The sequence below is a fragment of the Paenibacillus illinoisensis NBRC 15959 genome (genome assembly GCF_004000925.1).
GTDB lineage: Bacteria > Bacillota > Bacilli > Paenibacillales > Paenibacillaceae > Paenibacillus > Paenibacillus illinoisensis.
Window position 1 is genome coordinate 1 of sequence record NZ_BIME01000017.1, and the last position, 57,671, is coordinate 57,671.

The 57,671-nt window shown below is 47.8% G+C and carries 56 protein-coding genes and 1 riboswitch (1 of these 57 running past the window's edge); of the genes, 53 read left to right on the plus strand and 3 right to left on the minus strand.

Annotated elements, in window-relative coordinates:
• The first annotated feature begins 199 nt into the window (after window positions 1-199).
• Entirely contained in the window at window positions 200-640 is a 441-nt protein-coding gene (locus tag PIL01S_RS27205) for a hypothetical protein (protein WP_246058578.1), read from the plus strand.
• Window positions 641-1,291: 651 nt separating this feature from the next.
• Here PIL01S_RS27205 and PIL01S_RS27210 read toward each other — a convergent pair.
• On the minus strand, window positions 1,292-1,816 hold the full coding sequence (locus PIL01S_RS27210) for a hypothetical protein (protein ID WP_127540835.1): 525 nt from the start codon (window positions 1,814-1,816) through the stop codon (window positions 1,292-1,294).
• 477 nt (window positions 1,817-2,293) lie between these two features.
• On the opposite strand from PIL01S_RS27210, the gene PIL01S_RS27215 reads away from it, so the two are divergent.
• The 12 genes from PIL01S_RS27215 (at window position 2,294) to rsmI (ending at window position 11,742) form a co-directional block, all read left to right on the plus strand.
• Window positions 2,294-2,479 carry a sigma factor G inhibitor Gin gene (locus tag PIL01S_RS27215; protein ID WP_095293335.1) on the plus strand — a complete coding sequence of 62 codons (186 nt, stop codon included), beginning with the start codon at window positions 2,294-2,296 and terminating at the stop codon, window positions 2,477-2,479.
• Window positions 2,480-2,767: 288 nt separating this feature from the next.
• Complete coding sequence (locus PIL01S_RS27220; protein WP_127540837.1) at window positions 2,768-4,447, plus strand: aminotransferase class I/II-fold pyridoxal phosphate-dependent enzyme; 1,680 nt, start codon at window positions 2,768-2,770, stop codon at window positions 4,445-4,447.
• Between the two features lie 195 nt (window positions 4,448-4,642).
• Window positions 4,643-5,014 carry a CidA/LrgA family protein gene (locus tag PIL01S_RS30200; protein WP_371860024.1) on the plus strand — a complete coding sequence of 124 codons (372 nt, stop codon included), beginning with the start codon at window positions 4,643-4,645 and terminating at the stop codon, window positions 5,012-5,014.
• Window positions 4,990-5,682 (plus strand): LrgB family protein, encoded by a 693-nt coding sequence (locus tag PIL01S_RS27230; protein WP_127540841.1) that lies wholly within the window; start codon window positions 4,990-4,992, stop codon window positions 5,680-5,682. The genes PIL01S_RS30200 and PIL01S_RS27230 overlap by 25 nt, the downstream gene beginning before the upstream one ends.
• A 227-nt stretch (window positions 5,683-5,909) precedes the next feature.
• Complete coding sequence (gene tmk / locus PIL01S_RS27235; protein WP_110756339.1) at window positions 5,910-6,557, plus strand: dTMP kinase; 648 nt, start codon at window positions 5,910-5,912, stop codon at window positions 6,555-6,557.
• Between the two features lie 59 nt (window positions 6,558-6,616).
• Window positions 6,617-6,946: a cyclic-di-AMP receptor gene (locus PIL01S_RS27240; protein WP_017691391.1), complete on the plus strand. Its 330-nt coding sequence runs from the start codon at window positions 6,617-6,619 to the stop codon at window positions 6,944-6,946.
• Window positions 6,947-7,231: 285 nt separating this feature from the next.
• Window positions 7,232-7,675 (plus strand): YaaR family protein, encoded by a 444-nt coding sequence (locus PIL01S_RS27245; RefSeq protein WP_127540844.1) that lies wholly within the window; start codon window positions 7,232-7,234, stop codon window positions 7,673-7,675.
• A 9-nt stretch (window positions 7,676-7,684) separates the two neighbouring features.
• The gene (holB, locus tag PIL01S_RS27250) at window positions 7,685-8,656 is read left to right on the plus strand and encodes a DNA polymerase III subunit delta' (RefSeq protein ID WP_095293341.1); all 972 of its coding nucleotides are present in this window, start codon (window positions 7,685-7,687) and stop codon (window positions 8,654-8,656) included.
• 118 nt (window positions 8,657-8,774) lie between these two features.
• Window positions 8,775-9,575 (plus strand): PSP1 domain-containing protein, encoded by an 801-nt coding sequence (locus PIL01S_RS27255; RefSeq protein ID WP_095293342.1) that lies wholly within the window; start codon window positions 8,775-8,777, stop codon window positions 9,573-9,575.
• Between the two features lie 28 nt (window positions 9,576-9,603).
• Window positions 9,604-9,972 carry a DNA replication initiation control protein YabA gene (gene yabA, locus PIL01S_RS27260; protein WP_095293343.1) on the plus strand — a complete coding sequence of 123 codons (369 nt, stop codon included), beginning with the start codon at window positions 9,604-9,606 and terminating at the stop codon, window positions 9,970-9,972.
• A gap of 99 nt (window positions 9,973-10,071) precedes the next feature.
• A complete protein-coding gene (locus tag PIL01S_RS27265) occupies window positions 10,072-10,860 on the plus strand; it encodes a tRNA1(Val) (adenine(37)-N6)-methyltransferase (protein WP_095293344.1) in 789 nt (262 codons plus the stop codon).
• Window positions 10,861-11,742: a 16S rRNA (cytidine(1402)-2'-O)-methyltransferase gene (rsmI, locus tag PIL01S_RS27270; protein WP_127540846.1), complete on the plus strand. Its 882-nt coding sequence runs from the start codon at window positions 10,861-10,863 to the stop codon at window positions 11,740-11,742.
• Window positions 11,743-12,024: 282 nt separating this feature from the next.
• Here the strand turns inward: rsmI and PIL01S_RS27275 are convergent, their stop codons facing one another.
• Window positions 12,025-12,279, minus strand: coding sequence for an AbrB/MazE/SpoVT family DNA-binding domain-containing protein (locus PIL01S_RS27275; protein ID WP_024633700.1), 255 nt, complete (start codon window positions 12,277-12,279; stop codon window positions 12,025-12,027).
• Window positions 12,280-12,597: 318 nt separating this feature from the next.
• On the opposite strand from PIL01S_RS27275, the gene PIL01S_RS27280 reads away from it, so the two are divergent.
• The 13 genes from PIL01S_RS27280 to PIL01S_RS27340 all read left to right on the plus strand — a co-directional run bounded on the left by PIL01S_RS27280 (window position 12,598) and on the right by PIL01S_RS27340 (window position 25,560).
• Complete coding sequence (locus PIL01S_RS27280; RefSeq protein ID WP_127540848.1) at window positions 12,598-13,875, plus strand: HD domain-containing protein; 1,278 nt, start codon at window positions 12,598-12,600, stop codon at window positions 13,873-13,875.
• 310 nt (window positions 13,876-14,185) lie between these two features.
• The gene (locus tag PIL01S_RS27285; RefSeq protein WP_174818735.1) at window positions 14,186-14,956 is read left to right on the plus strand and encodes a TatD family hydrolase; all 771 of its coding nucleotides are present in this window, start codon (window positions 14,186-14,188) and stop codon (window positions 14,954-14,956) included.
• Window positions 14,957-15,198: 242 nt separating this feature from the next.
• A riboswitch (cyclic di-AMP (ydaO/yuaA leader) is annotated at window positions 15,199-15,452 on the plus strand.
• A 271-nt stretch (window positions 15,453-15,723) separates the two neighbouring features.
• Complete coding sequence (locus tag PIL01S_RS27290) at window positions 15,724-16,908, plus strand: 3D domain-containing protein (protein WP_127540850.1); 1,185 nt, start codon at window positions 15,724-15,726, stop codon at window positions 16,906-16,908.
• 152 nt (window positions 16,909-17,060) lie between these two features.
• Window positions 17,061-17,606 (plus strand): ribonuclease M5, encoded by a 546-nt coding sequence (gene rnmV, locus PIL01S_RS27295; protein WP_127540852.1) that lies wholly within the window; start codon window positions 17,061-17,063, stop codon window positions 17,604-17,606.
• A 13-nt stretch (window positions 17,607-17,619) separates the two neighbouring features.
• On the plus strand, window positions 17,620-18,513 hold the full coding sequence (gene rsmA / locus PIL01S_RS27300; RefSeq protein ID WP_127540907.1) for a 16S rRNA (adenine(1518)-N(6)/adenine(1519)-N(6))-dimethyltransferase RsmA: 894 nt from the start codon (window positions 17,620-17,622) through the stop codon (window positions 18,511-18,513).
• A 62-nt stretch (window positions 18,514-18,575) separates the two neighbouring features.
• Complete coding sequence (gene yabG, locus PIL01S_RS27305; protein WP_127540854.1) at window positions 18,576-19,472, plus strand: sporulation peptidase YabG; 897 nt, start codon at window positions 18,576-18,578, stop codon at window positions 19,470-19,472.
• Between the two features lie 153 nt (window positions 19,473-19,625).
• Entirely contained in the window at window positions 19,626-19,901 is a 276-nt protein-coding gene (gene veg / locus PIL01S_RS27310) for a biofilm formation stimulator Veg (protein ID WP_095293350.1), read from the plus strand.
• Window positions 19,902-20,136: 235 nt separating this feature from the next.
• On the plus strand, window positions 20,137-20,313 hold the full coding sequence (locus PIL01S_RS27315; RefSeq protein ID WP_095293351.1) for a small, acid-soluble spore protein, alpha/beta type: 177 nt from the start codon (window positions 20,137-20,139) through the stop codon (window positions 20,311-20,313).
• Window positions 20,314-20,461: 148 nt separating this feature from the next.
• Entirely contained in the window at window positions 20,462-21,316 is an 855-nt protein-coding gene (gene ispE, locus PIL01S_RS27320) for a 4-(cytidine 5'-diphospho)-2-C-methyl-D-erythritol kinase (RefSeq protein ID WP_095293393.1), read from the plus strand.
• A 98-nt stretch (window positions 21,317-21,414) separates the two neighbouring features.
• Window positions 21,415-22,242, plus strand: coding sequence for a pur operon repressor (gene purR / locus PIL01S_RS27325; RefSeq protein ID WP_095293352.1), 828 nt, complete (start codon window positions 21,415-21,417; stop codon window positions 22,240-22,242).
• A 188-nt stretch (window positions 22,243-22,430) separates the two neighbouring features.
• Complete coding sequence (spoVG, locus tag PIL01S_RS27330; protein ID WP_017691372.1) at window positions 22,431-22,715, plus strand: septation regulator SpoVG; 285 nt, start codon at window positions 22,431-22,433, stop codon at window positions 22,713-22,715.
• 399 nt (window positions 22,716-23,114) lie between these two features.
• Window positions 23,115-24,506 carry a bifunctional UDP-N-acetylglucosamine diphosphorylase/glucosamine-1-phosphate N-acetyltransferase GlmU gene (gene glmU / locus PIL01S_RS27335; protein WP_164764365.1) on the plus strand — a complete coding sequence of 464 codons (1,392 nt, stop codon included), beginning with the start codon at window positions 23,115-23,117 and terminating at the stop codon, window positions 24,504-24,506.
• Window positions 24,507-24,606: 100 nt separating this feature from the next.
• The gene (locus PIL01S_RS27340; protein ID WP_017691370.1) at window positions 24,607-25,560 is read left to right on the plus strand and encodes a ribose-phosphate diphosphokinase; all 954 of its coding nucleotides are present in this window, start codon (window positions 24,607-24,609) and stop codon (window positions 25,558-25,560) included.
• A gap of 103 nt (window positions 25,561-25,663) precedes the next feature.
• Here PIL01S_RS27340 and PIL01S_RS27345 read toward each other — a convergent pair whose 3' ends face one another.
• Complete coding sequence (locus tag PIL01S_RS27345; RefSeq protein ID WP_024633712.1) at window positions 25,664-25,864, minus strand: hypothetical protein; 201 nt, start codon at window positions 25,862-25,864, stop codon at window positions 25,664-25,666.
• A 139-nt stretch (window positions 25,865-26,003) separates the two neighbouring features.
• Between PIL01S_RS27345 and pth the strand changes: the two genes are divergently transcribed.
• The 27 genes from pth to PIL01S_RS27480 form a co-directional block, all read left to right on the plus strand.
• On the plus strand, window positions 26,004-26,564 hold the full coding sequence (gene pth, locus PIL01S_RS27350; protein WP_095293354.1) for an aminoacyl-tRNA hydrolase: 561 nt from the start codon (window positions 26,004-26,006) through the stop codon (window positions 26,562-26,564).
• Between the two features lie 101 nt (window positions 26,565-26,665).
• A complete protein-coding gene (locus PIL01S_RS27355; RefSeq protein ID WP_095293355.1) occupies window positions 26,666-26,896 on the plus strand; it encodes an anti-sigma-F factor Fin family protein in 231 nt (76 codons plus the stop codon).
• Window positions 26,897-27,172: 276 nt separating this feature from the next.
• Window positions 27,173-30,700, plus strand: a complete 3,528-nt coding sequence (gene mfd / locus PIL01S_RS27360; protein WP_127540856.1) for a transcription-repair coupling factor — start codon at window positions 27,173-27,175, stop codon at window positions 30,698-30,700.
• Complete coding sequence (locus PIL01S_RS27365; RefSeq protein ID WP_127540858.1) at window positions 30,684-31,850, plus strand: peptidylprolyl isomerase; 1,167 nt, start codon at window positions 30,684-30,686, stop codon at window positions 31,848-31,850. The genes mfd and PIL01S_RS27365 overlap by 17 nt, the downstream gene beginning before the upstream one ends.
• Window positions 31,851-32,131: 281 nt before the next feature.
• Window positions 32,132-32,674, plus strand: coding sequence for a stage V sporulation protein T (gene spoVT, locus PIL01S_RS27370; protein ID WP_095293358.1), 543 nt, complete (start codon window positions 32,132-32,134; stop codon window positions 32,672-32,674).
• Between the two features lie 180 nt (window positions 32,675-32,854).
• Window positions 32,855-34,564 (plus strand): putative polysaccharide biosynthesis protein, encoded by a 1,710-nt coding sequence (locus PIL01S_RS27375; protein WP_127540860.1) that lies wholly within the window; start codon window positions 32,855-32,857, stop codon window positions 34,562-34,564.
• A 151-nt stretch (window positions 34,565-34,715) separates the two neighbouring features.
• Window positions 34,716-36,212, plus strand: coding sequence for a bifunctional methyltransferase/pyrophosphohydrolase YabN (yabN, locus tag PIL01S_RS27380; protein WP_127540862.1), 1,497 nt, complete (start codon window positions 34,716-34,718; stop codon window positions 36,210-36,212).
• 308 nt (window positions 36,213-36,520) lie between these two features.
• Complete coding sequence (locus tag PIL01S_RS27385; RefSeq protein WP_017691362.1) at window positions 36,521-36,793, plus strand: HU family DNA-binding protein; 273 nt, start codon at window positions 36,521-36,523, stop codon at window positions 36,791-36,793.
• Window positions 36,793-37,071: an RNA-binding S4 domain-containing protein gene (locus PIL01S_RS27390; RefSeq protein WP_095293361.1), complete on the plus strand. Its 279-nt coding sequence runs from the start codon at window positions 36,793-36,795 to the stop codon at window positions 37,069-37,071. Before PIL01S_RS27385 ends, PIL01S_RS27390 begins: the two co-directional genes overlap by 1 nt.
• Window positions 37,072-37,244: 173 nt before the next feature.
• Window positions 37,245-37,529, plus strand: coding sequence for a sporulation protein YabP (gene yabP, locus PIL01S_RS27395; RefSeq protein ID WP_095293362.1), 285 nt, complete (start codon window positions 37,245-37,247; stop codon window positions 37,527-37,529).
• A complete protein-coding gene (yabQ, locus tag PIL01S_RS27400) occupies window positions 37,526-38,095 on the plus strand; it encodes a spore cortex biosynthesis protein YabQ (RefSeq protein WP_127540864.1) in 570 nt (189 codons plus the stop codon). The genes yabP and yabQ overlap by 4 nt, the downstream gene beginning before the upstream one ends.
• Window positions 38,096-38,107: 12 nt before the next feature.
• Window positions 38,108-38,443, plus strand: coding sequence for an FtsB family cell division protein (locus PIL01S_RS27405; protein ID WP_127540866.1), 336 nt, complete (start codon window positions 38,108-38,110; stop codon window positions 38,441-38,443).
• Between the two features lie 199 nt (window positions 38,444-38,642).
• The gene (locus PIL01S_RS27410) at window positions 38,643-39,167 is read left to right on the plus strand and encodes a S1 domain-containing RNA-binding protein (protein WP_095293365.1); all 525 of its coding nucleotides are present in this window, start codon (window positions 38,643-38,645) and stop codon (window positions 39,165-39,167) included.
• A 521-nt stretch (window positions 39,168-39,688) separates the two neighbouring features.
• The gene (spoIIE, locus tag PIL01S_RS27415; protein ID WP_174818736.1) at window positions 39,689-42,196 is read left to right on the plus strand and encodes a stage II sporulation protein E; all 2,508 of its coding nucleotides are present in this window, start codon (window positions 39,689-39,691) and stop codon (window positions 42,194-42,196) included.
• 85 nt (window positions 42,197-42,281) lie between these two features.
• Complete coding sequence (locus PIL01S_RS27420; RefSeq protein ID WP_095293366.1) at window positions 42,282-43,034, plus strand: vWA domain-containing protein; 753 nt, start codon at window positions 42,282-42,284, stop codon at window positions 43,032-43,034.
• Window positions 43,018-43,965 carry a serine/threonine protein kinase gene (locus PIL01S_RS27425; RefSeq protein WP_127540868.1) on the plus strand — a complete coding sequence of 316 codons (948 nt, stop codon included), beginning with the start codon at window positions 43,018-43,020 and terminating at the stop codon, window positions 43,963-43,965. The genes PIL01S_RS27420 and PIL01S_RS27425 overlap by 17 nt, the downstream gene beginning before the upstream one ends.
• Before the next feature lie 44 nt (window positions 43,966-44,009).
• The gene (tilS, locus tag PIL01S_RS27430; protein WP_127540870.1) at window positions 44,010-45,449 is read left to right on the plus strand and encodes a tRNA lysidine(34) synthetase TilS; all 1,440 of its coding nucleotides are present in this window, start codon (window positions 44,010-44,012) and stop codon (window positions 45,447-45,449) included.
• Between the two features lie 52 nt (window positions 45,450-45,501).
• Window positions 45,502-46,041, plus strand: coding sequence for a hypoxanthine phosphoribosyltransferase (hpt, locus tag PIL01S_RS27435; RefSeq protein ID WP_127540872.1), 540 nt, complete (start codon window positions 45,502-45,504; stop codon window positions 46,039-46,041).
• 101 nt (window positions 46,042-46,142) lie between these two features.
• Window positions 46,143-48,188: an ATP-dependent zinc metalloprotease FtsH gene (gene ftsH / locus PIL01S_RS27440; RefSeq protein WP_127540874.1), complete on the plus strand. Its 2,046-nt coding sequence runs from the start codon at window positions 46,143-46,145 to the stop codon at window positions 48,186-48,188.
• A 293-nt stretch (window positions 48,189-48,481) separates the two neighbouring features.
• Window positions 48,482-49,420 carry a quinolinate synthase NadA gene (gene nadA / locus PIL01S_RS27445; RefSeq protein ID WP_095362242.1) on the plus strand — a complete coding sequence of 313 codons (939 nt, stop codon included), beginning with the start codon at window positions 48,482-48,484 and terminating at the stop codon, window positions 49,418-49,420.
• Window positions 49,421-49,455: 35 nt separating this feature from the next.
• Window positions 49,456-51,078: an L-aspartate oxidase gene (gene nadB, locus PIL01S_RS27450; RefSeq protein WP_127540876.1), complete on the plus strand. Its 1,623-nt coding sequence runs from the start codon at window positions 49,456-49,458 to the stop codon at window positions 51,076-51,078.
• Window positions 51,075-51,941 (plus strand): carboxylating nicotinate-nucleotide diphosphorylase, encoded by an 867-nt coding sequence (gene nadC, locus PIL01S_RS27455; RefSeq protein WP_127540877.1) that lies wholly within the window; start codon window positions 51,075-51,077, stop codon window positions 51,939-51,941. Before nadB ends, nadC begins: the two co-directional genes overlap by 4 nt.
• Before the next feature lie 6 nt (window positions 51,942-51,947).
• A complete protein-coding gene (locus PIL01S_RS27460; protein WP_095293374.1) occupies window positions 51,948-52,718 on the plus strand; it encodes a type III pantothenate kinase in 771 nt (256 codons plus the stop codon).
• Between the two features lie 158 nt (window positions 52,719-52,876).
• Entirely contained in the window at window positions 52,877-53,764 is an 888-nt protein-coding gene (gene hslO / locus PIL01S_RS27465; protein WP_127540879.1) for an Hsp33 family molecular chaperone HslO, read from the plus strand.
• Window positions 53,765-53,787: 23 nt separating this feature from the next.
• Window positions 53,788-54,738, plus strand: a complete 951-nt coding sequence (locus PIL01S_RS27470) for a peptidyl-prolyl cis-trans isomerase (RefSeq protein WP_127540881.1) — start codon at window positions 53,788-53,790, stop codon at window positions 54,736-54,738.
• 350 nt (window positions 54,739-55,088) lie between these two features.
• Window positions 55,089-56,027 (plus strand): cysteine synthase A, encoded by a 939-nt coding sequence (gene cysK, locus PIL01S_RS27475; protein WP_127540883.1) that lies wholly within the window; start codon window positions 55,089-55,091, stop codon window positions 56,025-56,027.
• 140 nt (window positions 56,028-56,167) lie between these two features.
• Window positions 56,168-57,671 carry the 5' portion of an anthranilate synthase component I family protein gene (locus PIL01S_RS27480; protein WP_127540885.1) on the plus strand. 68 nt of this gene lie beyond the right edge of the window, so the window shows 1,504 of its 1,572 coding nt (coding positions 1-1,504); its start codon is at window positions 56,168-56,170; its stop codon lies off the right edge, out of view.

Here is a 57,671-nt window from a genome sequence, read left to right on the forward strand (position 1 = left end):
GAACCACTGCCGATGATAATCGGTGGTGGTTTTTATTTTGTTTATAAGGCTGTATTAAGTGAATGCAAGCGTCATCAGAAGGTAACAGTATTGTTACAGAATATAAGTAGGAAATCAGTATAATAGGACTATGTTAAATATGCTAAAAGTACCTGACCACAGAGCTGTGAAATGTGCAGCTGTGAAAAGGAGGGTGTGTGTGTTAAGTTGGCGGAGACTTGGGCTGTATTCATTTCTAATGATTGGTTTGTTGGGTGTGCTTACAGGATGCGGTGATACCGGACCTTCCTGGACTTCATATGAAGGCGCAGTCAACGAGAAGAGTTTCCCTGTACCGAAAGTAGCGAATAAATCGGACCAATCCGGAAACAATTCGGAGATGGACTATGTTCGATATACATTGTCTGGTATTAGTGAGAGTACCAGTTTGCCTGAAGTATATCTAGACGAGATTAAAAGCTGGGGCTGGACGGAGACACAAGCCAAGAGTACATCAAATACCTCAAACTCTCTTCGTGTGTTTGCTAAAGAGGGGCATATTGTGCATCTAGCTGTACATGATGGATTCTTTACGCTAATGGTACCTCGGAATGATACTGCGACAACAACGGTGAAATCCCTTGCTGATGATGAAGAGTAAGAGTACGGTTTGTTTTGTAACATTGTAATGTTCAGACGATACAAGTTCCCGTAAGCCTACGGGGGCTTTTTTTATTTCAGTGAAGAGGAGATACTTTGCGTTGCTGTAGAAGTCTAATGGAGTCCATTCTAGAACCTGGCCTAAGATTAAGATGAGTTGAGCTTCATAAGCTGCCAAGTTACTGCACGTACCATGGGCTCCATGGAAGTCGATACTCCTATACTAGAGGGAAGGCCCTAAAGCAGCTTCTATAAGCATATAGGGATCCTCAGTCATGGTAGTCCAAGCCACTAGTTAAAGCGTAGAGACATGAGCTGAAAATAGTCTTGAGACGAAGAGCAGTAGAAATATGGCTGCTTAATGGGGTACAGTTTAAACGGCTACAATGTCTGATCAATAGATAGAGGATGAGAACGGGAATAAAATAAGTGGGGATAACCTTGTTAGCTTGTACCCATGCTGTGGATAAAAGAAAGGCTAGTTAGAACAAACAAAGGTTATCCACAGTGGATAACCTTTGTTCATTATTAAAGAGTAGGAGAATGCTCGATTGCTTACGAAGATCATGGTTCATTTTCTAAGCCAAGCTGGGAGCAAGGTTTATGTATTGCACATGTACATATATTGCTTTTCATAAAAGAGGTAAAGGCGTTATTGCAGATAGTACGAAACGTCCTCTTCATTTAGTTTGATTAATCCGTCTTTGCGTTCACGTGAGAGAATCATAACCACGTACAGACGGGGGACGAGCAGCCACAGATGCCAGAAAATCAGTGATAGCGTGAAGGACAGCGGAGACCAGATCAGGCAAACAGTAATGATGCATAGTCCAATCCAGCTCATGTTCAGATGTACTCTGACAAACATACGGTAGCTAAAGTGCTGATCCGGAATATAACCTAACCAAGGCATATGGAAGTTCCAGCGCCAGCGTTTGGCATAAGAGGCACGGACCAGAAGCAATATGGTTCTGGCAATGACGTAATGAATCCATAGGGTGATCGGCCCTGCCAGCAGAAAAAAGAAGAGGCCGGTCCAGGAGAATGCCAGTAGATTAAAGAAGAGCATAATGATAGGCAAGCACAGATAGCTGTAGATGACACTGCGGGCAATAGCCTTTTTTTTCAGAAGCCGGTACTGATAAAATGTAGCTTTATTCTCCGGTTCAGCGGTCATACGATTACAAATCCTCCTTCTGGGATCACGTTTCGTGTGTGGACGTATGCTTGTACGTTGCTGTCATGCAAATGATCCATATGCGTATAGGAACCATGGAAGCGCTGTAGGGATGATGTACAAGTTTAAGAGTAGCAGACCTCATACAAGTATATCCTCGGACATCCTGGCTGTCAGGTTCTGATGTATTATATATCGGCTGAAAATCAAAGTTTTTTTAAGATTATAGAATATAAGTTTTTAGTGGAGGTGAAGTTGAAAGTGTATATATGAGGGAGAAGATATAACCTTTTGAAAAGCATGAGTGCAGAAAAGTACGAGCGGTATGCGATTTGTTAAACTTTTGAATCGGTACAGACACCCAATGGGTGGTGGGCGAATATATATATTTTACAGAAAGAAAGCACTATGAAAAGGTTTAAAATAATAGAAACTGTGCAATACTGATAGTAAACGTAAAACAAGGTGGGATGGTTGATGGAAGAACACACCGAACACACATGTATTATCTGCGAACAGAAAAAAAGAGAAGGCATTTTTATTGTATCTGAATTTATATGCGATGCTTGCGAAGCAGAGATGGTTCATACTGATGCACAGGATGCCAAATACAATTATTTTATACACCAAATGAAACAGATTTGGGTGCAAAAAAACGCATAATGACCATAAGCCGAAACATCCATTGATGTAGGTGTATTCAGGGGCCCATAGGGCCTTTTTCTGTTTGATACGGAGGATTGTAGAACAGAGGATCATGAATAGCCGTGGATTCGGCAAAAAGACTGATATAATAAAAGGGGTAATGAGGAGCAGAATAAGAGTAATCTTGTGCTTTTCACTTAATGCCCGATCGAGAGAGGGACAGTTCGCAAAAGAACTCTTATTATAATAGGAAGTTAAAGAGCAAACGTGAATTCAAATTTAGTGATTATATAGGAAGGTAATTCTATGAAATATAAACCATATCATGCTCCTTTGTATGAGGCTCTGCTTCATTACCAGGAGTCGGGGAATCGTTCCTTTCATGTGCCTGGGCATAAGAATGGACAAGCTTATCGAAGTTTGATGAATCCAGAAAATAGGAAGCAGCACGGAAGTTCTGACGTTATACCAACGGCGGCCTTTCTGGACATGATGCAGATGGATGTAACGGAAATTACCGGTACGGATGATCTGCATCATCCAGAAGGGGTGATTCTGGGAGCTCAACAGCTGGCGGCTGATTGTTTTGGTGCGGAGGAGAGCTTCTTCCTTGTGGGGGGAAGTACGGCAGGTAATTTGGCTATGCTGCTTACGGTGTGTGATGAGCCACAAAGTATCGTACTTGTCCAACGTAATGTACATAAATCAGTCATTCATGGTCTGATGCTTGCTGGTGCCAGAGCTGTGTTTCTGGAGCCGCATGTTGATCCATCCAGCGGACTTGCCGTTATGCCGTCGGCAGAGACGGTTGAGGCTGCTGTCCAGGCATATCCTGAGGCAAAGGGAGTACTTGTTACTTTGCCGAATTATTACGGCATGGGCGATGATCTGAAGCCCATAGCCGACATATGTCACGCTGCTGGCATGCCACTGCTCGTGGACGAAGCGCATGGCGCGCATTATGGACAGCATCCAGAGCTGCCTGCTTCAGCCTTGTCATGCGGAGCGGACGGGGTGGTGCAGTCGACCCATAAGATGCTGTCTGCCTTCACCATGGGAGCCATGCTGCACATTCAGGGACCGTTGTTGAATCGGTCCCTGCTGAGGCAGCGCCTGGCCATGGTGCAGAGCTCAAGCCCATCATACCTGGTGATGGCTTCGCTTGATCTTGCGCGCCGACTGCTGCATGTGCAGGGCGCAGACACCTTCACGGCGGGGCTTGCCGCCGTGGATGCCTTCAAGCGCGGCCTTGCAGAGCTGCCGCGCTTTCAGCTGCTGCAGCCTGTGCAGGCGCTGCAGCAAGAGCCGCCAGCCGGGGCAGAGCCGGCTGCTGGCGGTAACAAGGCCGCCGATGCATCGGGGCGGCCAACAGCACCTCCCGCGGCGGCGATGCCTTCTGCCGCGGGCTACACCGCTCAGGACCCGTTCAAAGTCGTCATATATGACGGGGCGGGGGTGCTGAGCGGTTATGGGCTGCAGCAGCAGCTGGAAGCATACGGCTGCGTGCCCGAGATGAGCGACGAACGGTACGTCGTCCTGCTCTTCAGCCTTGGCTCAACGCGAAGTGATGCTGAGCACCTGCTGCAGGCGTTAGAGCACATTAGTCAGGCTAATGAGAATGAGCTTAGGCAAGGCCTGAACGAGCCATCGGCGCAAGCTGCGAAGAAGGCAGTTCACTATATTTCCACGTGGAACAATTTACAAGATGCATCTGTGGAGCCCTTTTCAGAGCCTATTGTGTTCTCACTACAACCACTATCAGAAAAGGATACAGCAGAAGTTGAACTCGAAGACTGTGCAGGCTATCGATCCGCTGAGATGATTATTCCGTATCCTCCTGGAATCCCTCTTCTATATGCCGGGGAACGAATAAGTCCTGCTGCAGTAAAACGTATACAGCTTCTGAGGGATGAAGGGTCAAGGTTTCATGGCGCAGCGGATGATACTCTTCGATCATTGAAGATCATAAAGGAAGGGCAGAAGTGAAGTTAAACCCCAAAATGTGGGGGTGATACTTACTACTCATATGTACTCACTCACTCTTTCATTCACTAATCCCTCATTCATTCTATTATTCGTACCATCTAAGACATCATGTGCTGTCTGGACATAAGAAAGAAGGGAATTATTTTGGATATTCCGATAAAGAAATATACAGGAATAGTCCTGCAAGTCATGTTAATGTATGGCTTTTATTGGATAGGAACCTGGATACAGTCTATATTGCATCTACCTTTGACAGGCAGCATTGTGGGCATGCTGCTTTTGTTCATGGTCATTCAACTGGGTTGGATCAGGATCAGCTGGGGAAATGAAGGTTCATCCTGGCTCCAGTCCAATCTGCAGTTATTGTTTATCCCGCCTACGGTAGGTATCATTAATCACTTTGACTTTTTTACTGCGAATACAATTTTGCTTGTGTTGGGATTGATCCTCAGTACCCTAGTAACTTGCTTGCTATCTGCCAAAATTGGTGAGTGGCTCATGACGTGGATAAGATCGCATCGAGACAAGAAGGAGGCGATCTCATGTCAACATTCATCATCGGAATAGCTATGATTGCTCTGACTATGGCCTTGTATATCCCGGCGACTCACCTATATAAGAGGATAAAGTGGCCTATTCTTATGCCTGTGTTAACAACAACAGCAGTCATTGTGGTTATTCTGCTTATTACAGGAATTAAACTGGATACCTATATGCTGGGTGGAAAATGGATACAGGATCTTCTGGGGCCTGCGGTTGTTTCCTTAGCCTTCCCTTTATCCAAACACATGGATGTGCTCAAACGGAACGTCATTCCCATTCTGGGTGGTACACTTGGAGGAAGCATCGTAGGGATGTTTACCGGAGCATCGGTAGCCCTACTGCTTGGTTATCCCAAAGATATCGTGATCGCCTTACTGCCAAAGTCAGTCACTACTCCTGTTGCCATCCAGTTGGCAGATCAGGCAGGAGGCAACGCTTCATTTACGTCCCTATTTGTAATGATTGCCGGTTTTTCGGGGATATTACTTGGGCCGCTGATGATGAAATGGATTCGAATAAAGGATAATAGTGCCTATGGCATTGGACTCGGTTCAGCTTCTCATGCACTTGGCATGGCCAGATCCTTTGAATATGGCGAGAATGCTGTAGCATTAAGTTCTGTCTCCATGATTGTCAGTGCAATAACCGGATCATTGTTCCTTCCCTTATGGGTGTCCATTATCTATGGTTGACTGGTCATCTCTATTGAAAATATTGGCGGAATAGCTGACCGCTATCGCTTGATCATGTATAGTATTATAGTAAGAAGCTTGTACAATATGGCCCAAACGACAATACCATGATCATGAACATACACCTCTGGGCGTGTGATTTCATAATCTGAAGTAGAAAGATCAGAGCCATATAACATTCACAGCAGAGTAAGATGCCATTATCGACATAGAAAGCAGGGAAGCATATGCAGGGCAGAGGTAAATTCATTACGTTGGAGGGGGGAGAAGGGTCCGGTAAAACAACGATGATCAGCAGATTGGGTTCTTACTTCGAGGAACAGGGTATACCTTACGTAGTTACTCGTGAACCTGGCGGGATCGAGATCGCGGAGAAAATACGTGCTATTATCCTTGACCCTCTCCATACGGCAATGGATGCGCGTACCGAAGCACTGCTCTATGCAGCTGCACGCAGCCAGCACTTGGCCGAGAAGGTGGAACCGGCGCTGAAGGCAGGCAAGACGGTCATCTGCGACCGCTTTGTCGACAGCAGTCTGGCATATCAAGGTCATGCACGTGGGCTCGGAATAGAGAATGTCTGGGCCATTAACCGGTTCGCAATAGGTGAGCTTATGCCGGATGTTACACTATATCTGGACATCGAGCCTGAAGCAGGTCTTGCCCGGATTGATGCCCACGATGGACGTGAGGTAAACCGTCTGGATCTAGAGAGTCTGGAATTCCATCGTAAGGTTAGAGAAGGGTACTTCCTGTTAAAGGAACAATTCCCGGAACGAATCCAGGTTATTGATGCTTCCAGACAGCCTGATGAAGTCGCAGCAGCATTGATTTTGTCGCTGGAGACAGGGATTTTGAAGGATTTTGGCGAGTAATTGTCTAATATATAGACAGGGCATTTCAAAGGTGCTTATTCTGAAGGAGGTTATGCAGGATGAAACTGATTGTTGCGATTATACAGGATAAAGACAGCAACCGATTATCCAGCGCATTGGTCAAAGCTAATTTTCGGGCAACGAAATTGGCCAGTACCGGTGGATTTTTGAAGGCAGGCAACACGACGTTTATGATCGGTGTCGATGATGGTCAAGTCGAGTCCGTAATGAATGTCATTCGCAGCAGCTGTAAGGTTCGTGAACAGCTCGTGACCCCGGTCACACCGATGAGCGGAACAACCGACTCTTACCTGCCGCTGCCTGTTGAAGTCCAAGTCGGTGGAGCTACTGTGTTTGTTCTGCCAGTGGATCGTTTTGAACACTTCTAATAATGCGTTCTGTATCTATGATGCAAAATGATTGCTAGTGTTCTTAGGCGACTTATATGCGTCCTTCTTGATAACAGGAATCGGCGTTTTCCGTCCGAAATTAGGCCATCTATATGAAGGGATTGCTTTCTTTCGGGCGGAAGTTGACTACCAAGCAGGTTAATGGTGGCAAGTTTTATCTACCATTATATATAGAGACTCATACAAGGGTATCTTCCACGCACAGGCGCAGCGCGCACTGTGCTGATGGTCGATGGTCTACTATAATAGAAAGCGGGCATATCGATGAAAATCAATCCTGGATTTAGACCGATGCAGAGCGGGATCAATTCTACTGACTCCAGTTCCAAACCGGTTCAATCCAAAAGTTTCTCTGACATGATGAGCCACCAGGGCGAACGAGCCTCACAAGCCGAGCTTAACCGCCGGCTAAGTGAAATTCAGATGCAGGGCGATCGCTTGGCTCGTTCCATGACGATTCGTGAACTGAAAGCATACAAGCAGCTTGTCAAAAGATTTCTGGAAGAAACGGTTCGCCGGGGTGTATCCATGAAAGAGACCAGAGGATGGGATCGGCGGGGCAGAGGCAAAAGATACAAGCTAATTGATGAAATCGACTCTGCGCTGTTATCCATGGCTGATGAACTGCTCGAAACAGAAGAAGGTAAAATCACGTTATTACAACAAGTAGGAGAAATTCGGGGAATGCTTATTAATTTAAGCTTCTGAGGAGGAAGTATGTCCTTTCAACAAATTATGGGTCAGCAGGCAGCCAAGCAGATGTTGCAGAGCAGCTTGAGACGCCAGGCAATCAGCCATGCGTATTTGTTTAGCGGGCCAGCGGGCAGCGGGCAGCTGAAGACAGCGGTCACGTTTGCCAAAGCCATATTCTGTACAGAGCTTGAAGATGATGCCTGCGGACAATGTCTGGAGTGCCGTAAGGTCGAGCATGGTAATCATCCGGATTTAACGATGCTTGCACCAGATGGAAACAATATTAAAATTGATCAGATTCGGGATCTGCAGCGTATTTTCTCATATCGTTCAGAGGCTGGCCATCCCAAAGTCTATATTATAGAACAGGCAGAAAAAATGACCGTACAGGCGGCGAATAGTCTGCTGAAGTTCCTGGAAGAGCCGCAGGTGCCTGCGGTAGGAATTCTGATTACGGACAATGGTCAAGCCATGCTTCCAACTATCCGTTCACGCTCACAGCTTGTTCCTTTCAGTGCACTGAATCCGGAAGAAATGCTGCAAGCTTTGATTGCGGAGGGGCATCCGGCCAATCTTGCACGTTCAGCGGTTCATTTGGCGTCAGGACTCGAATCATGTAGAGAAATTCTCCAGCAGAATTGGTTTGCAGAAATTAGAAACGTAATGTTACAATTAGGGAAGGAGTCCCTGGGCAGAGGCAGCACATCATTAATCTCTGCACAGCAGAAGCTTTTTAAAACCGGACTCTCAGAACATCTGGATATTATGCTAAGTCTATTCCATTTATGGTTTAGGGATATGCTGTATGTCCAGCACGGTAGGCATGAACATATCGTTTTTATAGATCAGTTGGACATGCTGTCTCAGTTGGCTAATACCCGCAGCACGGAGCAGTGGGTGTCCTATATGGATTTGGCCGCAGCATGCAGAAAAAAATTGCGTTTCAACGTCAATGGCCAGCTTTGTCTGGAGCAATTTTTGATCGGTTTGGCATAAGGCTGGGGAGAGGACAGTTTTAGTTCCATTCATATGCAAACGGTTATTACTTCGGAGGGTTCCCTAAGAAGACAGGGCTTCAGACGAAGTGGGATTGGCTTACAAGGGGGTTAATTTTTTGTATAGTGTAGTGGGTGTCCGTTTCAAAAAAGCGGGCAAAATTTATTACTTCGATCCCCTGGACCTTCCCATTGAGAAAGAAAACTGCGTTATCGTGGAGACAGCGCGGGGGGTAGAGTACGGTAAGGTAGTTGTTGGCAAGAAGGAAGTAAGCGAGTCCGATGTGGTGCTGCCACTCAAAAAGGTCATTCGGGTTGCGGGAGATACAGATGCCCGTGTGGTGGATGAGAACAAGCGGGCAGCCAAAGAAGCATTCGGTACTTGTTTAAATAAAATCAAAGACCATGGCCTCAAGATGAAGCTGGTCGATGTGGAATTTACGTTTGATCGCAACAAGATCATTTTTTATTTTACAGCTGAAGGAAGAGTGGATTTCCGGGAGCTGGTTAAGGATCTGGCAAGCATTTTTCGGACACGGATCGAGCTGCGTCAGATTGGTGTACGGGATGAGGCCAAGATGCTTGGAGGAATCGGACCTTGCGGCCGTGTATTATGCTGTTCTTCCTGGCTGGGAGACTTTGAGCCGGTATCCATCAAGATGGCCAAAGATCAGAGCCTGTCACTGAATCCGACGAAAATTTCAGGGTTGTGCGGAAGACTCATGTGCTGTCTGAAATTTGAGCATGATAACTATGAAAGTGTGAGAGAAGAACTGCCGGCTGTAGGCAAGTTGGTCGTCACCTCTATGGGTGAAGGGAAAGTTGTCGGCATCAATGCCGGTAATCGCACAGTCCATGTTCAACTGTTCGACATCAGTAAAGTCAAAGAACTTCCGCTGGATGACGTCGTTATCAAGTAAACCATAAAGGTTGCTTCGGGGTGGAAACTTGGAAAAGAAAAATCTGTTTACGCACATTCATGAAATGGAAACCCAATTGGGTCAGTTGCACAGTGATTTAGGAGAGTTAAAAATGATTGTCAAAGAGCTGCTTGAAGATAATCAGCGGCTTACGATTGAGAATGAGCAGCTACGCAAACTGCTCAAGCGTGAGGCTCCGGTAGATCTGCCTGTTTCATCTGCACTGGCTCCAGCCGCTAGACCGGCAGGTCCGGCTACAGGTGAAGATGTGGTAGGTGAAGGATATGATAATCTGGCCCGGCTGTATCACGAAGGATTCCATATCTGCAATGTCTATTACGGACATCTGCGGACGGAAGGCGATTGTCTGTTCTGCCTGTCTTTTTTGAATAAATGAAGTGACCGTAGGGAAGATCCCCTACGGTTTTTTTTCAAGGTTATAGACCTAAACTAAAGCTAAAATGCGATATAGAGTACCGGAGGATGAACGTATCATATGACAGCCAATGAAGCTAAAGAAGTAATTTTGCATGAATCAGAACGGATTGATGATCTGCTCTCTCATGATTTGAGAATCATTCAAAGTGATGAAGTATTCAGTTTTTCTATGGACGCCGTATTGCTTGCCCGGTTTGCTTCTGTTCCTAAACGAGGCCGTGTACTCGATTTATGTACGGGGAATGGGGTTGTTCCCATTCTGCTGACAACGCGTACGCAGGCCACCCTGGAAGGAATCGAGATTCAGCCAAGGCTGGCAGATATGGCACGGAGAAGCGTGAAGCTGAATGCTCTGGACCAATCGATCACAATTCATGAAGGCGACCTGCGGGAACTGGTGAAACAGACAGGACATGCTGTGTATGATGCGATTACTGTGAATCCGCCATATATGCCGCTAAATGGAAGTGACCTGAAAATGAATACACACCAAGCCATGGCACGTCATGAGTTGGGATGTACATTGGAGGAAGTTATTCAGGCATGCAATCGTCTCGTGCGTAATGGAGGAAAGGTATCCATGGTTCACCGCCCTCAACGGCTAGGGGAGATTATCTCTCTGATGAGGGAGTACAAGCTTGAGCCGAAGCGAATCCGAATGGTTCATCCACGCGCTCACCTCGAAGCCAATATGGTGCTAATCGAAGCGCTGAAGGATGGCAAACCCGAAGTGCGCATGCTTCCGCCCCTCATTGTCTACAATGAAGAAGGAACCTACTGTGATGAAATTATGGATATTTATTACGGATCACAACAACCAACGGGTACTACGGAAGGAGGAGTGTAAGTGACTTTGCACATTCAAAAAAGCTATGCGGAAGCCCATGATGGTCGGGGTAAGTTATATTTGGTTGGAACACCGATTGGGAATTTGGATGATATGACATTTCGAGCAATTAAGACATTGCAGAGTTGTGATATCATTGCGGCAGAAGATACAAGGCAAACCCGAAAGCTGCTCACTCATTTTGAGATCACCCCTTCCATGTTGTTTAGTTATCATGAACATAATAAGGCCGCAAGTGGCCCTGAACTGATACGCTATATAATAGAAGGAAAAAATTTGGCACTGGTCAGCGATGCTGGTTTGCCAGCCATTTCAGACCCGGGTTCTGATCTGGTACAACTAGCAATTGAGGCAGGAATTCATGTTATTCCGATTCCGGGTGCCAATGCAGCATTGTCTGCTCTAATTGTATCCGGACTACCGACGGAACGCTTCACGTTCGGCGGCTTTTTGCCGCGCGAGAAAAAGGATATGCGAAAAGTGCTGGAGGGTTTTGACGAATCTAACGGTACGTTGTTGTTTTATGAGTCACCGCATCGTATTCGCAAAACGTTGGTCAATCTGGAAGAGATTCTGGGGGATCGTTCGGTTGTGCTGGCTCGTGAGCTGACGAAGCGACATGAGGAATTTGCACGAGGCACGGTTCGCGAGTGCATAGACTGGCTGGAGGAACATCCGCCGCTTGGAGAGTACTGTTTGCTTGTAGAAGGCATTAAGGAACAGGAGCGTAAAGCAGAGCGTGAAGCCTGGTGGCAGCAATTGTCCCTGGAGGACCACGTCAGCCATTATGAAGGCGAAGGACTTCACCGCAAAGATGCGATGAAAAAAACAGCAGCGGACCGAGGATTAACGAAACGTGATGTATATAACGCGCTGATCTAATCCTCTGCATGATCCAAACATACGGTTAAATAGGGGAACATAACCTGAAAAGTTTCTTATTGGAAACCTTAGAGAAATATTAAAAGTCACAGGCGGTGCAAAAATAAATCTTGAATTTTTTCACCGCTTTCCTGGTTATGTCATGCCTGCATTTATGGTTGGTCCGAATAGGGTAATAAAAAAAAAGACCTTCCAACGGTGGGGTTCACACCGGGAAGGCAAGTAAGGAATATAAAAAGGTTAGAATTAACAATTCAATAAGTCCATTATACCTGAAATTTCTTATTTTGTCACAGGTGCAGGGATTTCAGAAATACATTCGTTACAAACGATTTTACCTTTGAAGTATGTAACGTTCTCAGCGTTACCACAGAAGATACAAGCTGGCTCGTATTTTTTCAACATGATGCGCTCACCGTCAACATAGATTTCCAGAGCATCTTTTTCACCGATACCCAGTGTACGGCGCAATTCGATTGGAATAACTACCCGTCCCAGTTCGTCTACTTTTCTAACAATACCTGTTGATTTCATCATTATAATCAGTGCTCCTCTCAGCTACTTATCTTTGTCATTATTCGACATTATTTTATGTTTTATGATACTCATCATACCAACGATTCCCAAAACAGTCAACCTTAAAATTAGCTTAAAATTAAGGCTGTTTTGGATAAGATTACGGGTGGCAAGGGGTTAAGAGCGATTTTTCATATTTAAACATCAATGTCAGCTTTGTCGATTTGGAAAACATTAAAAGTACCTTATTCGACAAAATTCGTCATTGTGTGTCGAATAATTGGGCTGGTTAGGGCTAAAAGCGACAAACACAACTCAAAAACAAGGGAGCGAAGCGACATGGAACAGCGTTTAACCGAAGAGAAAGTGTTTAAAGATCCGGTACATAATTATATTCATGTGCAAGATCCGATCATATGGCAGTTGATCAATACCCCCGAGTTTCAGCGCTTGCGACGGATCCGTCAGTTGGGAACATCCTATCTGACTTTTCACGGTGCTGAACACAGCCGGTTTTCACACTCATTGGGTGTTTACGAAATTACACGGAAGATTATCTCTCAATTTGAAAGAAGTCACTACTCCGATTGGCCTAAGGAAGAAAAAGCCGTTGCACTCTGCGCTGCATTATTGCATGACTTGGGTCACGGGCCATTCTCTCACTCCATTGAAGAAGCCTTCGACATGAACCATGAGGACTGGACCTGCCGAATTATTCTTGGGGATACCGAAGTGGGGGCGATCCTGAGACGGGTTGCTCCCGATTTCCCGGAGAAGGTGGCCTCTGTTATTCAGAAAACATATGAAAAGCCAATCGTCGTGAATTTGGTCACTAGCCCACTTGATGCAGACCGGATGGACTATTTGCTTCGGGATGCATACTTTACAGGTGTAAACTACGGAACCATCGACCTTGACCGCATCCTGCGAATGCTTCGTCCTTATCACGGAAGAATTGTAGTCAAGGAATCCGGTATGCATGCCGTGGAAGACTATTTGATGTCACGTTACCAGATGTACTGGCAGATTTATTTCCATCCGGTGACCCGAAGCTCCGAAATTATCCTGAGACAAATATTTAAGCGTGCAAAAGAGCTAGTAAAGCAGGGGTTCCAATTCCGTTTCATGCTGGAGCCACTGCCACAACTGTTTGACGGAGTGCTCTCTGTCGATGAATATCTCCAATTGGATGAGGCTTTAATCCAGACCACATTCATGCAGTGGCGTAAAGAGAACGATTCTGTTCTAAGCGAGTTATGCGAACGTTTTATGGATCGCAGGTTGTATAAGTATGTAGAGGTTGAACAGATCGATGTGGAAACGATTGAAGAAATTCGGGTTGCCTTTGCCAAAGCGGGTCTTCAACCCGAATATGACTTGGAAATTGATTTTCCGACGGATCTTCCGTATGATGTGTTTCGTCCGGATGAATCGACAGACAAACAGATTCTGCTGCTGGATAGACAGGACAAGTTGCATGAATTATCCGAGGTTTCGGACATCGTCCGTTCAATCAGCGGTATACATCGTGGTAAGCACCATCTGTACTATCCGCAAAACAAGGTGGACGCCATCATTCACGAGCTGCCATCTCATATTCGCCCATACTTCTCATGATTATGAAGTGAGCCGTGGAGAGCAAAAAATTTACAAATTAGCTATGACAGAAAGAATTTCTATTTCGAGATATTATCATGATACAGTAATCTGCTTTAATGGAGAGTATATGTAGATCGACATAATTTTGTAATGTACACTTTTTTTGAACAAGTTGAGATCATAAGGGCTCCTATATATAGTAGAAATTAAATTTGGTAATTCCACATGTTGTACTCTGAAAAATCAATGATGATGATAAAATGGGTGCATTTTATAGGATTTTGATTGGGATAGAAAACAGTTATTCGACAGGAAGGGAGAAATACAAATGATGTTATTCGACACACATACACACCTGGATGCACCGCAATTCGACGAGGACCGCGAGGAGATGATTCAACGTGCTGTAGACGCCGGGGTTGGCCGTATGATCAATGTCGGTTTCAACCGGGAGACCATTCCATCCACGATGAAGCTTGCCGAAACGTATGATTTTATATATGCTGCTGTAGGCTGGCATCCTCAGGATGCCATTACGATGCAGGAGGGCGATCTCGAGTGGATTGCGTCTCTGTGCAAACATGAAAAAGTCGTTGCCATAGGCGAGATTGGCCTGGATTATTATTGGGACACTTCACCCAAGGATGTGCAGCATCGTGTATTAAGACAACAGATCGGACTGGCTCGTGAACTTAACATGCCTATTGTCATTCATAATCGCGATGCTCATGAGGATATTGTCAAAATTTTGCGTGAAGAGAAAGCTGGACAAGTCGGGGGTGTCATGCACTCTTTCTCAGGAAGCTGGGAAACGGCAAAACTCTGTCTTGATCTAGGGTTCCATCTATCCTTCGGTGGACCAATTACGTTCAAAAATGCCAAGCAGCCGAAAGAGGTACTGGCGAAGGTACCGATGGACCGATTTTTCATTGAAACCGACTCCCCATATCTTACACCACATCCTTATCGTGGAAAACGAAATGAAACAGCGCATGTACGTCTGGTTGCAGAAGCAGCTGCGGAAATTAAAGGCATTTCGGTAGAGGAAATTGCTGCAATAACGACCAAAAATGCCATGGAACGATTTGGAATTCGTTAAAAAACGAAGCAAATGCGATGAAAAAGAGAGGTAGACGGAGCGAATTTGCTTTTTGATCCAAATAAATGAAGAATATTACAATATTTTAACCAAATATTTAGAAAAACGTACTTGAACAACGCTTTACAACATGCATCGAAACAGGATATCATCTTTTCAGTGAATTGTTGTGAGGAAAATTGGACAGATGTTCGGGGGATGAACAAAGGGACACTTTCCGATGACACAACAATACTTTTCATGAACCGATCTCGCTGAGTCTCCGTTAACGGAGAGCGGGGGAACCAATAGGGCTTAAACATCAGTGTTAGCAGCTGATGCGCATCGTTCGCTGACCCAAAAGCAGCGGATGCATTTGCGAAGCACTATTTGATTTCTTCTTTGGGTCTCGGGGTGAATTCAAGGGCATCCGCCATGAGCGGGTGACCGGAGATAGGGCGGCTCTCTTTCGCCCGAACCCGACAGCTAACCTCGCAAGCGGAAAAAGAGAGGCAACCTCGTGCATGAATTTCCGATATTCAAAATCATTCGGAAGCCACGAAAGAGTTCCTCTTACACTCTTTCTTTGGCTTTTTTGTTTTTGAATAAAAGAAATAAGGTCATCATACGGTAAGAATTCAGGTGGTGACATCATGTTGCGAAGAGTGGTTCATGGTGCAGAACCGGTCATTGAGATATCGATCAGTTCTGTAGAAAATTTGGTATAGTCGCGTCAAAGACATCATGCATTAACTTTAGACGGCGAGGCTATGAAGGAGGACGGAGAAGTGGGCACATTCCAACCAGAAGAGACCCATGAGTCACGATCATCCAGTAAGTCTTACGCGTTGCGGTGGAAGCATGAGAACATGCGTCAAATGGCACTGATCGCTATTTTCTCAATCGCGCTTACAATCATGATCTTGTTAGTCGTTTACGGTCAAGCCGGGAAACAAATTTCGCTGGTTATTGATGGCAAAGCTCAAGCGGTAGAGACTCGTACAGGAATGCTTCAAGAAATGCTGGAGGAGCAATCAATCACAGTCAGCCCCCACGATGAGGTATCCATGCCTTTGAACGGGGCAATCGCAGATGGAGACCGCATTGTTATTGAGCGGGCCGTTCCAGTCAACATTACGGCAGACGGAGACACCAAGACTCTGTATACAACCGATTCATCGGTAGAAGATGCAATTCAGAAATCTGGAATTGAAGTTGCCAGTGAGGATAAGGTTTATCCTGCGCTCGCAACACCAATCAAGGCAGATATGAAAATTCGCGTAGTGCGTGTAACAAAGCGTACAGTGGAAGTGGAACAGCCGATTGCGTACAAAGTAATCAAAACGGCTGACCCTAGCTTGTACAAAGGTGACAATCGTGTCATCGTAAACGGCAAAGAAGGTACACTTGTACAGCATATCGAAAAGGTGTTTCAGGATGGAGAGTTAGTCTCCAAAAAGATGGTGGGCAAATCGGTATCGACCAATCGTGTCGATAAAGTTATTGCTGTCGGAACCAAAGCAAAACCTGTTGTGAAGCAGCCGGAGATTCAGACGGTATCGGCCCAAACCTCCACAGCAAAGAAAGCAACGACAACGAACTCGAAGAAAACCGCTGCATCAGGCAGCAAAGTGATTACCGTCTCAGGCACTTCTTTTAAATATTCTAAAGTACTTAAAAATGTATCGATGACCGCTTACTCTTCTGAGGAGCCTGGCATTGGTACAAAAACAGCTTCCGGTACCCGGGTAACTGAAGGACGGACCATTGCGGTCGATCCAAAAGTGATTCCGATCGGCTGGTGGGTGTACATTGAGGGCCTCGGCTTCCGTCGTGCGGAAGATACCGGCGGTGCCATTAAAGGCAACAAAATCGATGTGTATTATGACAGTGTAAAGCATGCCCTGAATTTCGGACGTAAGAAAGGCAAGACGGTATATGTGATCGGTCCGGTGAAGCCGGAAGCGAACTAAAATCGTTTTACTTTGAAATGGGAATGCTATAAAATAGTTGCATGAATGAATCATGCGGAATATGCGGCGGTGGAGTCTGAATAGGCTCGCCGCCGTTTGGCAGAGAAGAGGATATTCCTCTTCTTTTTGCGTTAGAAAGGAAGAAATGGAACATGATAAAAGAAGTCATTGTGGTAGAAGGACGCGACGATACCGTCGCCATCCGGCGGGCTGTTGAGGCAGACACCATAGAGACCGGCGGATCAGCCATCAATCAGCGAATCCTGAAGCGAATTGCACTGGCACAGGAGAGACGCGGTGTGATTGTTCTTACGGACCCGGATCATGCCGGTGAGCGCATTCGCAAAATCATTGCAAATAAGGTCCCAGGCTGCAAGCATGCTTTTATTCCGGAAGCCGATGCAACCCGTAAAGGGGATATCGGGGTCGAGAATGCCTCACCTGAGGCAATCCGCCATGCGCTGGAGCGTGTGCATACCTCGTATGAGGGTATGCCGAGCCAGATCGATTGGGAGGACTTGATTGCAGCAGGACTGATTGTGCACCCGCAGGCAGCCGCAAGACGTATGGAGATGGGGAATCTGCTGGGCATCGGTTACTGCAACGGAAAGCAGTTCCACAAGCGGCTGGGTGTATTCCAAATTAGCCGGGAAGAGTTTTCTGCAGCATTATCGCAAATTGAACGTGAAGGATTGTGAGTGTATGAATGGCATGGATGAGATTTTGGAAATTGCAACACCCAAGCGAACGAAAGAGATAATTCAGAGACACGGTTTCTCCTTTAAAAAAAGTCTAGGTCAGAACTTTCTGATTGATCAGAATATATTGAACAAAATTGTAAATGCAGCGGATCTGGACGAGTCCAAGGGCGCACTCGAAATCGGCCCGGGAATTGGGGCACTTACGGAGAGACTGGCCCGAGTAGCCGGCCCTGTAACAGCTGTAGAAATCGATCAGCGTTTGTTACCGATCCTTGGAGAAGTAATGGAGCCTTACCCCAACGTTCGGATACAGCACGGCGATGTGCTCAAGCTGGACTTGGCAGAGCTTTTCCGCACAGACTTTGCTAGTGTGAGCAAGGTGAGTGTTGTAGCCAATCTGCCGTACTATGTGACGACTCCGATTATGATGAAACTGCTGGAAGAGAAACTGCCGGTAGACAGCATTGTCGTTATGATTCAGAAGGAAGTAGCAGAACGTATGGCAGCTGCCCCCGGCTCGAAGGACTACGGAAGTCTGAGCATTGCGGTCCAATATTACAGTGTGCCTGAATTGGTTTGTATTGTGCCGCCAACCGTATTTATTCCGCAGCCGAATGTTGAATCGGCTGTCATCAAGCTCAAGGTTCGTGAGCAGCCTCCTGTGGAGGTTCCGAGTGAAGCACATTTCTTCGAAGTGGTACAAGCTTCGTTTGCCCAGCGTAGAAAAACCATCTCCAATAATCTGAAAGCCCGCTTTTTCACCAAGGAAAACCGGGAGCAGGCGGATCAATTGTTGGAGCAGGCTGGCATTCAGCCGTCCAGACGGGGTGAGACACTTAGTCTGCAGGAATATGCGACGCTAAGCACGGTGATGTGGGATGCAGGAGTTCGTACCGGCCTGTAAATAAATTCGGATGAACCAAACCGGGTCTTTGCCCATACGATGGGGTAGAGGTGATTATGTTGATGAATATCGGAGACTTGGTCGTTCGTAAGTCATACGGTGGAGATGTGACTTTTCGGGTGGAAGGCCTCCAGTTGGATAGCGCGGTCATTAAAGGGACCGAATTCCGGCTGCTTGCCGACTCCCCGGTGGACGATTTGATACGGGTTCCTTATGAGCCGCAGAGTGCCAAGACCAGGCAGGCACATGTAAAAGCACATCAAACACTCTCCAGGCTGCAGCAGAACCGGATTGAACAAGCGGAACGCAACCGTGAAGGCTTGACGCAGGACTGGTCTGCACAGCGCGAGCCTGCTTATTTTGAAATGCCAGGCAAGGTGCTCCATTTGGATGGGGATCCAAATTACCTGAAGAAAAGTATGGCTCTCTATGAGCAGCTTCGTGTCCCGGCAGAGGGTCAATATGTCCATGAGTCAGCCATGGCTGATGCCCTGTATCGTCTTCTTCCCAAAGTTCAGCCTGACATTGTAGTCATTACGGGCCATGACGGAGTGCTGAAGACCCGTCAGCCTTACGACTTATACAGTCTCGGAAGTTACAAGAATTCGCAAAATTTTGTAGCGGCAATCCAGGTTGCAAGACAATATGAGCGTCATCTGGATGCGCTCACGATCGTTGCAGGAGCATGTCAGTCCCATTTTGAGGCACTTCTGCGGGCAGGTGCGAACTTTGCCAGCTCACCAGGCCGAATTCTGATTCATGCCCTTGACCCTGTATATGTGGCTGCCAAGGCGGCCTTTACATCCGTTAGGGAAACGGTGAATATGAATGATATTCTGCATAACACAATTAGTGGCAGCCAGGGTGTAGGTGGTGTCGAAACACGCGGCAGTTACCGCGTTGGCCTGCCTGGTTTGAATGATTTATCTACACTTAAAGTTAACCCATCAGTCGTCTGATACAGGTCAATTAAAGTCCCAATTTGGGGCTTTTTTCATTTGCAAAAAAATTCATTGACAGCAACTTTTCCATGCTGATATAATATTTAGTTTTGATTTGACATTGACTGTAAATTCAGGTATAATGGACAAGAAAAGAGGTGGTCGTCGACAATGGCTAAAAATACGCTGTTGGATATCAAACGCAATCTCGATGCTCATATAGGTCAAAAAATTATGTTGCGGGCTAATGGTGGCCGCCGTAAGACTATCGAGCGTACGGGTGTCTTGGAAGAAACGTACCCTTCTGTTTTTATCGTCAAGCTTGATGAGGAGCAAGAAACGTTCAAGCGAGTCTCTTACAGTTATGCAGATATACTTACGGAGTCGGTGGAAGTCATGGTATTTAACCCAGGCGACCAGACGCCTAACTCCTACATGGAGACGTAAGCATCGTTTTACAGGCAGTTTGCCCCTTGGGGCGAACTGCTTTTTTATTTGTGTAGAAGAAATACTGTCCAGACAGGCATCGCAGGAATGAGGTTTAACCAGAAACGGCATACTACTTGAACAGGCCCATACTGATATGCTGAACAGTTCATCGAAAATGGTGGCTCTGAAGCTGTCAGGAAGAATCCTGGTGAAATGGACTAATCAGAACTGTTACTTCAAGGAGGATGGTTTCATGAGCCGCAGAAGAAGAAGTGTAATGTCAGATGAGCTCAAGTATGAGCTGGCAAAAGACCTGGGATTTTATGATACGGTACAGCAGGAAGGCTGGGGTGGCATCAAAGCCAAGGATGCAGGCAATATGGTGAAGCGTGCCATTCAGCTTGCTGAAGAGGCAGCACGCAAATCGTAATTCGATCTAGACGGTTTGGAGAGCGGGGCCTTCCACGAGGTGGACCTCGCTTTTTCCCCATGAATTCGGAATAAAAATGACTTGACAGCCCCATTTTGATATAATATGTTAAGTTGTCTTAGGGAAAAGGTGAGGACGGGTGAACGCCTTGAAAATTTACGAAAAAGCGCCTGCTAAAATTAATTTGATGCTGGACGTTTTACATAAACGAAGCGACGGCTTCCACGAAGTTGAGATGATCATGACCATGGTCGATTTGGCAGACCGGCTGGAAATGTCGGAACTGCCTCGCGATACGATATTTATCTCCAGTCAGGCCGGGTATATTCCGCTTGATGAGAAGAATCTGGCATTCCAGGCGGCCAGATTAATCAAAGAGCGCTATGACGTGCGTACTGGAGTGCACATTCATCTGGACAAAAAGATTCCGGTGGCTGCCGGTCTGGCAGGCGGCAGCAGTGACGCTGCAGCTACGCTGCGTGGATTGAACCGCCTCTGGCGTCTGAATATCCCGGATCATGAGCTCCAGGAGCTTGGGGCAGAGCTTGGTTCGGATGTACCTTTTTGTATTACAGGGGGTACAGCGCTCGCTACAGGCCGTGGAGAGAAACTGAAACCAATGCCTAACCCACCCCAATGTTGGGTCATCTTGGCGAAGCCTCCAATCAATGTGTCGACAGCGGATGTGTACGGAAGATTCCGCAGCGACAAGATTGTTCGGCATCCAAGTGCGGCCAAAATGGAGCAGGCCATTCGCAATCATTCCTTTGCAGAGGTGTGCGGACAGATGGGGAATGTGCTTGAGGATGTTACGCTTAAGCTGTATCCGGAAGTTCAGCATCTGAAGGATGCCATGATGAAGCTGGGTGCAGATGGGGTGCTCATGTCGGGTAGTGGCCCAACAGTATTCGGATTGGTCTCCAAGGAAGCAAAGGTTGCACGGATCTATAATGGGCTGCGCGGCTTCTGCAAAGAAGTGTATGCAGTACGCATGTTGACTTAGAATTCGCTTTTATAATGTACAAACACGTATAAAGGTGGTATATTTTTAAATAATTATTCGGATTTGGATGTTTTCCGTGATCGTGAGGATGGATCTCTGTGAAGAAATTAAAACGAAGCGCTAGGCTGGTTGAAATGACGCAGTATTTATTGTCAAGACCACATACGGTTATTCCGTTAACCACTTTTGCCGAACGTTATGGTGCCGCGAAGTCGTCAATCAGTGAGGATTTGGCGATTATCAAGGAAGTGTTCGAAGAAGGTGGGTCGGGAGAACTGCAGACATTGGCAGGAGCTGCCGGGGGAGTTAAATGGATTCCGAAGGTGTCCAGAGAACATGCTCTGGCTTTTGCCGAACGACTAAGCAATCAGTTGGAGCAGCCTGACCGTATTTTGCCTGGCGGGTATCTCTATATGTCTGACCTGCTTGGACAGCCTGCATTGATGAATGAAGCAGGTAAAATATTTGCGACTGCTTTTGGCAACATGGATATCGATGTAGTCATGACGGTAGAAACGAAGGGTATTCCTCTGGCTTATGCGACTGGAGCCCAGCTTAACCTGCCTGTAGTGCTCGTGCGCAGGGACCATCAGGCTACGGAAGGATCGGCCGTAAGTATCAATTATGTATCGGGGTCCCATAAAAGTCTCCATACCATGTCCCTATCCCGCAGAGCGATGCGTGAGCATTCAAGGGTTCTGATCGTGGATGATTTCATGAAAGCCGGTGGAACGGTACAGGGCATGATTGATTTGCTCGCCGAGTTTAATGCAACGGTAGCAGGTGTAGGGGTACTGGTAGAATCCGGTTCAGTTGATTCGGAAGAGCGTTTGCTGACCGATTACGTATCTCTTGCGCAGCTGACAGCCGTGGATGCAAAAAGCAGACACATTTCGGTCAAGCCTGGTAACTATTTTGACCTGTAGAAAGATGACGAATAACATGTCGGGAAAGGTTCTTTTCCATCGACCTGGCACTAACGTTGTCGAATTGTGTATTAAATAAAAAAATTCCTGAAATTAGGACATTTTTGTGGTTATAAAAAGAAGGAGTTCGTATAGGCTGTGTGGAATTATACACCAAGTTCTGATGGAAAAAGGTGGTGAACACACACATGCAAATTACGGATGTCAGACTCCGCCGTGTTAACTCGGAAGGGAGAATGAAGGCTATCGCATCCATTACCATCGATAACGAATTCGTCGTTCATGACATTCGCGTCATTGATGGGAACAACGGAATGTTTGTTGCTATGCCGAGCAAGCGGACTCCTGACGGAGAATTCCGTGATATCGCCCACCCGATCTCTTCCGGTACTCGTGAGAAGATTCAGGCTGCTGTTTTGACTGAGTATGACCGCGCTGCAACTGAGGAAGAAGTCATTGAAGAAGGTGCCTGAGAACATTATTGGGGTTCGAAGGAAAAGAGAGCCATGTCTTATGGCTCTCTTTTCTTTTTGACCGGAATAAGATATATTCAGTATTGAGTTTATTCAAACAGGAACATTTAGCAGCTTTATTGCTGGAAAATGTTGAAGGAAACATTAGCGCAGCGTGCGCTTGGTGACAGGGCGGCATCTTAAGAGTCATTGGGATTCGGTTAAGGCTCGCAGGTACACGGCGTATACATATAGGTCACGATTTGCTCGTGTCCGCATTGTTACGTGTGATAACAGAGACAGTAGGCGATGAACAAGACCGGCTTCAGGCCGGCTGAACGATACTTATCAGGGATGATCCATTAAGGTGGGTCTTCCGGATGGGGTTTTCAGAACAGGAGGTCGTGAAATTTGAAACGAATGGCAATTGTACTTGCTGCAGGGCAAGGCAAACGAATGAAATCTAAATTGTACAAAGTACTGCATCCCGTATGCGGTAAACCTATGGTAGCTCATGTGCTGGATGCAGCTCTACGCGCAGGCGTTGAGCGCAGTGTAGTCGTGGTCGGTCATGGTGCCGAAGCGGTGCAGTCATTTTTGGGTTCCAAAGCAGAGTATGCACTTCAGGCTGAACAATTGGGAACGGGTCACGCGGTGAAGCAAGTGAAGTCTTTGCTTGGAAGTGAGCAAGGCTCTACTATAGTCGTCTGTGGAGATACACCACTGGTAACCAGTGAAACGCTGGAAGGTCTGATGAAGCTTCATGAGAGTCGCGGAGCTGCTGCAACCGTACTAACGGCTCAATTGGACAATCCAAAAGGTTACGGCCGCGTCATTCGCGGAGAAGACGGTTCTGTACAACGCATTGTGGAACAGAAGGACTGCAACGAGCAGGAAGATGCTGTGAAAGAAATTAACACAGGGACTTACTGTTTCGATAATGCGAAATTGTTTGCTGCACTGGAGAAAGTGACCAACCAGAACGCCCAAGGAGAGTACTACCTGACAGATGTTGTTGGGATTTTCCGTAACGATGGTGAAGTGGTTGAAGCTTATATGTCAGATGATATCGCGGAATCCATCGGAGTTAATGACAGGCTTGCTCTGTCCCAAGCAGAAGCATATATGCGTGAACGTTTGGCTGTAAAACATATGTTGAACGGTGTTACGATCATTGATCCGTCATCGACATATATCGGAGCGGATGTTACGATTGGATCAGACACGGTATTGTATCCGGGAACCATTCTGAAAGGGACAACTTCCATTGGTGAAGCTTGCCATATTGGTCCTCAGGCCGATATTGAAGACAGTGTTATTCAGAACGGTGTGACGATTAAACATTCCGTGTTGTCCCAGGCCGAAGTAGGCGAAGAGACAACGGTAGGACCATTTGCTTACCTGCGTCCTGGCACCAAGCTGGGCCGGAAAGTAAAAATTGGTGACTTTGTCGAAGTGAAAAATGCTACAATTGACGAAGGATCCAAAGTATCACATCTCAGCTATATTGGGGATGCTAAAGTAGGGAAGAACGTAAATGTTGGATGCGGGGCAATAACGGTTAATTATGATGGATATAATAAAGCTGTAACGACAATCGAAGATGATGCGTTCGTAGGCAGCAATGTCAATCTGATTGCACCGATCACGGTAGGAAAAGGCGCTTATGTGGTTGCCGGCTCAACCGTTACACATTCCGTTCCGGAGAACGATCTGGCTATTGCTCGTCCTCGCCAGGAGAACAAACCTGGTTACGCGGAGAAAATTCGCGGACGTGCCAAAGCCAAGAAACAAAATGCCAAACCCGAATAAGGGGTATTGATATTCTGATTGCCTCCCGATCTTCGGGAGGTGCCGACATGTCGCAGACGCTTATAGATTCCAATGAACCAGCACGGAGGGTTTTTATTTTATGACTTATTTTGATTCGAAATTAAAAATATTTACTTGCAATTCTAACCCCAAGCTTGCCCATCAAATTGCTGATTATATCGGAATTCCTATGGGTGAATCTCACACAACCAGCTTCAGTGATGGTGAGATTCAAGTGAAGCTCTCCGAGAGCGTTCGGGGCTGTCACGTATACATTGTACAGTCCACTTGCTTGCCGGTTAATGACAACCTGATGGAGATGCTCGTCATGATTGATGCACTGAAACGGGCATCAGCCAAGACAATTAACGTTGTAATTCCGTATTACGGTTATGCACGACAGGATCGTAAGGCACGTTCGCGTGATCCAATTACAGCGAAACTGGTAGCCAATCTGATCGAAAAAGCAGGAGCTACCCGCGTGATTGCGATGGACTTGCATGCCATGCAAATCCAGGGCTTTTTTGATATTCCAGTGGATCATCTACTTGGTGTGCCGATTCTGGCTCAATATTTCCGCTCCAAACAGATTGAAAATCCGGTCGTTGTATCCCCTGACCACGGTGGTGTAGTTCGTGCACGGAAATTGGCTGATTTCCTGAATGCACCTCTGGCCATCATTGATAAACGTCGTCCGGAGCCGAATGTAAGTGAAGTTATGAACATTATCGGTAACATTGAAGGTAAAACAGCGATCCTGATCGATGATATCATCGATACGGCAGGAACCATTGTGCTGGGTGCAAATGCACTGATGGAAGGCGGCGTGAAGGAAGTATACGCATGCTGTACTCACCCGGTATTGTCCGGACCAGCGATGGAGCGTTTGGAGAATGCACCACTGAAAGAAGTTATCGTAACGGATACGATTCCAATCACGCATGCCAATCCGACAAGCAAACTTAAAGTGTTGTCTGTAGCACCTTTGCTCGGGGAAGCCATTATCCGGGTTCATGAGGAATTGTCAATCAGCAAGCTGTTTGAAATTGAATAAGGATGTCTGCACAAAGTAGTAGAGGGGTTACGTTTTCCGGTCGAACGGAAAATGTAACCCCTGTCGGCGTGCCATTATAACGATGCATGGAGAGGCCGGATGATTAATATCCTGGCCGTGAAATGAAGCGAAAACGCCGCCGATGAAAAAGAGTGTCGGCAATTTCGACAAATTGATTATCGAAACGTGTAATCAATCCGATCTCAATATGGGTGTCGCGATCATATACTTGTACGGGTACATGGTATTCGAGATGATAGATAAAATCACTATGTTGAGTCAGCTGTCCGTTATCTTCGCGCAAAACCCGCTCACCTTCCTGGGTTAATAAGATAATAATCGTGAAAATTACAGTAAATAGGAAGTTCACTTTCTTGATATTATATGAAATATAACATTCGAAGTCTATGCCTCACCTCATGTGATCCGAAGGAGGGAATAAGATGAAGTGGATTGTAGGCCTGGGTAACCCGGGCTCAAACTATGCCAAAACACGACATAATATTGGCTTTATGGCACTGGACCAACTGGCCAGTCGTCATGGGATTTCCATTACTCAGAGCAAATGCAAAGCGTTAATTGGAGAAGGAAATATTGGCGGTGTGAAAACCGTGTTGATCAAACCCATGACATTCATGAATCTGTCCGGTGAGTCGGTACGGGCATATATGGACTTTTACAAAGTCAGTCTGGAAGATCTGATTGTCGTTTATGATGACATGGACACGGAGATTGGCAAAGTCAGACTGCGTTATCAAGGTAGCGCTGGCGGCCATAATGGAATCAAATCCATTATTCAGCATACCGGCACACAGCAATTCAACCGTGTACGGATGGGCATTTCGCGCCCGGAACCTGGACACGCCATTGTTGATTATGTACTGTCTACATTTATGAAGAAAGAGAAGGAAGCGCTCGAACATACCATTGAGCAAACCTGTGATGCTTTGGAGCATAGCCTGAATCATACATTTGAGCAGACAATGGCTAAGTTTAACGGGTAATAATTGTTGGAAGACCACGTTGGAAAAAATGATCAAAACCGGGTTCAATTCAGTCATAATGGGCATACTGGACGTATAAACCATGTTCAGGAGGCATAAACATGTCAGTGAATTATGTGTGCAGGCACTGCCGTACCTTTATTGGCCGAATCGATTCTGCCCGAATATCAGAAGAACAGTTGGGCTTTCATTTCTTGACCCCCGACGAGCGGAGGGATATAATAGCGTATAATTCCGGTGGGGATATTACCGTTCGGATTACATGCGATTATTGCAAAGAAGCGCTTGAACTCAATCCTGAGCTCAGCTTACTGGCGAGCCCGCTTCAATAATAAGCCTGGTTCGCAGCGAAGATGGATAACAGATGATGGGGGCCGCGGAATACCGCTCCACCTTTATAGCCTTGGCAGCCTGCTGAGGCTTCTTTTCAATTTGGGAATGAAAATGCTGATGACGGAATTTGGGTTATTGGTTGAACCTGATGTGGTAATGAAGCGAGTAATCCGATATGATGAAACAGGACAAAAAGGAATTTGTATCCAATTCAGAATGATAATACTGCGCTTTGGCGTGAACTAATCAAGTAAGTTATAAGAGAGGTGCCCCTTTTGTTACAAGCACTTATACAGGCTTTTTCCAAAGATCCCGATTTTGGATCCATTACTGCCGGTATTACGTCCGGTATGAAAGAGCAGCTGGTCTCAGGATTGTCCGGATCAGCGCGCCAGATCATGCTGGCAGCTCTGCACCAAGAGATGAACCGACCACTGCTCGTCGTTACACACAATATGTTTTCCGCACAAAAAATCGCAGAAGATTTACAGGAAGCGCTTTCACCAGATCAGGTGCTGCTCTATCCTGCGAATGAACTTGTAGCCGCTGAAGCCGCTGTTTCCAGTCCGGAAACACTGGGTCAGCGTATTGATGTGTTAGTTCGTTGCGCCCAAGGTTTTAGGGGCGTTGTTGTTATTCCATTTTCCGGCGTGCGGCGTTATGTCCCTCTTCCGGAAGTGATGGCGAATGCTCAGATTACCATCAAACAAGGGAATACACTCGATCTGGACTCGTTCCTTCTGGAGATGGTGAAGCTTGGATATGAACGTGTAGAACGGGTTGAATCTCGCGGCGAGATGAGCGTGCGCGGAGGAATTATCGACTTTTATCCAGTGACATCGTCCATTGCTTATCGGGTGGAATTGTTTGACGATGAAATTGATTCCATACGAACATTCGACCCAGCGGATCAACGCTCAATTGAACGTATCGATGACGTTACGGTGCTGCCGTGCAAGGAATTGATTGCTGACCGCGAACGTATGGAGAAGGCTGCGGATGAAGCTGTCGTTTTACTGGAAAAACAACTGGAGAAAATGACTGATCGCCAGGCCAAGCTGCGTCTCCGTGAAGAAATTCACCGGGAGATTGAGCTGCTGCGGGAGCATGTGTATTTCTCTGAAATGTATAAATATATATCACCGCTCTATCCGGAGCATAAAACCATCTACGATTACATGCCGGAGGACACGCTGCTTGTTCTGGACGAACCTGCACGGCTGGCTGAAACGTCCAAGCAGCTCGACCGGGATGAATCGGAGTGGAACCTGCATTTGATGCAAAACGGAAAGACGCTGCCTGATCTTCATTTGTCGGCAGATGGGGATGAGCTGTTATATGAACGTCCATTCCAGACACTGTTTATGTCGATCTTCTTGCGTCAGGTTCCACATACACAGCCTCAAAACATTCTGAATTTTATCAGTCGGGGCATGCAGGATTTCCACGGACAGATGAATGTGCTTAAGGCCGAGATGGAGCGCTGGCAGAAAGCCGGAGTGCATGTGCTTATGCTGGCGAGCGGGGAAGAAAGACTCGATCGTATGCGGCGCGTCCTCATGGACTACGATATACCGGAACCGGAAATGCTTATCGGTAACCTGCAGACCGGATTCGAACTGCCGTCCATTCATTTAGCCGTCGTAACCGAAGGTGAGATGTTCTCTCAAAAGCAGCGCAAGGCACGCAAACAAAGCCGTAATGTAGATAATGCAGAACGGATTAAATCGTATAGTGAGCTGAAGGTGGGCGATTATGTTGTCCATCAGAACCACGGGATTGGTAAATATCTAGGCATTGGTACGCTTGAGGTTGGCGGTATTCATAAGGACTATATGCATATTCTCTATGCTGGTGGGGATAAACTGTCGGTACCGATCGAACAGATCGATCTGATCCAGAAATATGTCGGGTCAGAAGAGAAAGAGCCCAAGATCTACAAGCTGGGTGGTAACGAGTGGACACGGGTTAAAAATAAAGTTCGTTCATCTGTACAGGATATCGCCGACGATCTGATCAAGCTCTATGCGGAGCGTCAGACCTCAAAAGGTTTCGGTTTTGAGAAGGACTCTGCCGAGCAGCAGGAATTTGAGGCCATGTTCCCTTATGATGAAACTCGTGATCAGGTCCGTGCGATTGAAGAAATTAAAAAGGACATGGAACAAAATCGTCCCATGGACCGTCTGCTATGTGGAGACGTCGGTTACGGAAAAACCGAGGTTGCCATTCGTGCTGCTTTCAAAGCGGCAATCGAAGGCAAACAGGTTGCGGTACTCGTTCCGACCACGATCTTGGCACAGCAGCATTATGAGACATTCCGTGAACGTTTCTCGGGGTATCCATTCAATATTCATGTCCTAAGCCGGTTCCGTTCCCGTAAGGAACAAAATGAGACCGCCAAAGGCATTAAAAGTGGAACAGTCGACATTGTCATTGGTACGCACCGGTTGTTATCGCAGGATCTGGTATTCAAGGATCTTGGACTGCTTATCGTTGATGAAGAGCAGCGCTTCGGTGTAACCCATAAGGAGAAACTGAAGAAGCTGAAAACAAACGTGGACGTGCTCACATTGACGGCTACACCAATTCCGCGTACCCTTCACATGTCCATGCTGGGAGTGCGTGATCTCTCGGTTATTGAAACACCACCAGAGAATCGGTTCCCGGTGCAGACCTATGTCGTGGAACATAGTCAGGCGCTTGTTCGGGAAGCCATTGAGCGGGAACTGGCACGTGGGGGTCAGGTGTATTATTTGTATAACCGAGTTCAAGGAATTCAGGAAATGGCTGCCGAAATTGCTGACCTGGTTCCTGGAGCCAAAGTGGGCGTGGGCCATGGTCAAATGTCGGAGACAGAGCTGGAGAAAACCATCCTGGACTTCCTGGATGGCGAATATGACGTGCTCGTAAGCACAAGCATCATTGAGACAGGGGTAGATATCCCGAATGTAAATACCCTGATTGTTCATGATGCAGACAAAATGGGCCTTTCCCAGCTGTACCAGCTGCGTGGGCGCGTTGGACGGTCTAATCGAATTGCCTATGCGTACTTTACGTACCAAAGGGATAAAGTGCTGACCGAGGTTGCAGAGAAACGTCTGCAGTCTATTAAGGAGTTTACCGAGCTGGGGTCGGGATTCAAAATTGCGATGCGAGATCTATCGATCCGCGGAGCAGGGAACCTGCTGGGAGCAGAGCAGCACGGCTTCATTGCCTCAGTCGGATTCGACCTGTATTCTCAGATGTTGGCCGAGGAAATTAACAAACGCAAAGTCACCATGCTTGGGGAAGAGCCGGTACCTTCCGATCAATGGAGCACCACGCTCGATCTCAGCATCGATGCCTACTTGCCGGGTGATTATATCTATGACAGTATACAGAAGATTGAGATTTACAAAAAAGTGGCGGTTATTGCCTCTTTCGACGATGCCATGGAGCTGGAAGACGAATTGGTTGACCGATTCGGCGACCTTCCGGAAGCTGTCATTAATCTTATGGCTGTAGCCAGGTTGAAAGTGTACGGGAAAATGTACGGAATTGAGTCCATTACGCAGCGTGGTGACGACCTTACCGTGAAATTCTACGAAGGCCGTGAGCATGCATTTGAGCTCTCGAAAATTGCGCACATTGGAAATCAGTTCGAAAGACGTGTACAATTTGAACAAGGACCCCATATGCTTATTCATGTCAAAGGCAAAGGGCTTGGGGACAAGCAACTGATGGAGCTGGTAGAGAAATTTCTGGAGTCCATGAAGAGTGCTTTTAAATCAAAGGGGGAACCAAAGGATGTTACCAAAGTATAAAAAAGTAGGGAAAGTACTCTCCGTGAGTATGGTTGCAGTACTGTCCTTATCACTGCTTGCTGCATGCGGCAAGAAGGATGAAGCAGCTACACCAGAAACCAATGATACAAGCGCTGTTGTAGCGTCATATGATGGCGGTACAATTACAGCCAATGAATTCGATATGGAGCAACGGGTCATGAAATTCCTCTATCCGGAATATGCACAAATGATGGAGATGGACGATTTCAAGGACTACCTGGTGCGCCAGGAAGTTGCTTATGAATATTTGAGTGGCAAAGCGAGTGAAGAAGCCAAAACAGAAGGTGCCAAAGTGGCTACCGAGCAGTTCGACAAAATGAAGGCTTCTGTTCAAGCCGATCAATGGACTGAAATGTTGAAAGCTCAGAACCTGACAGATCAAAACATCAAGGATTACATGACTCGCATCATGACCGTTATCAAGGATAAAGAGACTGGCGTTACGGAAGATGCAATCAAAAAAGAATTTGAAACAAACAAGGATCAGTTCACAACCGCTTCGGTTCGTCACGTTCTGATTAACTTCACGGACCCAGATACGCAAAAAGAGCGTAAAAAAGAAGATGCCTTGAAAATTGCGAAAGAAGTTAAAACTAAACTGGATGCCGGTGAAGACTTTGCAAAAGTTGCAAAAGAATACTCCGAAGATCCAGGCTCTGCAGATAATGGCGGATTGTACGAAAATACCCCTGTATCCAACTGGGTAGAAGCGTTCAAAGAAGCTGCCAAAACATTGCCGATCAACAAAATCAGCGATCCGGTTGAGACGGAATACGGCTATCACGTGATGAAAGTGGAATCCCGTACGGAAGCAGACTACAGCAAATTGACAGATGAGCAAAAAGAAACACTCAAAAGCCAATTGGCAGCTGCAGAGATCGATACGTTCATGACGAATGAACTGGATAAGATCGTGAAGGAAGTAAACCTGCCGAAGACAGACAAGGCTGAAGAAGGTACTACTGAAGGCACTGAAGGCACAACGGGTACTGGAACTGGAACCGAAGGTGACAAATCTACAGAAACCAAAACGGACGAGTCCACAGGTACTGACGCTAAAACAGATCAAGGTACTAAAACAGAGTCCGATGCAACAACAGGCGATAGTGCAGATACAAGCAGCAAGTAAGAAACGAGCTGCAGCACACTTACTTTCTGGACAAGCTTAGAGAAGCAAGGGGAGGACTTATGGCCTGCCCCTTGCTTCTTTTTGTACAGACAGCAGCGTAATGGGTACATGGTCACCTTCTGCGAAGAGAACACAACTATATTCTTCAAAGTATGTATAAGGAAATGGGAACAGATGAATACTATGGTCAAGATATCACACTAAACGTTCTGGGACTTTCCTCTACCCATTAAGGAACAGTAGTTGAAAAATCTTCTCGAGAAAGTGGGGCAACATGTGAAATGAAAGCTACTGGTATTGTCCGCCGTATTGATGACCTCGGCCGTGTGGTCATTCCAAAAGAAATCCGTCGTACGTTACGAATTCGTGAAGGAGATCCGCTTGAGATTTTTGTGGATCGTGATGGAGAAGTCATTCTAAAAAAATATTCGCCGATCGGCGAACTGGGCGATTTCGCCAAAGAATATGCTGAATCGTTGTATGAGAGTACAGGTCATGTAACCATGATCTCCGACCGCGATACCATTATTACGGTAGCGGGCGGCTCCAAGAAGGAATATCTGGACAAGCAGGTAGGTCAGCTGGTAGAGAGCTGCATGGAAAATCGCAAGACCATCGTTGAGACAGGTAGTGGCTCCTATGAGATCAGCAAGGATCATGATGAAACATTATCCTCTTTCGTCATTGCACCCATCATTTCGGGTGGAGACCCTATTGGAACCGTCATTCTGTATAACAAGGATGAATCCGTGAAGATGTCCCAGATGGAAGTAAAAATGGCTGAGACAGCTGCTGGCTTCCTTGGCAAGCAGATGGAACAATAAACTGCAGATTAACTCCTGATGCCTATTCGGCAGACAGGAGTTTTTTTGCATTTAAAAAGGCTGAATTAAGAGCGGATAGAGGGAACTTCAACAGAAGGTTAGTCTGCGCGGCTTCAGGCAGGTATAATAGCAAAGTATGCTTACTGGATATTATCGCTTGGATAACTGTAGGAGGGACTTATGAAACAGCCGTCTACTACTGGCTCAAGATTGCTGCAGGGTGCATTTGTGCTTGGCCTTGCTGCCATTATTTCTAAAATCATCGGTGCTTTTCAAAAGATTCCGTTACAGAATCTAGGGGGCGACGGTGTTTTTGGCATTTATAACACGGTATATCCGTTCTATATGCTTATTATTACGATTGCTGCCGCCGGACTGCCTGTTGCCGTATCCAAATTTGTTGCCGAACAACATGCGCTGGGTAGGCCCGAGGAGGGCAAACGGATTATCCGTCTGTCTTCCATGCTTCTTGGAGGCATCGGATTAATCCTGGCCATACTGATGTACATTGGTGCACCACTTATAGGTCATCTGATTGGTAATGGACATGTCATTCCTTCTATTCGGGCTGCAGCGCTTGCACTGCTATTTGTCCCGCTAATGACTGGACTCCGTGGATATTTTCAGGGTTTACAGCAGATGGTGCCGACCGCTGTGTCACAGGTTGTAGAGCAGACGATTCGTGTGACGGTAATGATTGTGCTGCTGCTATGGCTGATGAAGCGGGAAGCATCACTGGAGTCCATTGCTGCCGGAGCCATGCTAGGTTCCGTTGCCGGTGGATTTGTGGGGTTACTCACCATGCTCGCCTATATGTACGGTAGGCGGCGAAAGAGCAGGAAAACGGGTCTATCCCAAGAAGTGATGGAAGGCTTGCAGAGATCGGAAGCCAGGGAGGGACAACTACAGCAAGGGACAAAAAACGGGCCTCGACCGGAGAAGCTCCCCACCAATGGTCAATGGATTCGAACCTTGCTGGTATATGCCATTCCCGTCTGTCTGGGTTCGCTCGCTGTACCTCTGATGAACCTGGTGGATACCTTCACGGTGCCCCGGCTTCTAAGAAGTGAAGGGTTGGATGAGGTCGAATCCATGGTGTCGTTCGGAATTTACAATCGGGGGTTACCGCTTGTACAGCTCGTGACGATGCTTGCTACGTCGCTATCCGTGCTGTTCATTCCGGCGATGGCCGAAGCTCGCCTGAAGGGCGGGCCGGAAGCCGTCAGGCAGCAGGCAAGCATCGCGCTGCGCTGGTTCTGGTTAATCGGTCTGGCTGCATCCGCTGGTCTGGCGGTGCTGGCAGAACCGATCAACCGCATGCTGTACGGTGATGCCGCAGGCACCGAAGCTCTGCGGTATATGGCGCTGACGGCGGCGGGCAGCACCGTCAGCATCATTGCGGCGGCGCTGCTGCAGGGCCTCGGCGCCGTGCGCGCACCCGCGTTCAGCATGCTGGCCGCCGCAGGCGTCAAGGCGCTGCTGAACGTCATGCTTGTGCCCGCGCTGGGCATCAGCGGCGCGGCCCTGGCAGGCGCAGTCGCCTATATGCTGGCGGCTGGCCTGAATGTGGCCCTGCTGGCGCGGCGTACCGCGATGCGCCCTGCCCCTGGCGCCGTCCTGGTGAAGCCGGCGCTGGTGATCGCCGCCATGAGCGTGGCGGCGGCAGGCATGGCCTGGGCTGCCGGAGCGGTGCTCGGCGGCATGGGCATCGCGGCCGATCGCAGGCTGGCCGCGATAGGCATAAGCCTGCTTGGCATTGCCGCAGGCGCAGCCGTGTTCTTGCTGGCGTCAGCCCGTACCGGGCTGCTGACCGCCACAGATCTGGCCGCGATCCCGAAGCTTGGACCGCGCCTGGCCAAATTGCTTCGCAGGCTGCATGTCCTGCGGTAGCCCTGTCTCACCCTTTTACGTGTGAAATTATTGGATATCCACTGATTCTGTTATAATACGTGTAATTATAGAGCGCTGTTCTGCGTATGTTCCTCATGTCGATGTAACAAAGGGAGGCATTCTGCAGAATGGTTCGGATGGAGGCTTGAAAATGAGCGCAGCAGCTTTGACCGTCGTTGGTCTTGGATCAGGAGATGCAGATCAGCTGACAGTAGGTATTATCAAGAAAATGAAACAAGCGGCTACGCTGTATGTCCGCACATTGGATCATCCTGTGCTGAATGATCTGAAGCAGGAAGGGCTGGAGATGACATCATTTGATGCAATCTACGAGGCGAAAGCATCATTCCCGGAGGTCTATGACGAGATTGCGAGTCGCCTCATTGAGGCTGCCCGTCAGGGAGAGCCGGGAACCGAGATTGTCTACGCTGTGCCAGGCCATCCGATGGTGGCAGAGGCGAGTGTACGGCTGCTTAAGGAACGCTGCCCGCAAATGGGGATCTCACTTCGTGTCATGGGGGGAGAGAGTTTCCTGGATGAAGCCTTTATCCGTCTCGGATTTGACCCCATTGAAGGCTTCCAACTTCTTGATGCAAGCAGCCTGAGCACGGAACTAGTGCAGCCTCAGCTGCATACCTTGATCGGGCAGGTTTATGATGTGTTTACTGCGTCTGATGTGAAGCTATGCCTGATGGATGTATATCCAGATGATTATCCGGTATTTGTTGGACACGCCCTCGGTGTACAGGATCAGGAGATCATCCACAAGGTACCTCTTCATGAGCTGGACCGGATTGAAGGTTACGGAAACCTCTCCCTCATTTACGTGCCGAAAAACACGGATGATGCCCTGCGACGCCGCTCTTTTGCAAGGTTGCATGAAATTGTTAATATTCTTCGCAGCCCGGGCGGATGCCCGTGGGATCAGGAGCAGACCCATCAGTCGATTCGCAAGAACCTGATTGAAGAGACGTACGAGGTCATTGAAACGATCGATGAAGATGATCCTGACCACATGAAAGAGGAGCTTGGGGACTTATTGCTGCAGATTCTGCTGCATTCCCAGATGGAAGAGGAAGTGGGCACCTTCAATGTGTATGATGTCATTGAAGGGCTTAATGACAAGCTCATTTTCCGTCATCCTCATGTATTTGGCGAGCATCAGGCCGAGAATGCGAATGAAGCACTGCAGAACTGGGAACAGATGAAGGCAGAGGAGAAGAAGCGCAAAGGGATCGATCAACAGACCGTTTCGGTGCTGGATGGTATTCCCCGCGATTTGCCTGCCTTGATGAAAGGATACAAGCTCCAGAAGAAAGCAGCCAAGGTTGGTTTTGACTGGGATGATGTGAATGGCGTATTTGCCAAGATTGAAGAAGAGCTGGCAGAACTGAAAGAAGCAGTGCGTAGCAATCAATCGGCTGAAGAGAGGAAGCTGGAACTGGGCGATTTGCTGTTTGCTACGGCTAATGTGGCTCGTTTCATTGATACGGACCCGGAGGAGGCTCTCGCTGCCACCAACCGCAAGTTCACTCAGCGGTTCCGATATATTGAGGAGCGGCTTCGTGAACTTGGACGGACACCTGCAGATAGTAACGTCGAAGAGATGGAGCAATTCTGGCAAGCTGCGAAGAAGGCTGGACTGTAACAGGGTAGACCAAGTAAACTGTTCAAATATCCTTGTTCCATGTTTTTCAATGGTATGATATGCTATACGAACATGTGTTCATATTTGGGTTAGGTTATTCCTGATTGATCGGACAACATTCCGGGTATTGGACTTAGACTTTCTATAGGCACAGGTTCATCATCAGCCAAAAAAAGTCGCTGGCCGAGGCAGGAATTCAGAATCCAAGCCAGAATACATGTGTAGTAACCTTGCGCGAAAGCCGCGGCAATCAGTCGGTTTGCCAGGATTCGCAGATACTTTCTTTTTAATTTGGGAGGCTTTTAAAAATGAACAAAACAGATCTGATTAACAACATTTCCACCAAAAGCGGTTTGACTAAAAAAGACGTTGAGTCCGTATTGAACGGCTTCTTGGGAGAAATTACAGATGCACTCGCAAGCGGAGACAAAGTACAACTGATCGGCTTTGGCACTTTTGAAACCCGCAAACGCTCCGGTCGTACCGGACGTAACCCACAAACAGGGAATGAAATCGTTATTCCTGAGTCCACTGTTCCTGCATTCAAAGCAGGCAACAAACTTAAAGAAGCCGTAAAATAATGCGTCTTGATAAATTCCTGAAGGTCTCCCGGCTGATCAAACGCCGCACTGTGGCCAAGGACGTCTCCGAACAGGGGCGTGTTCTGATTAACGGACGTGAAGCGAAGCCAAGCGCTGCTGTTAAAGTGGGCGATGAGCTGACGGTTCAGTTCGGTCAGAAGCTGGTCACTGTGAAGGTGGAACGTCTTGCTGAGAGCACCAAGAAGGACGAGGCGAGCAGCCTCTATACCTTGGTTAAGGAAGAGCCGATCGCCAAGGATAACGGGCTGAACTGGTAATCATCTGCCCGATATGCTCTTTTGTGAATGAAAGTAAGTGAGATAGAAGCACCTTTCCTATACAGGAAGGGTGCTTTTGTGTTTGCATAAGCAGAAGCATTTCCTTCATGATCCCTGGTTCTATTCCCGCCTTCGCCTCCATAAGCTAGGTGTAAGAAGGAGGGGTACATGCCATGGTTGAGCACGGTAAACCGAAACAGCATCATTTGAGCATGCAAAATCGCAAACTGCTGGATCTGACAGGTGTCTCCAATGTAGAGAGCTTCGACAGTGAGGAATTTTTGCTGCAGACTGAACTTGGGCATCTGACCATCCGGGGGCACAATTTACATATCAAAAACTTGAGCCTGGAGGAAGGTTTGCTATCCATTGAAGGTACAGTCAGTTCTCTGCAATATCTGGACCCCGGTTCCCAGAACAAGAATAGTAAAGGCCTGTTCGGCAAGATGTTCCGATGAGTCTGGACACGCAGTGGATCACATTAACATGGATGCTGTTGTCGGGAATCGTAATGGGTATGGCCTACGACAGTTACCGGGTACTGTCCGGTCAGCTGCGCTTCCCTAGATGGAGCATGCACACGCTTGACCTGTTGTACTGGGTTGCTTCCGCGCTGTTCGTTTTCCGGATGCTGTATGCCGGAAACCACGGACAGCTGCGGTTTTATGTCTTTTTGGGGCTAATTATAGGGGTTTGCTTCTATTTTTGGCTTTTAAGTGTTACAACCCAGCGTTTTGTGGTAATGTTAATTAAACTCGCAAGAACACTTATTCATTGGTGTGGACATATCCTTAACATCCTGTTCGTTATGCCAGCGAAGGGACTATACAAGCTAGTTCGCGTGATATTGGGTTTTGTGCTCGCGATACTGATATTCCTGGGCAAGCTGGTATTGCAATGTTTGGTACCTTTCGGCAAGTTGTTCCGCTGGATGTTTAGGCCGCTCCTGAAGCATTGGGTAACGCCCCGTTGGATGATCCGTGCGGGTTCAAGTATTGCAACGATATGGAAACGCTGGTTTTAAGGAGGTCCAAAAATGGGTAAAACACCTGTGGGGAGATCTGCAGCCCCAACAGGCCAAGGGAAATCTGCCGGCGCAAGAAGACGCCTCATGCTCTGGATGACATTCGTCGTTGTATTTGTCATTTGGGCAGGATATACGTTCCTTGTACAGAATGCACAGATTTCGGACAAGAGTTCGCAATTGGCCGCACAGCAGGCTTCGAAGGAAGAGACGCAGAAGAAGCTGGATCAGTTGAAGTATGAAGTCAGTCGGTTGAAGGACCCTGAATACATAGGACAGCTGGCGCGGAAAAAAGGCTATTACTTGCCTGAAGAGACGCCAATCCAGGTTGAAGAGTCAGGGAACTGATGAAATTACGCTCATGACTGAGCAAGAATTATTATCCATATATCTGAAGCCGTTATACTGTAAAAAATAGGCTCCCCTGCGGGGTAGAGCTCTGTTGACCTTGGTTTGCGGCATAAGGTATAATTACATTTAGCACAGCATTGATTTTGGCATCTAAAAAATCGGGTTGTATATTTTTAAGGGAGGATCATTTTATTCTATGGCAATTGAAGTGGGCACCAAGTTAGAGGGCAAGGTGACAGGCATCACGCATTTTGGAGCATTTGTGGATCTGTCAGGAGGTGTCACGGGTCTCGTTCACATCTCGGAAATCGCCGACAATTATGTCAAAGATGTCAACGACCACCTGAAACTTAATGACGTCGTTACAGTGAAGGTCATCAACGTTGACAAGGATGGCAAAATCGGACTTTCCATTAAGCAAGCTGTTGACAAACCGGTTGAGCAACAAACACAATCCAGACCCCCAAGAGCTCCAAGACCGGAACGCAGTGGAGGAGATCGCGAACGATTCAGCGGTGGAGGCCCAAGTGGCGGCCAAGGCCGTGGCGGCGGCGGTGGATTTAACCGCGACCGTGGAGGCCGTTCTTTCAAGCCCGCAGCAGGCAAACCTTCATTTGAGGATAAAATGTCACGCTTCCTGAAAGATAGTGAAGAGCGGATCTCTTCGCTCAAGAAGAACACAGAGGGCAAACGCGGAGGCCGTGGAGCCAAGCGCGTGTAATCTGTATCAACCTGATTTAAAATATAAGAAAAGCCGTTAACCCGTAAGGGTCGACGGCTTTTTTGTCCTTTTTTTCTTTTAGTCTGTTGGTTGCGCATATTTTTTGGGGTTTACCGTCGCCTATGCGCGTTCCACTGGATTCCTGGCTTTTCTTGTAAAGTAGTGCTCCACAGATGCACTTTTTTCGCACAAGGACCATAGGAAATAAGAACATTTGTCGTCTACCATTTTTTACCGACATGTTTCCATGCCATTCCGCAGGTATCCCGTTCAATTCAAGTTAAAGGCAGAACAAATGCCATTCAAAATAAGACAACCCCGTCCTCGGTGAATCAGGTTGTAAAGGATGGAATGATAATAAGGCCGGGGGTTTCGCTCCTCCGCGCCAGGCTTGTTTCTTTTGTCGTAAACTTTTTGAACCCTGTCCACCTATTGTGACAAACTACGTCTTCTAATCTATCTATAATCAGAACCATCGAGAATGAAACACGAAAACAAATAATCGAATGGGGTGCCTTGGGATGATGGAAAAGTGGAATGTCATTCAATTTCCGGGAATGAAAGCTGGTAAAGGGAGTACAGAAGCTCGGGAGGAGCTGTCCGTACGTCTCAAACAGTGGATTACCTCCCGCAAGGCTGTCCAGTTCGTTGCTGCACGCAAATGGGTGCTGCTCCTTACATTTATGGGATTTTTATTAGGGAAGGCCATGATCCTGAATGAACTATCGCCCTTTGCAATTGCCTACTTCGCGGTGATTGCCTTCATGCGAAGGGATTACATGATTCCCGTTGGGGCCGCTTTGCTGGCTGGGAGTCTGTTTGCTCCGTTCCCGGTTCCACTTATCGTTGCGTCTGAGATGGCGATCTTCTATCTCTTGTTCAGAGGGCTGGAGTCTTATGACCGTGCTGAATTATCTTATGCACCAACAATGGTGTTTACGACTACTTTTATGGTCAAGTTATTCGCAGTCGTCATTGGGCCGTCTTTCAGCTGGTACGCGATGTTAATGCTCACGATGGACTCCGTACTCAGCTTCGTGCTTACCCTGGTTTTTATACAAGCTATACCGATTTTTACTTACCGCAAAAAGAAATTCAACCTAAAGAGCGAGGAGATCCTCTGCCTGATCATATTGCTGGCCTCCGTTATGACAGGCGCGGTGGGCTGGACCATTCAGTCCCTTTCCGTGGAGCATATGCTCTCTCGTTATTTAATTCTGATCTTCGCGCTGGTGGGCGGAGCCCCCCTTGGGGCATCCGTCGGGGTCATTACGGGGCTGATTTTGAGTCTCGCTGACATGTCCGCCGTATACCAAATGAGTTTGCTCGCTTTTGCCGGGATGCTGGCGGGTATGCTTAGAGAGGGCAAACGTGCAGGCGTTGCACTGGGGATGCTGCTCGGCTCATCCATTCTATCCATTTATCTGGGCGGTCCAGGTGACGTGATGAACTCCTTATGGGAGACGTGCGCAGCCATTGTTCTTTTCATGCTTACACCTAAAAGCATGATGGCGGCCATATCCAAATATGTGCCAGGTACACAGGATCATACCAAATCGCAGCATGAATATGCGAAGCGAATTCGGGATATCACGGCAGAACGGGTGACCCGCTTCTCACAGGTATTCCGCCAGCTTTCCCGCAGCTTCGATCAGATGTCCGGTACGGGGGAACCGGTACAGAACGAAGGCGGCATGGAGCATTTCATGAATGCGGTAGCAGAGGGAACGTGTGCAGGGTGCTTCAAACGTGCACAGTGCTGGGATGCAAAGTTTATTCAAACCTATAAATACATGACGGATGTGATGAGTTCCATTGAGGCCAACCCGGAGATGTCGGGCAAACAAATTCCTGTGGAGTGGAACAGGGTATGTGCCAAACCGGAGGAGGTGCTCGAGGTTATGCGTGCCCAGTATGGGCTCTACCAGCATAATATGCAGTGGAAGCGTCAGATTGTGGACAGCCGGCAGCTGGTTGCCGAGCAATTATCCGGAGTATCCCAGGTGATGGAGGACCTGGCCAGAGAAATCCAACGGGAAAGTGAGGAGATGGTACAGCAGGAGGAACAGATTCGGGATGCGCTGGAGTCGCTGGGCCTGTCCATTCATTCGATTGAGATTATCAATCTGGAAGCAGGCAATGTGGAAATCGAGATTGTTCATGCCTACACGAGGGGATTTGATGAATGCCGGAAGATGATCGCACCGCTGATTTCGGATGTTCTGGACGAGCATATTGCTGTTCTTCATGAGACGATGACGGATCCGCGTCAGGGTCTGGCAACCGTTACCTTTGGATCAGCCAAAACCTATGAGGTGACTACAGGGGTAGCTGCGGCTGCCAAAGGGGGAGATTTGTTATCCGGGGACAGCTTCAGCACGGTTGAACTGGGGAATGGTACCTTTGCGGTGGCACTCAGTGATGGTATGGGCAACGGGGAACGTGCGCGCATGGAGAGCAGTGCCGCGTTAAATATTTTGGAACAGCTGCTTCAATCGGGCATGGATGAGAAGCTGGCGATCAAGTCCGTGAACTCTGTGCTGATGCTGCGCTCACCTGAAGAGATGTATGCCACGGTGGACATGGCTCTAATCGATGAATATACGGCAGAGACCACATTTATGAAAATCGGCTCAACTCCGAGCTTTATTAAACGCGGACAGGAGGTTATTCAGGTATCGGCCAGCAACCTGCCCATTGGCATTATTAAAGATATCGAAGTGGATCTGGTCACTGTACAGCTTCAACCGGGCGATATATTGATTATGATGACGGATGGAATTTATGATGCCCCAGGGTATGCCGTCAACAAGGAGCTATGGATGAAACGTCTCATTCAGGAGATTGATAGTGACGATCCGCAGGAGGTAGCGGACTGCCTGCTAGAGAGCGTGATTCGATATCAGCAGCATGAGATTTTGGATGATATGACTGTCGTTGTAGGAAAAGTAGAGCACTACCGTCCGGAATGGGCCACATTGCGAGTACCGGGTATTAACCGGATGGAGCGTCCCCGTACAGTAAGTTAATTGCATCGTTCTCTGTTTGAAGTCTCTTCATTCTGGCAATGCTAGTCATAGAATTGGAGAGTAACGAAAAACGGAGGGATTTCGGATGAAGCAGATCTTGTTGATCACCGACGGTTGTTCTAATGTAGGTACAAGTCCGGTACTGGCAGCAGCGGAAGCCCGTGAAGAGGGGATCACGGTCAATGTAGTTGGTGTGATCGATTATGGAACCATTGGTGAACTGGGTAGCCGGGAGATTGAGGATATTGCAAAAGCCGGAGGGGGGATCAGCCAGATTGTCGGCACAAGGCAGCTTGCCCATACGATGCAGATGATGACAAGGAAAACGGTGGTTCAGACCATTCAGCAGGCGGTTAATAGAGAGTTAACACAAATTTTGGGAGAGAAGGTGTCCAAAACCGTAACAGACCTTGAACCTGCACAGCGTGCTCAGGTGGTAGAAGTAATAGATAATCTGGCTGAAACAGCCCCTCTTCAGGTAATCCTGTTGATCGATGTAAGTGCAAGCATGAAGCCGAAGCTCGCTGCGGTTGAAGAAGGAATCCGGGATTTGATGTTGAGCTTGCAGTCGCGTGTAGGGCAGAGCAAGCTCTCGGTATTTCATTTCCCGGGTCGCCATAGTGGAGAAGAGGCTGTGATGGATATCAACTGGACATCGGATCTGGGCAGTGTCCGTTCGCTGTTTGGACGTTTGCAGATGAAAGGTGCGACCCCGACAGGTCCTGCGATTCAGAAGGTGATTGATTTTTACCGTTATGGTACACTGGAGGGACAGCAGGAAATAGAAGGGAACTATCGCATTGAAAGAGAAGGGATGCTCGGTGACAACGTTGTCTGATGCCTCTTTCCCGCCAGGAACAGTAATTACGGGAAAATGGAATCGCAGCCGTTATACGATTCGCAAGCTGCTGGGCAAAGGCGCCAACGGCATCGTTTTTCTTGTCCAGCGGGGTGAGAATGGCAAGCACTATGCACTTAAGATGGGATTTGATCCGTTCGATCTGCAGTCAGAGATCAATGTGCTCAAATCGTTTCAGCTACAGCGTAATCATGAGGCCCTGAAGCAGAGTGGTATTCCTTCCTATCTCAAGGATGTGGACGATTATGCCATTCAGGGACGGGACATTCCCTTTTATGTGATGCGTTATGTTCGGGGTGAAGCTCTTCACCACTTCATCAGGCGTCAAGGGACGGACTGGACACTGCTGGTTGGGCTTAGACTCTTACAGAAGCTGGCACAATTACATCAGGCGGGATGGGTGTTTGGTGATCTTAAGCCTCAGAACGTACTGGTATCCGATTTTGGTCAAGTGGAGCTCATTGATTATGGTGGAGTAACGTCGATTGGACGAAGTGTGAAACAGTTTACCGAATGGTATGATAGGGGCTTCTGGAATGGCGGAAGCCGAACAGCAGATGGCACCTACGATGTTTTTGCTTTTGCCCTGTTACTGATTCATGTATTGGAGGGTGAAGCACTCAAGGCGCTGGCTGCCGAAGGATTGCCACAACTGCGGAGTGTCAATCAGCTCACGGCCCTGGTGGAGCGGAGCGAAAGGCTGCGACCGTTTCGTAACTGGACGATTCAGGCCCTTCGGGGACAGTTCCGGGATGCCGGACATGCAGCCAAGGCTTGGAAAGACATGATGGCCCGGCCAACACATCTTCGCCGGCGTTCATCAAGCACTACACCACGCTGGCTGAAAAATGCATTCGCTGTATCCGTTATATTACTTATTGGGGTACTCATCTATGCACTGCGTTTTTAATTTTTACAGGTGCATATACATAACGCAAGGAATGAGGAACAGGTATGGAGGCTTTACGCTGGAACGAGCTGGTGAATCATGTGCTGGAGGCAGCGGAAGAGCATCAGTTATGGGTTCCCGGGGATCGGATCATCGTCGCAGTATCGGGCGGACCGGACTCGGTGGCTTTTTTGCATATTATGCATGAGATCAGTACGAGACATGTTCCGCTGGAACTGGTCTGTGCTCATGTACATCACGGATTCCGCGCAGAATCCGATGAAGAAGCCGAAATGGTCGGGAAAATGGCAGCACAGCTGAATATTCCTTTTGAATGGGTGAAGGCCGATATTCCTTCCTATATGAAGCTTACAGGGAAGGGATCACAGGAAGCAGCACGCGATAGGCGGTATGCATTTCTGCATGAGGTAGCTGATAAATATGGTGCAGCAAGCATTGCTCTGGCACATCATGCGGATGATCAGGCAGAGACCGTTATGCTTCATTTATTACGTGGCAGCGGGTTAACCGGACTGTCCGGAATGAAGTTTAAACGCCGTGAAAAAAATGTGGAACTTATTCGTCCATGTCTTCGTATAAACAAGACAGACCTTGTAGAAGCTTGTAATACTCAGGGATTTCTGTACTTTAATGATGCAAGCAATTCCCAGCGTAAATATCGGCGCAATGCCATTCGCTTGGATGTGCTTCCTTATTTGGGGCAATATAATGGACAGCTCACGCCGTCTTTGAATCGGCTTGCCGAAATTGTGGGCGATGAAGACGATTTCATGGAGCAAGGTGCATATGACGCATACAGGTGTCTAGTGCAGGTGAACGGCGGAAGGCAAACCTTTGAGGTGCCTTCCTTTTTGAAGTTACATGTCGCTTTACAACGAAGGTTGATTAAACTAATATTGAATTATCTGCCTTTGGACAGTGATTTTGTCGACTTTACCCGTATCGAAACCATTCGCCGCAAGGTGATAGAGCCTTATGCGAAGACCTGGAGCCTAGATTTAGGACAGACACTCGTTTGTACCCGGGAGTATGATCTGGTTTCCTTTGGCTTACGGACAGACGTACAGGATCAATCTTTCGAGTATCGTCTCGTGCAATGGAACGGACCTTATGAGCTTTCACTCAGGGAGATTGACCGATATCTTCGGATCGTTCCTATGAGTCCCGAGGACTATCTTGTACCGGAAACGGCTGATCAGGCCGCATTTGATGCGGATCAACTGCTCATGCCGCTGGTTGTGCGTTCACGGTTACCTGGAGATACCATGAAAGTCATGGGATTAAACGGAAGCAAAAAGGTGAAAAATATTTTCATCGATGAAAAAATCCCCCCCTCTGTCCGTCCGCGTATTCCCGTGGTTTGTGACGGAGCAGGCAACATTGTCTGGTTGCCGGGTGTTCGCCGGTCGAATATTGCACCGGTGAAGGAGGATACTTCCGCCATCCTGTACATGACTGTAGGCAATTCAGCGATTCAGGGGTAGTGGTTATGGTTCAGGTAAGGCTTTCATAGTATAACTTAGGAGGTTCGCACAGTTGCAGAACGACATTCAGGAAGTATTGATCAGTGAAGAAGAAATTCAAAGTAAAGTCAAGGAATTAGGCGCAACACTAAGTGCCGAATATGCAGGTCGCAATCCTTTGGTCATTTGTGTGCTCAAGGGTGCGTTTATATTTATGGCTGATTTGGTTAAAAACATAACGGTACCTGTTGAAATGGATTTCATGGCAGTATCAAGTTATGGAGCATCCACCAAATCGTCAGGCGTTGTTAAGATCATCAAGGATCTCGACGTCTCGGTTGAAGGCCGTGAGGTTCTCATTGTCGAAGATATTATCGATAGTGGACTTACGCTCAGTTATTTAATTGAACTGCTTCAAAATCGCGGTGCCGAAACGGTGCGCGTGGTTACGCTTTTTGACAAACCTTCAGGCCGTAAGGTGGAGCTTGAAGCTCATTACACCGGCTTTGACATTCCAGACGCATTCATCGTCGGATATGGTTTGGATTATGCCGAGAAGTACCGAAATCTCCCTTACATCGGGATTTTGAAACCGGAAGTATACAGCAGTTAATAAGCATGCTAGTTCCAAGCCCAGTTCTGCTCGTGCCTTCTGTTGAGAAGCCATGTCGGGCTATGTTAAAATAATTAAAGTGTCTCGAGAGGAGGTAGGGGATGAATCGGTTCATCCGGAATTCTGGTTTTTATTTGATTCTTTTTTTAGTCGTGGTGGGCATAGTGCAGTTCGTCAGCAATGGCGGCGAAGCCACAGATAATCCTAGATATGATCAGTTGCGCACGGCGGTTAAGGCGAACAACATCTCGGAATTGACGGTTCAATTCGACGGTCAGTCTTTTCTTGTGACCGGTCAATATAGAGAGAAGCCTAGCGAAGCCAAATCAGAAAATTTCTCAACGTACATTCCTCCTACGGATGAAGCGATTAGTGAGCTTGTAGCGGCAAGTGAAGCTAATAATTTCAAGTTAAATCAGGAGCCAATGAGAGGTGACAGCATCTGGCTGACACTTCTGACATCCTTTATTCCTTTGATCATTATGTTCCTGCTGTTCTTCTTCCTGTTTAATCAGGCACAAGGCGGCGGCGGTAAAGTAATGAACTTTGGTAAAAGCCGTGCCCGTCTCTATAACGAAGAGAAGAAGCGGGTTACATTTGAAGACGTCGCAGGTGCGGACGAAGAGAAGCAGGAGCTTGTTGAGGTCGTTGACTTCCTTAAAGATCCTCGCAAATTCGCAGCTGTAGGTGCACGGATTCCTAAGGGCGTATTGCTCGTGGGGCCTCCGGGTACTGGTAAAACGTTGCTTGCTCGTGCCGTTGCAGGTGAAGCGGGTGTGCCGTTCTTCAGTATCTCGGGTTCTGACTTCGTCGAAATGTTTGTCGGTGTCGGTGCTTCCCGTGTACGTGACTTGTTCGAAAATGCAAAGAAAAACGCCCCATGTATCATCTTTATTGACGAGATTGATGCTGTAGGTCGTCAGCGTGGAGCTGGCCTTGGCGGTGGTCACGATGAACGTGAACAAACGCTCAACCAGTTGCTCGTTGAAATGGACGGATTCGGAGCCAACGAGGGTATTATCATCGTGGCTGCAACGAACCGTGCAGATATTCTGGACCCTGCCCTGCTGCGTCCGGGACGTTTTGACCGTCAAATTACGGTTGACCGCCCTGATGTAAAAGGTCGTGAAGCGGTACTGAAAGTACACTCCCGTAACAAACCACTCACAAAAGATGTGAAACTGGACATTATTGCGAAGCGTACAACAGGCTTCTCTGGTGCGGATCTTGAGAATCTCCTGAATGAAGCGGCATTGCTTGCGGCACGCCGTAACAGAAGAGATATTTCCATGCGTGAGGTAGACGAGGCGATCGACCGTGTCATTGTAGGTACGGAGAAGAAAAGCCGTGTCATCAGTGATCGCGAGAAACGAATCGTTGCTTATCACGAAGCAGGCCATACCATTGTAGGATACTTCCTGGAACATGCCGATATGGTACATAAAGTGACCATCATTCCGCGCGGACGTGCGGGTGGATATGTAATCATGTTGCCAAAAGAAGACCGTATGCTGGTTACCAAGCAAGAGCTCTTGGACAAAGTTACAGGACTCCTCGGGGGCCGTGTGGCAGAAGAATTGTTCATTGGTGAAATTGGTACCGGTGCATACAGTGACTTCCAGCAAGCGACAGGTATTGTTCGCAGCATGGTTATGGAGTACGGTATGAGTGAGAAATTGGGACCTATGCAATTCGGAAGTTCACAAGGACAGGTATTCCTTGGACGGGATATCGGCCATGAACAGAATTACTCGGATTCCATCGCTTATGAGATCGATCAGGAAATGCAGCGCTTTATCAATGAATGTTACGAGAAATGTAAGGACTTGCTCGTAAAACATTCCAAAGAAATGCATTTGATCGCTCAAACGTTGCTTGAAGTGGAGACACTGGAAATGGATCAGATCAAACAATTGATCGAGACAGGTTCCTTGACTCCAAAACCGGAGAGCGATAATGATAACGAAGGTACGCCAAGTGAAGGCGGAGAACCAATCGTCGATAACATCGGTGATGTGCGTGTTCGCATTCAAGGCAAAGACGAAACACCTGAACCACCTGCCGGAGATATTCCTAACGATGCTCCGAATCTGGATAAAGGCAACAGTAATGATCCAGATGATGGTGGTACGAAGCCAACGTCTTAATGTCTAACAGAACCTGTTCTGAGAACAGATCAAAGAGAGCCGAGAGGCTCTCTTTTTTTGTGCGTTTTGTTCAAATTGCAGAGATAATGATAACTGCGAGCTAGAGCGCGAACTACGCAGGAAACGGTTGATTAGGGTGTTGTTCTGTGCCCTTTTCATTTATTGACAGAGTCGTGAACGTTGTGTACATTAGGTGTTAAACCGCTTGTGATTCGTTTCTCAAGCGAAAATATCGACGCAGATAGTCACAGGAAACGGCGCATGGCGCTGTCCGTCAAAGGAGAGGATCACAGGTGGAAGCTCTGGCTTTAGAGCGCAAGGCTGAGATGAACCGGGAGCTGCGAGCGCGGCTGATGGAGTTGAAGAAGGAACGTAATGCTATTATTCTTGCTCATTATTACCAACGTGACGAAGTACAGGAAGTAGCCGATTTTCGTGGGGATTCATTTCTATTGGCACAGAAAGCCGCACAAACGGATGCGGATGTCATTGTATTCTGCGGGGTTCATTTTATGGGTGAAAGCGCTAAGATTTTGGCCCCGAACAAGACGGTTATCATTCCGGATGAGCGTGCTGGATGCCCCATGGCAGACATGGTCAATGTTGAGGGCCTGCGTAAACTGAAAGCGCAACATCCCAATGCAAAAGTAGTGACGTATATCAATTCCTCGGCTGAGATTAAGGCGGAGACCGACATCTGTTGTACATCGGCCAATGCAGTCCGGGTTATTCAATCTGTTGATTCTGATGAGATTATCTGGGTGCCGGATAAAAACCTCGGACATTATGTTCAGCAGCACACAGACAAAAAAATGATTATCTGGGAAGGGTATTGCAACACTCACGATATGCTGACTGTAAAAGATGTCGTTGAGATGAGAGCCAAATATCCAAATGCCGAGTTTGTCGTACACCCGGAATGTCGTCCAGAAGTCGTAGAGATGGGAGACTTTGTAGGCAGCACGACAGCCATTCTTGAATATTGTAAAAATTCTTCTGCCAAGGAATTTATCGTGGGGACGGAAGATGGTACAGGATACCAGCTGCGACTGGATAGCCCGGATAAACAGTTTCATTTTGCCACCAAGTTCCTGGTGTGTCCAAACATGAAGGTCAACAACCTGAAGAAACTGGTTAAATGCCTGGAAACGATGAAGCCGGAAATTTACGTACCGCCGGCCGTTGCCGACAAAGCCAGAGAATCGCTAGAGCGCATGTTACTGGTGAAGTAGCATGCGCTACTCTTGCTCCGAGACAGGTGAATAGGATGATACCGCAATATATAGTGGATTTTGATCTGTCCCAGCTGCCCATTGTGGAGACGGACGTACTAGTTATTGGTTCTGGCATTGCCGGATTATATACAGCCATCAGGGCAAGCAAACATAATCAGGTATTGATGATTACAAAGAAGTCGTTACTGGAGAGCAATACCCGCTATGCACAAGGTGGCATCGCAGCGGTAATCGCTGAAGATGATTCCCCTGCGTACCACCTGCAGGATACACTTGTGGCTGGAGCGGGCCTGTGTCGCCGCGAGGCAGTGGAAGCATTGGTAAACGAAGGCCCGGATGGAGTACAGGAACTAATCCGTCTGGGCACATTGTTTGATGTGGAGAACGGCGAGCTGGCGTTGACGCAGGAGGGTGCGCACAGTCACCGCCGTATTTTGCATGCAAATGGTGATGCGACTGGATACGAGATCGTGAGGGCTCTTGCAGCTCAGGCAAGTGCACATTCAGGTATTGAAGTCTGGGATGAGCATTTTGTCATTGACTTGATCACGGATCACGGAGAATGTGTAGGGGCATTGGTTCAGAAGTCTGACGGTACCAAGGTGTTTGTAAAAGCGCGTGCTACGGTGCTCTGCTCCGGTGGGGCGGGGCAATTGTACCGCTATACAACCAACCCGGAGGTTGCCACAGCTGACGGTGTTGCCATGGCATATCGTGCAGGTGCAGTCATTCGCGATATGGAGTTCATTCAATTCCATCCGACATCCCTATGTTATCCGGGTGCTCCGCGCTTCTTGGTTTCTGAAGCAGTACGGGGCGAAGGAGCGTTTCTGCGAAATATCAAAGGTGAGCGTTTTATGGAACGTTATCATCCACAGCTTGAACTCGCTCCGCGCGATATTGTTGCACGAGCGATTGTTAGTGAGATGGAGATGACGAACAGTACATTCGTGTATCTGGATATTACTCATGAATCGGCTGAGTTAATCAAGCACCGATTCCCTACCATATATGAGACATGTATGCGGTACGGACTGGATATGACCACAGACTGGATTCCGGTTGCTCCTGCAGCACACTATATGATGGGCGGCGTCAAAACGGATTTGAACGGGGAGAGCAGCATTGGAAGGTTGTTTGCTTGTGGTGAAGTTTCCTCAACGGGAGTCCACGGAGCTAATCGTCTGGCGAGTAACTCATTGTCTGAAGCCATTGTATTTGGGCACAGAATTGTTGAACGCATTCAAACACTGCCACCGCTAAATTCAATACAAATTGTTTCCCAATTGCCGCCGCATAGTGTCGGGAATAGAACATGGGAAGAGCAACAGCCGATTTCGGAACGGCGTTTGCGTTTGCAGAAGATGATGGTCCGTCAGGTGGGTCTGAGACGTAACGGTGCCGGCTTACAGGGAGCCTTGGATAAACTGGAGAGTGAAATGGACATCTTCAATTATTTGCTGACACACAAGGAAGAGATGGAATACGCCAACCTGTTGACCTGTGCCTGGCTGGTCACCAGTGGAGCATTACATCGTCAGGAGAGTCGGGGAGCACACTACCGTGAGGATTTCCCGCTTCGTGATGATGCGGCTTGGCAGAAGCATAGTTTGCAGCAAAGAGAACAAGCGATTGTGGAGGAATTGATGTCATGATACTGAACGGATATAATGAAGGACTCATCGAATCCATCAAAAACTGGCTTCGCGAGGATGTGGGGGCAGGGGATGTCACTACGAGTGTGACGATTCCGGCAGGTCATCAATCCAAGGCAGTTATTCACGCCAAAGACCACGGGTTCATCGCAGGTATATCGGTAGCTGAACTGGTATTTCAGGTAGTAGACCCATCGCTCGTATTTAGACCGATGGTTCAAGATGGAGATGAGGTTACTCGGGGAACAACGCTGGCAGAAGTGGAAGGAAGCACCCACAGTCTGCTTACAGGTGAGCGTCTGGCGCTAAACTTGCTGCAGCGCATGTCGGGGATTGCAACGCGCACACGTTCATATGTTGATGCATTAGAGGGCCTCTCTACGCGATTGGTGGATACACGTAAAACAACCCCTGGACACCGCATGCTTGAGAAATATGCAGTACGGATCGGTGGAGGGGCGAATCACCGATTCGGATTGTACGATGCGGTTATGATTAAGGATAACCACATTAAAGGGGCAGGCGGCATCACAGAAGCCGTGAAGCGGGCAAGAGATGTCATTCCTCACACGATGACTATTGAGGTGGAGACTGAGAATCTGACACAGGTGAATGAAGCCTTGCAGGCAGGTGCGGATATCATTATGCTGGACAATATGCATCCGGATCAGATGCGTGAGGCTGTTACGGTTATTCGTAAACAGGCTCCGCATGTGAAGGTGGAGGCATCAGGCAATGTCTCTCTGGAGACCATCCGTGGAATTGCCGAGAGTGGTGTGGATGTAATTTCGGTTGGAAGGTTAACCTATTCTTTCGAGAGCCTTGATATCAGCCTAGATTTAAACGAAAAGAAAGAGGGGTGAACCTCTTTGATTCTTGTTGTAGACGTGGGCAACAGTAATATTGTACTCGGCGTGTATCAAGGCCGGTCGTTGCTCCACCATTTTCGTCTGAGCACATCCCGTCAGTCCACAGTGGATGAATACGGCGTATTGATTTATAATTTATTTCATATGTCGGATATATCCACACGCGACATTGAAGGAGTCATTATCTCATCGGTGGTTCCTCCGCTTGTGCATGTGATGGAAACGATGTGTGAAAAATATGTTGGCAAAAAGCCAATGGTTGTGGGACCTGGGATTAAAACGGGCCTAAACCTAAGGTACGAGAACCCGCGTGAGGTAGGCGCAGATCGCATTGTGAATGCAGTGGCAGCCGTTGAGAAATACGGTGGTCCACTTGTGGTTGTTGATTTTGGTACTGCGACGACCTTCGACTGCATTGATGAGAAGGGCAACTACCTTGGGGGAGCCATTGTACCGGGCATTCATATTGCCACTGAAGCGCTCTATGAGCGGGCATCCAAGCTGCCTCGCATCGAATTGGAGAAGCCCAAGAAGGTTATAGGACGCAATACGGTGCATGCCATGCAGGCTGGTATCATATATGGCTATGCTGGACAGGTCGACGGAATTGTTGATCGCATTCGTACAGAGATGGGTGTACAGCCCAAAGTTATTGCAACCGGGGGGCTTGCACCGCTGATTGCAGAGGAAACACGCAGCATCGAGGAAGTTGATCCGCTGCTTACGCTGGAAGGGCTGCGTATCATTTATGAGCGGAACCGGGAAAGGTAAGGAAAGAGACGGCATGCAGCGGGCTGATTTTACAGTCTTACGTATTGTGCCGTTTTTTCTGTAAATTGAACGGGTTTATAAGTTGAACGAATATCACATTCAATTTATATATCGTGTATCAGGGATACTATAGTATACGCCAAAGGAGGCTGAATGACTTGGAAAACAACAAACAGGACCGCTTGATTCGCGGTACAGCAATGGAAGGACGGGTTAGAGCCTTTGCTGTCCAAACAACAGAGTTGGTTGAGGAATTGCGCAGAAGACATGATACGTTTCCCACGGCTACAGCTGCCATGGGGCGTACGGTAACCACTGCAGCCATCATGGGTGCAATGCTTAAAGGTGAAGAGAAGCTGACCATTCAGGTCAAGGGAGACGGTCCCATTGGACAGATTGTTGCCGATGCGAATGCCAAAGGGGAAGTTCGTGGTTATGTGACGAATCCGCATGTGCATTTACCAAGCAACAGTATGGGTAAGCTTGACGTTAGAGGAGTTGTGGGCACCGAAGGCTTCGTGAACGTAACAAAGGACCTTGGCCTGAAGGAACCTTATCGTGGCAGTGTACCGATTGTTTCGGGAGAGCTGGGCGAAGACTTCACATACTATTTTGCCAAATCGGAGCAGACACCTTCTGCTGTAGGCGTTGGCGTACTTGTAGATACCGACAATTCGGTCATTGTTTCCGGCGGATTCATTATACAGCTGCTGCCAGGGCTGACCGACGATGAAATCACCGTAATTGAAAATGCCATCAGTACGTTGCCTGCTGTGACGACGCTGCTGGAGCAAGGGCTTGAACTGGAAGAATTGCTGAAGCGTGTACTGCCGGATGTACAGGTTATGGATGGCATGGACATTCATTTCCGCTGTCAATGCTCCCGGGAACGGGTCGAAAAAACGTTGATCAGTCTGGGTCAGCATGAAATGGAACAACTGATCGAAGAAGAAGGCAAAGCAGAAGTGGTGTGCCAGTTCTGCAATGAAGCTTATGATTTCAATAAAGAACAACTCGAGACCATTCTAGAGCAAGCCAAGAACTGATATAAGCGGGGACGGGACGCGGAATGACGAGACAGGAAAAAGGGCTGTGGACGGCTGTAATTGTTCTGACGCTCGGCATGCTGGTGATGGGGACGGTAATGGTGGTTCAGGGTATCAGACCCGGTCGGGATGATGCAGATGCATCTCATGAAACAGGTCAGGAAGAAGGAAGCGCCATTGCCACAATTAACGGAGAGGTCATTACGGACAAGGAATGGACCGATGCGCTGAAACGGCGTTATGGGAGCGATATGCTGCTTCAGATGCTGAACCGCAAAGCGGTTTATGCGGAGGCAGTTGATCGGGACCTGACAGTCACACCGGAGGAAATAGCGAAGGAACTATCTGTTGCGATGGATGGCTATGATTCGGAGCAGGCATACTTTGACGAGATGAAGTCCCAGCTTGGCCTGACGAGACAAGAGCTTGAGCTAGAAGCTGGTTATCGGCTTTTATTGGAGAAAATCGCTACGAGCGGCATTCAGGTCAAGGATGCAGACATTGAGCATTACTGGGACGAGCATCGCGAGGACTTCATCTCTCCCGAGAAATACGATCTGTCCATGATTATGGTGGAAGATGAAGAGCAAGCCGATTCGTTACTGGATGATTTGGAGCAGGGTGCAGACTTCGAAGAAATGGCAAAAGCTGAATCAACAGACAGCTTCACCCGTGACGCTGGAGGGCGGCTTGGCTGGATTGAACAGAATGATCCGTTTCAGCCGGAAGACGTCATGAACCTGGCTGAACAATTGGATGTTGGCGATATTGCTGGGCCAGTACAGGTCGAAGATGGATATGCCATTATCAAATTAAACGATAAGCAGGATGCCCAGGTTCAATCCGCAGAAGAGGTACGTGAAGATATCCGGATGCAGCTGGCTCTGAGCCAGGCTGATCCACTTCCCCAGGTGGAAGAGAGGCTGCGCAACAAATATGAAGCCGTGATTATCGCTGAAATTCCCGCTTCCTGATTTTCACTGATCGATGGATAATTATTTGGGATGCTGCACCGTGATAAAAAATACTCTGTCTACGGGCTTAGGGCCCAGGACAGAGTATTTTTTTGACTACTCATATTGACAATGGCGTGCAACGTTGATAAGATAAAAATAATAAATACCTACTCGTTTACTCGGATTAAAAGCGATATTTAACCCTAAGAAACCTTCGGAAACCTCATATCCATTCCATGGATAGGCATTTGGGCCAGATGGAGTAAGGGATTTCCGCAGTTCTTCTATAACATCAAGAGGCTGCTCCGGCCGCACAATACAAGCAACAGGACTTAAGTATTATTCATCCCACTAAGGAGGGCATTCATATGGCTAAAGTTGTTAATAACGTAACAGAACTCATCGGAGGTACTCCGCTTGTTCGTCTCAACCGTATCGTACCTGAAGGCAGTGCTGAAGTATTCGTGAAACTTGAGTATCAGAATCCGGGTTCGAGCGTTAAGGACCGTATTGCGATCAGCATCGTGGAAGAAGCGGAAAAAGAAGGCAAGCTGAAACCAGGTGATACCATCATTGAAGCAACTAGCGGTAACACAGGAATCGGTCTTGCAATGGTAGCTGCAGCCAAAGGCTACAAGTCTGTCATTGTTATGCCTGAAACGATGAGCTTGGAGCGTCGTAACTTGCTTCGTGCCTATGGTTCTGAGCTGGTGCTCACGCCAGGATCCGAGGGAATGAACGGTGCTGTCAAAAAAGCAGAAGAATTGCTTAAGGAAAACCCATCGTACTTCATGGCTGAGCAATTTAAAAATAAAGCAAACGTAAAAATTCACCGTGAAACTACAGGTCCGGAGATCGTAGAAGCGATTCAATCGGTTGGTGGTACATTGGATGCCTTTGTTGCAGGGATTGGTACTGGCGGAACAATTACAGGTACAGGCGAAGTATTGAAAGAAGCCTTCCCTTCAATTAAAATCGTTGCTGTAGAGCCAGCTGCTTCTCCAATTTTGGCAGGTGGCAAGCCGGGTCCTCACAAAATTCAAGGAATCGGGGCGAACTTCATTCCTGAGATTCTGGATCAGGAAATCTATGACGAGATCATTCACATTGAGAATGATGATGCGTTCGAAACGGCTCGTCAAGTTGCGAAGGAAGAAGGCATTCTGTCCGGTATTTCTTCCGGTGCAGCGATTCGTGCAGGTCTGCAAGTAGCCAAACAGCTGGGTGCAGGCAAACGTGTTGTTGTTATCGTGCCAAGTAACGGAGAGCGTTACCTCAGCACACCACTATACAACTTCGAAGCTTAATCGTAAGCAAAATGATATCAATCCTCCGTACCCACATGCTGGGTATGGGGGATTTTTTGCTGAATGCTTTTAAAAGATGCGGCGCTTTAGTATACTATCAGACAATAGAACTAGCGACAGATGGAGGGCGGCTAACCGCAATGACACACCTGATGACAACATACGCCGACTGGACAGAGTGGGCCAGACAAGGATGGACCATGATGCCGTACATGATCAAGTCGGATGAGGGACCGGTTCATGGCGGTTTACCGTTAACATGGGAAGCAGCTTGGCACCAGGCTTCGCCCTATTCCATGGTGCTGGAGAACGGGAAGGGCGGAAGATATACATTTCTGGGATTGCACCCGGTATCCGTTATTTCAGGCAAGGGACATGAAGCGGTCATCTATGATCTGAAAAATGGATTGACGTCCACAGATACGGGTAAGCCGCTGGACGTGTTAAAAAGATGGTCAGCTCCGTACAGTGCCCCTAAAGTGAGTGAGGCTCCTGATTTTGGTGGGGGGAGTGCAGGTTACCTCAGCTATGACGTAGCCAGATCACTGGAGAAGCTGCCAATGCTCGCTGAAGACAATCCTGCTTTGCCTGACTACTGGTGGATGCGTTTTGAAGAGCTTTGGGCCTATGACCACGAACAAGAGGCACTGTTTTGTATGGTCCATCTGCCGCTAAGAGCTGAACCGGACGAGGCACACCTTCAAGTCTTGTATGCAGAAGCTGAAGAGCGAGCTGAAGCCATGCGGCAGCGGTGGCTGCATATTGTGGGCTATGCTCAGGCAGAGGAGCAGCAGCAGGCATTGGAGCATCGCAGCAGGCACATGCATCTGGCGCAGAAGCAGGAAGAGGCGGACAGGGAAACGGAAGGATGGCAGACATCATTTCCCCAACAAGATTTCGAACAGGCTGTACGCACCGTACAGGAATATATCCGGCAGGGTGATGTGTTCCAAGTAAACCTTTCGCTGCGGCAGGAAAAGCAAATCCAATCCACTGCCGAGCATATATACGAATGGCTGCGTCTTGTGAACCCATCGCCTTACATGGGAATGCTTCGCAGTCCGGACTTTCAACTGGTGAGTGGTTCACCGGAGCTTCTTGTCAAAGTGGATAACGGCAAGGTAAGTGCACGCCCAATTGCGGGCACCCGGAGAAGAGGTCGTGACGCAGCCGAGGATGAAGCTATGGCCGCTGAGCTGTTGAACAGTGAGAAGGAACGGGCGGAGCATATTATGCTGGTTGATCTGGAGCGCAATGACATTGGGCGCATTGCAGCCTATGGGTCAGTCCATGTGCCCGAACTGATGACCATCGAGAAGTATTCGCATGTTATGCATCTGGTTTCTCAAGTCGAGGGGAGGCTTGCGGAGGGTTTATCCGTTTTCGATGTCATTGCAGCCACCTTCCCTGGTGGAACGATTACTGGCGCTCCCAAAGTACGGACAATGGAAATTATTGAGGAACTTGAGCCTGTGCGGAGAGGTCCCTATACAGGATCCATCGGGTGGATGGACTACAGTGGGAATATGGAGCTGAACATCGTTATCCGAACACTTGCCATCAAGGATGGAGTGGGCTATGTTCAAGCGGGCGCAGGCATTGTTATTGACTCCGACCCGTATCGGGAATACAAGGAGTGCCGGA

Bases quoted from the DNA above. Each gene is read 5' to 3' on its own strand.
- PIL01S_RS27355 (WP_095293355.1), top strand. From the start codon at position 26,666: ATGTCAGTGAATTATGTGTGCAGGCACTGCCGTACCTTTATTGGCCGA.
- glmU (WP_164764365.1), top strand. From the start codon at position 23,115: ATGGCAATTGTACTTGCTGCAGGGCAAGGCAAACGAATGAAATCTAAA.
- PIL01S_RS27220 (WP_127540837.1), top strand. From the start codon at position 2,768: ATGAAATATAAACCATATCATGCTCCTTTGTATGAGGCTCTGCTTCAT.
- spoVG (WP_017691372.1), top strand. From the start codon at position 22,431: ATGCAAATTACGGATGTCAGACTCCGCCGTGTTAACTCGGAAGGGAGA.
- tilS (WP_127540870.1), top strand. From the start codon at position 44,010: ATGGAGGCTTTACGCTGGAACGAGCTGGTGAATCATGTGCTGGAGGCA.
- PIL01S_RS27365 (WP_127540858.1), top strand. From the start codon at position 30,684: ATGTTACCAAAGTATAAAAAAGTAGGGAAAGTACTCTCCGTGAGTATG.
- holB (WP_095293341.1), top strand. From the start codon at position 7,685: ATGTCCTTTCAACAAATTATGGGTCAGCAGGCAGCCAAGCAGATGTTG.
- tmk (WP_110756339.1), top strand. From the start codon at position 5,910: ATGCAGGGCAGAGGTAAATTCATTACGTTGGAGGGGGGAGAAGGGTCC.
- PIL01S_RS27275 (WP_024633700.1), bottom strand. From the start codon at position 12,279: ATGATGAAATCAACAGGTATTGTTAGAAAAGTAGACGAACTGGGACGG.
- veg (WP_095293350.1), top strand. From the start codon at position 19,626: ATGGCTAAAAATACGCTGTTGGATATCAAACGCAATCTCGATGCTCAT.
- yabN (WP_127540862.1), top strand. From the start codon at position 34,716: ATGAGCGCAGCAGCTTTGACCGTCGTTGGTCTTGGATCAGGAGATGCA.
- PIL01S_RS27315 (WP_095293351.1), top strand. From the start codon at position 20,137: ATGAGCCGCAGAAGAAGAAGTGTAATGTCAGATGAGCTCAAGTATGAG.
- nadB (WP_127540876.1), top strand. From the start codon at position 49,456: ATGATACCGCAATATATAGTGGATTTTGATCTGTCCCAGCTGCCCATT.
- ftsH (WP_127540874.1), top strand. From the start codon at position 46,143: ATGAATCGGTTCATCCGGAATTCTGGTTTTTATTTGATTCTTTTTTTA.
- cysK (WP_127540883.1), top strand. From the start codon at position 55,089: ATGGCTAAAGTTGTTAATAACGTAACAGAACTCATCGGAGGTACTCCG.
- PIL01S_RS27410 (WP_095293365.1), top strand. From the start codon at position 38,643: ATGGCAATTGAAGTGGGCACCAAGTTAGAGGGCAAGGTGACAGGCATC.
- PIL01S_RS27285 (WP_174818735.1), top strand. From the start codon at position 14,186: ATGATGTTATTCGACACACATACACACCTGGATGCACCGCAATTCGAC.
- pth (WP_095293354.1), top strand. From the start codon at position 26,004: ATGAAGTGGATTGTAGGCCTGGGTAACCCGGGCTCAAACTATGCCAAA.
- yabG (WP_127540854.1), top strand. From the start codon at position 18,576: ATGAATATCGGAGACTTGGTCGTTCGTAAGTCATACGGTGGAGATGTG.
- PIL01S_RS27385 (WP_017691362.1), top strand. From the start codon at position 36,521: ATGAACAAAACAGATCTGATTAACAACATTTCCACCAAAAGCGGTTTG.
- PIL01S_RS27245 (WP_127540844.1), top strand. From the start codon at position 7,232: ATGAAAATCAATCCTGGATTTAGACCGATGCAGAGCGGGATCAATTCT.
- PIL01S_RS27230 (WP_127540841.1), top strand. From the start codon at position 4,990: ATGTCAACATTCATCATCGGAATAGCTATGATTGCTCTGACTATGGCC.
- PIL01S_RS27240 (WP_017691391.1), top strand. From the start codon at position 6,617: ATGAAACTGATTGTTGCGATTATACAGGATAAAGACAGCAACCGATTA.
- PIL01S_RS27280 (WP_127540848.1), top strand. From the start codon at position 12,598: ATGGAACAGCGTTTAACCGAAGAGAAAGTGTTTAAAGATCCGGTACAT.
- spoIIE (WP_174818736.1), top strand. From the start codon at position 39,689: ATGATGGAAAAGTGGAATGTCATTCAATTTCCGGGAATGAAAGCTGGT.
- PIL01S_RS27215 (WP_095293335.1), top strand. From the start codon at position 2,294: ATGGAAGAACACACCGAACACACATGTATTATCTGCGAACAGAAAAAA.
- PIL01S_RS27420 (WP_095293366.1), top strand. From the start codon at position 42,282: ATGAAGCAGATCTTGTTGATCACCGACGGTTGTTCTAATGTAGGTACA.
- nadC (WP_127540877.1), top strand. From the start codon at position 51,075: ATGATACTGAACGGATATAATGAAGGACTCATCGAATCCATCAAAAAC.
- PIL01S_RS27340 (WP_017691370.1), top strand. From the start codon at position 24,607: ATGACTTATTTTGATTCGAAATTAAAAATATTTACTTGCAATTCTAAC.
- PIL01S_RS27405 (WP_127540866.1), top strand. From the start codon at position 38,108: ATGGGTAAAACACCTGTGGGGAGATCTGCAGCCCCAACAGGCCAAGGG.
- PIL01S_RS30200 (WP_371860024.1), top strand. From the start codon at position 4,643: ATGTATGGCTTTTATTGGATAGGAACCTGGATACAGTCTATATTGCAT.
- rsmA (WP_127540907.1), top strand. From the start codon at position 17,620: ATGGATGAGATTTTGGAAATTGCAACACCCAAGCGAACGAAAGAGATA.
- PIL01S_RS27210 (WP_127540835.1), bottom strand. From the start codon at position 1,816: ATGACCGCTGAACCGGAGAATAAAGCTACATTTTATCAGTACCGGCTT.
- PIL01S_RS27375 (WP_127540860.1), top strand. From the start codon at position 32,855: ATGAAACAGCCGTCTACTACTGGCTCAAGATTGCTGCAGGGTGCATTT.
- yabP (WP_095293362.1), top strand. From the start codon at position 37,245: ATGGTTGAGCACGGTAAACCGAAACAGCATCATTTGAGCATGCAAAAT.
- rnmV (WP_127540852.1), top strand. From the start codon at position 17,061: ATGATAAAAGAAGTCATTGTGGTAGAAGGACGCGACGATACCGTCGCC.
- PIL01S_RS27470 (WP_127540881.1), top strand. From the start codon at position 53,788: ATGACGAGACAGGAAAAAGGGCTGTGGACGGCTGTAATTGTTCTGACG.
- yabQ (WP_127540864.1), top strand. From the start codon at position 37,526: ATGAGTCTGGACACGCAGTGGATCACATTAACATGGATGCTGTTGTCG.
- PIL01S_RS27265 (WP_095293344.1), top strand. From the start codon at position 10,072: ATGACAGCCAATGAAGCTAAAGAAGTAATTTTGCATGAATCAGAACGG.
- PIL01S_RS27390 (WP_095293361.1), top strand. From the start codon at position 36,793: ATGCGTCTTGATAAATTCCTGAAGGTCTCCCGGCTGATCAAACGCCGC.
- spoVT (WP_095293358.1), top strand. From the start codon at position 32,132: ATGAAAGCTACTGGTATTGTCCGCCGTATTGATGACCTCGGCCGTGTG.